This is a genomic window from Nocardioides pocheonensis, from assembly GCF_003725535.1.
Lineage (GTDB): Bacteria > Actinomycetota > Actinomycetes > Propionibacteriales > Nocardioidaceae > Marmoricola > Marmoricola pocheonensis.
Genome location: NZ_RJSF01000044.1, coordinates 275,662 through 333,332, shown reverse-complemented (window position 1 = coordinate 333,332; position 57,671 = coordinate 275,662). Strand labels below are relative to the sequence as shown.

The following is a 57,671-nucleotide window of genomic DNA, read 5'->3' as shown; positions in this document are numbered from 1 at the left end:
CGGGCCGCGGCTTCGCTACGTTGGAACCTCAGGACCAAGGTCCCGGACAGGCCGCCCGCCTCCCGCATCCGGCCGAAATCGGCTCCTGACACAGCCACGTCGAAACCCGCCCAAGTACCCCGTGGCGGCCCGCTCATTCCGGTGTTTCTCGTCACGTCGCGGCCGCGTGACCCCGGGGCGGAACCGCCCGTTCCCGATGACACAACACCTCATCGAGACCCGTCGTCCGGGACCTCCTGGAAACGATCCCAGACCCCGGCGGCGGCACGGGACAACGGGAGCGGACATGTCACGCAGGCAGGACCAGAAACACCGTCAGGACCCCCAGCACCGGCTGGACCGGACGCACAGCCGGCCGCTGCGCGCACGGACCCTCGCACGGGCGGGCGCCGCCGCGGTGGCAGCGGCCTCGATCGGGTTCGCGGCGCCGGCACTCGCGGCGCACCCGGAGACGCCGTCGGCGCACGCGGCAGCGGGCCAGGCACACCGACCCACCACGACGCACGTGGACCACGGGACCACCGGCCACCACCACGCGGCCCACACGAGCACGCCCCGGGCCGGGACCGCGTCCTCCGCGCAGGCCGGCTCATCGGTCAGTCTGGCCAAGCCGAACGACTTCCAGGCGCAGGCCGATCCCGACGGGATGACCAACGGCGGCGTCGACCAGCCCGGCGGCACCGGTGGCGTGGACACCAGCAGCCAGGACGGCAACAACGGCTCCGGCAACGACGCGGACTGCGAGGACGACAACCGCGGCGTCGGCGTACCGGGCCACTGCAAGGACCGCCCGGCCACCGGGTCCGAGGGCGACGCCGACAGCCCCCTGCCCGGCCAGGTCCCGGACGAGACCACGGGCCAGACGTCGGACCTGACCCCGCAGCTCCAGCTCACCCCGTCGCTGACCATGGTCTCGGTCGCCACCGGCACGGACTCCAGCCTGGTCTCCGCGCCCGCCACCGGGCAGGTGCGGGGCGAGGTGCGGACCCACACCGCCGCGGCGCACCGGGCCACCGGTGTGCTGCCCGAGACCGGCGCCGGCCAGGCACTGCTCGGGCTCGCCCTCGCGGCCCTGGTGGCCCTCGGCCTGGGCACCGGTCTGGTACGCCGCGGCCGGCGGGCCGCGCAGGTCGGCTGAGGCACGACCAGGCCACACCGGTGGAACGGAGAAGGCCCCGGTCGGACCGACCGGGGCCTTCTGCTGTGCGCGAGGGGGAGCGGCGACTCCGCCGGACGCCGTTCTCACGCCGGCGAGTTCGAGCACCTGGACCGTCAGGAGGACTCCACGGAAGGCACGCAGAGGACCGGCGCGCCCGGTTGGACTCCCCTCACAGCGTCTGGAGGGACGTTGCGGCACGTGCGGTGAGAGCCGCCCGCGCGATCGCGGCGGCCAGGAGCGAGGCGGCTCCGACGAGGGCGACCGCTGCGCCGAGCCCGCCGAGCGCGGCGGCGAGGGCCAGCACCAGCAGCGGACAGACGAACTCGCCGAGGAAGAGCGCCGCCGTCCAGAGGCCGGTGCCGCGACCACGCTGCTCGAAGGTCAGCCCCGACAGCGCCCAGACCAGCAGCGTGGGCAGCATCACGCCGGTGCCCGCGGACGCGACGACCGCACCGACGACGATCACCGGCACCGAAGCCCCGACACCCACGACCACCAGTCCGACGCCGGCGAGAGCGAAGGCGATCGGGAGGAGGATCGCGGTGCCCCTGCGGGAGATGCGTCCGAAGGTGAACGCGCCGGCTGCGGTGGCGGCCGAGGCCAGCGCGGTGATCGCGCCGATCACGGGCACGGCACTGACCCCTGCGTGGTCGAGCAGGAACGGCAGCTCCACGATCGGCGTGTAGAAGACGATGCCACCGAAGAGCGAGACCAGGCACGCGGCGAGCAGCGAGCGGACCGGGAGGGGTGGCAGGTCCGGGCGCGTGGCGTCGGCGGTGCCGTGCGGTCGAGGCTGCCAGAGCAGGGTCGCGGCGAGCACCGCGAACGCGAGGCTCGACGCGTAGAGCCAGAACGGCGTGCGCCAGTTGTGGGCGCCGAGCGCACCGCCGAGGGCGAAGAAGAGCGTCGCCGACAGCGACGCGAACACGGTCTGCAGGCCCAGCCAGCGGTCACGGGCCGGTCCGGAGAAGTAGTCCGCGATCAGCGTGGTGCAGCAGGTCATGATCGCTGCCTCGGCGAGCCCGACGCCGACGCGACTGAGCACGATCGCCTCGAGCCCGCCGAGCCACAGCGGTGCGGTGCCGAAGGCGGCGTACACCACGAGGGCGGCGACCAGCAGGCGCTTGCGCCCGAACCTGTCGACGATGCGCCCGGCGAACGGCGCCAGCAGCGCGATCATCAGGGCGGGCACGGTGAGCGAGAGCGGTACCAGGGCCTGGGCCTTCGGCGTGTTGCCGAAGTGGTCCTGCATCCTCGGCAGCACGGGCGCGAGCAGGACGGCGCCCAGGATGGGCAGGCAGCTCATCATCATGAGCAGCAGGCCCTGGGGGCGCCCGGCCTGCCGGGTCGGGGCAGAGCGGTACGACGGCGTGGTGGCGTTGCTGACGGACATGGCGGCTCCGTGGGGTCGGACCGGGTCACCGGTCGTGACAGGCGTCACTGGCGACGAGGGTCGCCGCGACCCGCCGCCGCGCGGAAGTCAGACATGTTGGGTGCCGCTATCCATCCCGTGGATAGCGGCAGGTCACGTCGCGGACATCAGGTCCTCGCCGACCTCCTGCAGGAGCTTGCGCAGCCACTGGTGGGCCGGGTCGCGACGGTGCGAGGGGTGCCACCAGAACGCCTCCTTGAGCGGGATGGCGTCCCAGGGGCAGGGCAGCAGGCGCACCCCGGCCGTCGCCGCGAGCCGGTGTGCCAGCCGCGTCTGGAGCACGGCGATGCGTCGCGTGCCGGCGATGAGGAACGGCACGGTCAGGAAGCTGTCCACGGTGATCTCGACCAGCGGCTCGACGCCGAGCAGGTTGAGCTGACGAGCGGCCGGGGCGAACGCCGTGGGGAGGTTCCACAGCATCACCCAGGGGAGGGTGGCGACGTCGTCCATGGTCAGCTCGTCGCCGACCCGCTCGTTGTCCGGGCTGACCACGCAGACCCAGGTGTCCTCGTACAGGTCGACCACCGGGATGTCCTTGAGGAACCCGTGGGGCAGCACCATGCCGTCCACGCTGCGAAGCGTCTCTGCCGCGTTGTCGACGAACGTCGGCTCGGTCTGGTTCAGCTGCAGGCGCACGCCGGGGGCGATGTCCGCGAGGCGGCGCACGAGCTGCTCGCCGAGGACGGCGGTCGCGTAGTCGGACATCATCAACCGGAAGGTGCGGTCCGAGGACGCGGGATCGAACGCAGGGGAGGCGTCGAACACGCGCTGCACTCCGGACAGCGCCGCCTCGGTCGCTCCCCGGAGCTGTTGCGCAAGCGGCGTGAGCTCGTACTGGTTGCCCGTGCGGTGCAGCAGCTCGTCGCCGAAGTGCCGGCGCAGCCGGGCGAGGGCCGCGGAGACAGCGGGCTGGCTGAGGCCGAGCTGCTCGGAGGCGCGGGTGACGTTGCGCTCGCGGAGGAGGGCGTCGAGCGTCGGGAGCAGGTTGAGGTCGAGGTTGCGGAGGGGCCGCTCGGTCACAAGGTCACCATAAACCTGGTGGATGAGATCGATCACCGATCTGCACTTCCCTGATCGTTCGAGCGGCTCGCACAGTGGTGCCCGTCACCCCGTCGTTCGCTCGTTCCGTCGTACGACGGTCAGCCCGCCACCTCACCAGGAGCCTGTCGTGCCCGCAGTCCGATCCGTGCTCGTCGTCGGCGCCGGCGCCGCCGGCTGTGCGACCGCCACCTTCCTCGCCGAGGCCGGGGTCTCGGTCGACCTCGTCGACGTCAAGCCGGACGTCAGCGCGCTCGGCTCCGGCATCACCCTGCAGGGCAACGCGCTGCGGGTGCTCCGCCGGCTCGGCGTGTGGGACGAGGTCGCCGGCCGCGGCTACGCGTTCGACACCCTCGGCCTGCGCGCGCCGGACCCGGCAGCAACGTTGCTCGTCGAGCTCACCGAGATCCGCACCGGCGGCGCGGACCTGCCCGCGACGCTCGGCATGTACCGACCCGACCTGGCGGCCATCCTGGTCGACCGTGCCTCCAGGGCGGGGGCCAAGGTCAGGTTCGCGACGACGTGCACGGCGCTGGCCCAGGACGACGCCGGGGTCGACGTGACCTTCGCCGACGGGTCGACGGCGCGGTACGACCTCGTCGTCGGCGCCGACGGCATCCGGTCCTGGACGCGGCACCAGCTCGGCATCAATCTCGAGCCGCAGAGCACCGGTATGGGGATCTGGCGGGTCTTCGCCTCGCGGCCTGATTCGGTGACGCGCACCGACCTCTACTACGGCGGGCCGTGCTACATCGCCGGCTACTGCCCGACCGGCCCGGACTCGCTGTACGCCTACCTGGTCGAGGACGTCCAGGACCGCAGCCAGCTCTCCCCCGAGGAGTCGCTCGACGTCATGCGGGGCCTGGCCGCGGCCTACCACGGTCCGTGGGACGAGATCCGCGAGCGGATGACCGACCCGTCGCGGGTCAACTACACCCGGTTCGAGACCCACGTCCTCGACGGCCCCTGGCACCGGGGCCGGGTCGTCCTGATCGGCGATGCCGCGCACACCTGCCCTCCGACCCTGGCCCAAGGTGCGGCGCAGGCGCTCGAGGACGCCGCGGTGCTCGCCGAGGTGCTGCTGGCGCACGACGAGCTGACCGACGCGGTGTGGAGCGCCTTCACCGAGCGGCGGCTGCCGCGTGCGAAGACGGTCGTCGAGGCCTCGGTCCAGCTCGGCCAGTGGCTCCTCGACCGTGTCCAGGGAGACGTGCCGGGCCTGATGGGCCGGATCACGCACCTGCTCGCCGACCCCGCCTGACCAGACCCTGCGACCGAGGAACGCTCATGACCACTGACAACAGCCCCGTCAACGCCCCGGTGAACGAGCGCGGGGAGCGACTGATCACCCACCTGCGCCACGTCGACCTCGCGGTGCCCGACTACGACAAGCAGCTGCACTTCTACACCGAGATGTGGGGGCTGTCGCCGGAGGTCACCGACGAGGGCATCGCCTTCCTCGCCGCCGAGGGATCGCCGGAGCAGTACTCCGTGCGGCTGCGCCGGGCCGACGAGAAGCGGCTCGACCTGATCTCGTTCGGTGCCGCCACCGCGGGCGATGTCGACGCGATGGCGCAGCGGCTGTCCTCGGCCGGCATACGGCTGGTCGCGGAGCCGGACACGCTGCAGACCCCCGGCGGCGGCTACGGCTTCCGGTTCTTCGACAACGACGGCCGGACCGTGGAGATCTCCTCGGACGTTGCCGTGCGGCAACACCGCCGGATCGAGGAGGGGGAGTCGATTCCGGTCAAGCTCTCGCACGTCGTCATCAATGCGCCGAACCCCGAGGCCACCGTCGCGTTCTACGAGCAGCACCTCAGCTTCGCTCTCTCCGACACCCTGTGGTCGCCCCACATGGGCGAGGTGATGTGGTTCATGCGGACCAACCCGGCGCACCACAGCCTCGCGATCGCGCGGTGCCCGCACGTGTCGCTGCACCACGCCTCCTTCGAGATGCGCGGCATCGACGAGTACATGCGCGGCAGTGGGCGGTTGATGCGGGCCGGGGTGGAGAAGGTGTGGGGGCCCGGCCGGCACCTGGCGGGCAACAACACCTTCACCTACTTCCTCGACCCCCACGGCAACACCATCGAGTACACGACCGAGCTCGAGGAGCTCGACGAGGACACCTGGCACCCGCACCTCTACGACTTCTCCGACCCCGAGGTGACCGACCAGTGGGGCACCGCGAACCCGATGAACGAGTTCGTCGCCAAGCAGTCCTTCAACGACCCCGACCGCGGCGTCTTCGTCGCACCACCGGTGTGAGCCACCGATGAGACTCGCCACCTTCGCCGCGGCCGGCCTCGCTGCGCCGCGCGTCGGCGTGGTCGTGAACGACACCGTGCTCGCCTTCCCCGAAGGGATCTCGATGCGCGAGGTGGTGGCGATCGGGATCGACGCCGCCGCCCGCCTCGCCGAGGCCGCGCGCAGGCGGGAGCTGGCCCGACCGCTGTCCTCGGTCCGTCTGCTCGCGCCGCTGCAGCCGGCGTCGGTGCGCGACTTCGTCGCCTTCGAGGAGCACGTGGACGGCGTCCGGCGCAGCGTCGACGGCAACGCGGGCGTCCCGGACGCCTGGTACGACGCGCCGGCGTTCTACTTCACCAACCCGCACACGATCCTGGGTCCGGACGTCGACGTCCCGTTTCCCGCTGCGTGCCGGGCGCGGGACTTCGAGCTCGAGGTCGCGGTCGTCGTCGGCGCGCCTGGCACGTCGCTGAGCGTCGAGGCGGCGCGCGACCATGTCTTCGGCTACACGATCATGAACGACTGGTCTGCGCGGGACCTGCAGTCGCGCGAGATGCAGGTCCGGCTGGGCCCGGCGAAGGGCAAGGACTTCGCCACCACGCTCGGCCCGTGGATCGTCACCGCCGACGAGCTCGAGCCGCAGCGGGACGCCGACGGCTTCCTCGACCTCTGGTGCACCGCGGAGGTCAACGGCGTCGTGGTCGGCCGTGACCTGCTCGCCAACGCGGGGTGGACCTTCGAGGCGATGATCGCGTACGCGTCCAGGGACAGCTGGGTCGAGTGCGGCGACGTGCTCGGCTCGGGGACGGTCGGCAACGGCGGCTGCCTCGCCGAGCTCTGGGGCCGCAACGGGTCCCAGGACCCACCCGCGCTGCAAGACGGAGATCTGGTGACTCTGACGGTCGAGGGCATCGGCTCCCTCAGCAACCGGGTCGCCACCGCGGCCCCCGCGCCGACGATCCCCGCCGTCCGGCGCCGGGACGCAGCGGTTGCGCGGCAGGTGCTGCGATGAGCAGCCTGGCCGGGCGCACCGTCGTCGTCACCGGGGCTGCGTCCGGGATCGGAGCCGCGGTGGTCGACGCCGCGCGAGTGGCCGGCGCCCGGGTGGTCGCCGTCGACCGCATCGCCTCCGGTGACGTGCGGTCCCTGGACGTGCGTGAACCCGCGCAGTGGGCGGCGCTGGCCAGCGCGCTCGCCGGCGACGGCGTGCACGGCCTGGTCAACTGCGCGGGGACGACGTGGCGCGCGCGGGTCGGCGACGTCACCCCTGAGGCATTCCTCGACACGCACGCGGTCAACGTGCTCGGTCCGTTGCTGGGCATCCAGGCGCTGACGCCGCTGATGCCCGCGGGTGCCTCCGTCGTCAACATCGGGTCGCTCGCCGCCTTCCAGGGGCACTACCCGGTCGCGTACACCGCCAGCAAGTGGTCGCTGCGCGGGCTCACCCGGGCCGCCGCCCTGGAGCTGGGACCGAGGGGCATCCGCGTGAACGCCGTCCACCCCGGCTTCATCGACACCGCCATGACCGCGACCGCGCCGGAAGTCTTCCGCGAGGCCTCGATCGCCGCCGCCCCGCTCGGTCGGGTCGGCCTGCCCGAGGAGGTGGCCGCCGTCGTGTGCTTCCTGCTGAGCGACGCCGCGTCCTTCGTCAGCGGAGTCGACCTGCCCGTCGACGGAGGGGCCTCCTCGCACGCGGGCGCCAAGACCGTCTCCGACGCCCTCCGGCCCGACGGCCCGCCGCTCGCTCCGGCCACCTGAGCAGCCCGCCACCGCACCCCACCGAAGGATCACCATGTTCGAGTACTTCCCCGGCAACTACGTCTGGAACCTGGGCGTCGTCGCGACGCTCAACAGCGGAGGCATGATCGACGAGGTCGACCGGGCCTGCCGCCCGCTGCGGGAGCTCGCCGCGCAGGGCTCCGACGTCGGCACGAAGGAGTTCATGGCGGCGTGGCGGCGGGTCGCCGACCAGCTCGAGGAGCAGGCCGCGGAGGCGGAGAAGGCGCGTCACCTCCGCACGGCCGCGCAGAAGTACTTCCGGGCCTCGGTCCACGTCTCGCAGGCGGAGCGGATGCAGAGCGCGACGGACGCCGGCCGCAACGTCGAGTACCAGCGCAGCGTCGACCTGCTGGTGCGGTCGCTGGAGCTGAGCGACCCGACCACCACCAAGGTCGAGGTTCCCTACCGCGAGGGTGACGTGGAGACCGCGCTGCCGGCGTACTTCTGCAACGCCTCCGTCGACGGCGAGCCGACGCCGGTGATGATCCTGTGGAACGGGCTGGACTCGACCAAGGAGATGATGATCGGCTCCGGCTTCCACCGGGAGATGGCCGCCCGTGGCATCTCCACGCTCATGGTCGACTGCCCCGGCAGCGGCGAGGCGCTGCGGCTGCGGGGGCTGACCGCCCGGGTCGACACCGAGGTGTGGGCCGCGGCCTGCGTCGACTGGCTGGAGACCCGCGCCGACGTACGCCGCGACCGGATCGGGCTGGCGGGCTGGTCGCTCGGTGGCTACTACGCCCCCCGCGCGGCGGCGTTCGAGAAGCGACTCGCGCTGTGCGTGGCCTGGGGTGCGAACCACGACTGGGGCGCGGTGCAGAAGCGCCGGCTCGAGCGCGAGGGGGAGAACCCCGTCCCGCACTACTGGGACCACGTGCTGTGGGTCTGGGGGGAGAGCGACGTCGACGCCTTCATCGCGAAGGCCGAGCAGGTGCACCTCGACGGGGTGGTGGAGCAGATCACCGTGCCGTTCCTGGTCGTGCACGGGCAGAACGACCGGCAGATCCCGCTCGAGTACGCGCACCGCTCCTACGACCAGGCGGTGCGCAGCCCGAAGCGTGAGCTGCGGGTCTTCACCCCCGACGAGGGCGCCACGGAGCACATCGGGCTCGACCACCTCCCGCACGTCAGGGACCACATCGCCGACTGGGTGGCCGACACCTTCGCCGAGCTCGACGAGGCGACCTCGTGAGGCCGGAGGACCTGGACCGGACCGACCCGGAGGGCGCGATCGCGAAGGCAGCGGCCCGCGTGTCGAACTGGGGTCGCTGGGGGCCGGACGACGTGCTCGGGACGATGAACCTCCTCGACGACGCCAAGCGGCGCGAGGCAGCGGCGCTGGTGCGGACCGGTGCGTCGTACTCGCTGTCGCAGTCCTTCGACATGGACGGACCGCAGAGAGGCTGGCGCCGGCGCACCAACCCGGTGCACACGATGCTCGACACCGGGTGTGATGCGGCCGCCGGTGTCCAAGGCTTCCCGCACGGCATCGGCGGGGCTGACGACGTGATCGCGATGCCGTTGCAGTGCTCGACGCAGTGGGACGGTCTCGGCCACATCTTCGACCACGGGCGCGCCTGGAACGGCCGCCCCGCCGAGCAGGTGGTCACCAGTCTCGGGGACGCAGTGACCGGCATCGAGACGGTGGCCGACCGGATCGCCGGCCGCGGCGTCCTGCTCGACGTCGGCAGGACGTTCGGCGAGGACGGTGAGCTCCCGGACGGCTTCGCCATCACCGAGGAGCACCTGGAGGCAACGATCGCCGCCCAGGGGCCCACGTCAGCCGTGGGTCGCGGCGACATCGTCGTCGTCCGGACCGGCCAGCTCACCCGCGCGCGACGCGAGGGCTGGGGCGAGTACGCCGGAGGCTCCGCGCCCGGCCTGTCCTTCACCACGGTCGACTGGCTGCACCGCACGGAGATCGCCGCGATCGCGACGGACACGTGGGGGTTCGAGGTTCGGCCGAACGAGTTCGACGACGCGTTCCAGCCACTCCACCAGGTGGTGATCCCCCACATCGGCCTCTTCATCGGCGAGATGTGGGACCCGGATGCGCTCGCCGGGGCCTGCGCCGCCGACGGCAACCACGACTTCTTGCTCACCGCCGCGCCCCTCAAGATCACCGGCGCCGTCGGTGCGCCGGTCAACCCGGTCGCCGTGCGCTGACACGCCCTACGTCGAGACTTCACGTCGCCGGGCGCTGCGATCCAGGTCTGAAGACCCATGCGCAGACGTCGCCCTCGGCAGCGTGGCCGGGGCTCGAGGAAGCCTGCTGGGCGCTTCGAACCACCGACGCCTGCGGAATGGACGAAGCCCCGGATCCGAAGACCCGGGGCCAGCCACTCACGTGCGCGAGGGGGGAGTTGAACCGTAGGACCACCACGCTCGATCACGCGCGAACCGCCGGCCCGAGCGTGAAACCGAGCTCCCGTTGCCTCCGGTTGCCTCCCGTTACCTCGGGGGCGTGCACCCCAGGGGTGCACCAGCCGATATTGCGTTGAGCCAATCCGGTTGCTGGTGCGGCCACCCTAGCCTGCACCGTGAACCGCCGCGCGTACTCCTGCTCCAAGCCTCTTCAGCCGGACCCCTCGTCCGCCTTCAACCCGCCGTACTTGGCGCGCCATCGGTAGAACGTCTGCTCGCTGACCCCAAGTCTTCTTGCACCCTGAGGGACCGTCGACCGCTGGAGCTGCAGCTTCTCCGCATCACCGACCACGCCACGATCTGCTCCGGGCTCGACCTCTTCGCTGCAGCCATCAGGAACTCACACCAGTCCTCTCCCTGGTGGATGGATTCTCACAAGAACCGGACCGAAATTCGGGGGCCGCACAGTCGGCGCATCGCGCAGACCCCCACTCTGCGCATCTGCTCGCTGTTGACGGCGCGGCCAACGACACTGCCACGGACGAGGACCAGGCTGGAAGCCGCGGAGTCCGCTGCCTCGGCGTCCTGCCTGGCGAGGATCCATTTCATCGTGCGGGCTCGTGATCGGCGAGGATTTGGAGAGCTCCGGTGAGTCCCGGTTCCGGGGCCATAACGATCACCGTGGCGATCTGATCGAGGTACGTGCCCGCGTGAGGGTGCCAGGTGAAGCGTTCACGGAAGCCACTCTGGGCCAGGAATTCGGGGAACCTCTTGACGATCCCCCCGGCCAGGAACACACCACCGGTCGCCCCCGTCGTGAGAGCAGCATTCGCGGCGACCGTGGCGAGCAGCTCACAGAACATCCCAAGAGTCGCCACGCACGTGTAATCCGTGCTCGACAGCGCGCGTTCGACGATCTCGTCGGGCCGCACGTCAGCGACTGCGCTGGTGCCGTGCGCCTCGGCGAGCGCCCCGTAAAGGCGGACCAGGCCCGGTCCCGAGAGCACCATTTCGGCACTGGCATAGCCCCAGCTCTTGCGCAGCGCACGGACGACCTCCAGCTCGTCCTCGTGGAGGCACGCCAGTGCCACGTGTCCGCCTTCACCGGGCTGGACGCGCCACCCCGTGTGATCCGGGAGGATGGTCGCCACACCGAGCCCGGTGCCGGGGCCGACGGCGACCGCACCACGCGCGAGGTCGAGGCGAACCTCTCCGACCTGGAACAGGTCCTGCGGACCCAGCTCAGGGATCGACCGGGCAGCGGCGGCGAAGTCATTGACCACGAGCAGCGTGCTCAGTCCGAGGTCACGCTTCGTCTCCTCGATGGAGAAGTCGAGCTCGGCGTTGGTCAGCGTGCAGCGGTCGCCGCTGACCGGACCGGCGATCGCGAAGCACGCAGCATCGACCGAGTCGGCGCCGACCTTGGCGAGATAGTCCTCGACAAGCTCGACAAACCTTCGCGCCGAGCTGGTCGGCAACGTGAGTTCCTGAGACAGCAGCCTGGTCCGCGGATCCGCGAGCGCGAAGCGAGCGTTCGTGCCACCGATGTCGGCGACGAGCCCCAGGGGCGTGGAAGGACGGGTCATCGTGGGCCTCGCTGTTCACGGGTCGAACCGGGTCGAGCGACCAGCCCAGCTGAGGCCGGTCATGAGATCTGGAACTCGGCGACGAGGTGGGTGCGGCGCCGTGAGCTCGGGCCGACCCGGAGCTCGAAGGCACCGGGTTCGACAACGCGACGGCCTGCGGCATCGACCAGCGAGCACCGCGTAGCGGGTATGGCGAGGGGCACCTCTCGGGTCTCCCCCGGAGGTAGCTCCACCTGGGTGTATCCCTTCAGCTCCTGCTCGGCCCAGGTGACGCTCGTGGTCAGGTCACTGATGTAGGCCTGCACGGTTTCCAGGGCGGGGCGGCCCCCAGTGTTGGTGAGCACGGCCGTCGCCTCGATGACGCCAGCAGCCGAGACGATCTCCGTGTGGAGGATCAACTGGTCGTAGCTGACGGTGGTGTAACTCAGTCCTTCTCCGAACGCGAAGAGAGGATCCTGGGTGAGGTCGGCATAGCGGTCGCCGTGCTGACCACGAACCTGGTTGTAGTAGACCGGTTGCTGGCCGACGTGACGCGCGAACGAGATCGGCAACCGACCGCTGGGCTCGATGAGCCCGAGGACGAGCTCCGCGATTGCGCGCCCACCGCGCATGCCGGGGTTGAACGCCTCGACGATCGCCGCAGCCTGGAGAGCAGAGGTCGGCAGCGTGCTGGGCTTGGACTGGACGAGCACCACGATCATGGGCGTCCCGGTGGCGGCGACCGCGTCCAGCAGTGCGATCTGGCCGCCCTGCAGGTCGAGGGTGGCGGTCGAGCACGACTCACCGGTCAACGCGATGGTGTCGCCGACCACCACGACGGCGTAGTCAGCGTTCCGGGCCGCCGCGACCGCCTGCTGCAGCAGGTCCTGGTCGACGGGAGCAGGGCTGAAGATCGGCGGCCGGGGCTGGCCATCGGGGAGAAATGGGCCGGCGGGATCGGGAACGAGGACCTCGATCTCGCACCCTCGCGCGTGAGCAACAGACCAGTCGGTGGGCACGACGGCGCGGAAGCCGTCGAGCACGGTCTCAACGGACCCGCGCGGGTGTCCCTCGGGCATCCAGTCGGTCTGGCCCGACGCCCCGGCCCAGTCGCCCAGCATGGCCTGGGGATCGTCTCCGTTGGGACCGATCACCGCCACGGTGCGGGCCGCCCCGCGCGCAATGGCGCGACCCTGACCACCCGAGCTCAGTCCGCCTTCGAGCGGCAGCACACCCTCGTTGCGCAGCAGCACCAGGGACCGGCGCGCCACCGCGAGGTTCAGGTCAGCGTGCTCGGCGCACCCGATCACCTCCCGTTGCCGCTCAGGATCCGGGGCCCGCGGGTTCTCGAACAGGCCCAGCTCGAACTTCAGCCGCAAGATGCGGCGCACCGCTTCGTCGATTTCCTCTTCGTCGAGCTGCCCGCGGCGCACGGCCTCGAGGGCGCCTTCGAAGAAGGTGGGAGTGCTCATGACGAAGTCGTTGCCTGCCCGGACGGCGACGGATGCCGCCTCGACGTCGTCTGCGCATACCTGCTGCTCCCACACCATGCGCCCGACGTTGTCCCAGTCGGTGGTGAGCGTGCCCGTGAAGCCCCACTCCCGCTTGAGCACGTCGCTCAGAAGCCAGCGGTTCGCCGTGACCGGGACCCCGTCAATCGACTGATAGCCGAGCATGAACGTCCTGGCCCCGGCCTCGACGGCTCGCTCGAAGGGCGGCAGGAACCACGAGCGCAGCTTGCGCGGGCTCAGGTCGGCCTCGCTCGCGTCTCGCCCACCCTGGGTCTCGGAATAGCCCGCGAAGTGCTTGGCACAGGCCAAGATGGCGGTCGGGTCGGTCAGGCCGTAGCCCTGATATCCGCGGATCATCGCTGCGCCGAGCTCGCCGATGAGGAACGGGTCTTCTCCGAACGTCTCGTCGACCCGACCCCACCGCAGGTCGCGGGTGATGCACAGCACCGGCGAAAGCGTCCAGACGATGCCCGTTGCGGCGACTTCGACCGCAGTGACCCGGGCCATCTGCTCGAGCAGCGCGGGGTCCCAGCAGCATGCCATCCCCAGCTGTGTGGGAAAGATCGTCGCCCCTGGCCAGAACGAGTGACCGTGGATGCAGTCGTCGGCGAACAGCAGCGGGATGCCGAGCCGAGTGCCGCGGGCCAGCTCCATCGCCTCCCCGATGCGTGTCGGGGAGGCGTGGATGACCGAGCCGGCCAGTCGAGTCTGCACGGTGTCGACCAGGTCCTGCCTGGCGTCCAGCTGCAGCATCTGACCCACCTTCTCCGGCAGAGTCATCCGTGCGAGCAGGTCCTCGACACGCTCGTCCACCGCCGCAGCCGGGTCGAGGTAGACCGACGCATCGACGGTCGTCGGGGCGTTGAGGTGCATGCTTCTCCTGAGGTTCACATCGTCCTGGTCGTGGTGCCGCTACGCCGGGACCCGCGCGCGCCTCCATCGTGAACATCGTCACCGGCCCGGTCCGAGCTCGGCGCTCTCGTGGTCCCGCGCGGGGTGGTGTCTCAGCAGCCGGGGGACGAGAACACCCCCGTCTCCAACGGCAGCGGTCGCACGGTGCGGTCCGCGGTGATCAACAACGGCCATGCCTACCGGTCCACCGTGCGCCGGAGAGCGGCTGCGTGTTCATTCCTCACATACCCAAGGCGCAGGACCGCGTCCTCGACAACCTGCCTGGTTCCGGGACTCACCTGGTCCTCACCGTTGACGACGCGAGAAACAGTCTTGATGCTGACGCCGGCCGCGGCCGCGACGTCCTTCATCGTGACCGGAGCCATTCGAAGAGAGCCGGTCGATGCGATCAAACGGTCCGGGCCCCATCGTGATTCGTGCCTCATCTGATCCTCCTGAGGGTCGGATACCAAGCAACGCCCTGCCGGTGTTTGAGCGTCGGCGTCTGCCCGAGCGGCGCCTCCGGCACATGCTCGGGACTGTTCGTGAGCGACCCCGTCACGGGACAACCGTCATCACCCACGCCGCCGAGTTCGGGGGCAACACGCCGTCTTCGCCCTCCGGCGTGGATCTCAGGAGGACGTTCCCGGCCGGCAGCCGTACGACCTCGGCACCGCTGTTGAGCCAGCACTCGACGTCGCCCCGACGGAACGCCAGCGTTTCCTTCGGGGAGTCAACCCACGCGAAGGGCTTGCTCAGCAGGACCTGTCGGCGTAGGCGCAGGCACTCCCGATACAGCCCCAAGGTCGAGGCGGGGTCCTGGTCCTGGGCTGCCACCGTGAGAGGTCCCCAGTCGCCCGGTTGGGGAAGCCAAGGCTCGGCCGCCGCATCTGCTGCGCTGAACCCGTAGGAGGGCGCGGAACCCACCCACGGCAGCGGAACGCGACAGCCGTCGCGCCCAGGGAGCGCCCTGCCCGATTGCTCAAAGACGGGATCCTGCCGTCGGTCGCTTGGGATGTGCTCAACTTCGGGAAGTCCCAGTTCCTCGCCCTGGTACAGGTACGCGCTGCCGGGAAGTGCGAGCACCATCATGAGAGCCGCGCGGGCCCGGCGCACCCCGAGCTCCAGGTCGGGTGTCTCTGTCGCCCACCGCTGTTGCTCCCAGACCCTGTCGACGAGGTGGTCGGGTTGGGTTCGGGCATAGCGGGTCACGTGCCGGACGACGTCGTGGTTGGACAGCACCCAGGTGCTGGGAGCGCTGACGTCGGCGACGGCATTCATGGCCTCATCGGCGATCGCGCGCAGGTGGTCCGCGCGGAAAGGTGCCTGCAGGAAGTCGAACTGGAAGGCGAGGTGCAGCTCGTCGGGACGCAGGTACCGGGCCAGACGTTCGCTCGTGGGCACCCATGACTCGGCGACGAAGATTCGCGGCGGAGCGTATGAGTCCGCGATCTTGCGCCAGCTGCGATAGATCTCGTGCACGTCGTCGTGGTCCCAGGCCGGATGCGCCGCTGTGTCGAGGGCACCGCGATCGCGGAGGCCGGCGTCCGGGAGTCCTGGGGTCTTGCTCAGCCCGTGTGCCACATCGATGCGGAATCCGTCGACGCCTCGGTCGAACCAGAACCGGAGGACGTCCTCGAACTCGTCGCGAACCTCTCCGTTCTCCCAGTTGAGATCTGGCTGATCGGGTGCGAACAGGTGCAGGTACCACTCGCCTGGGGTTCCGTATGAATCGGACACCCGGGTCCATGCGGGCCCGCCGAACTGGCTGTGCCAGTCGTTGGGAGGAAACTCGCCGCGCTCGCCGCGGCCTGGCCTGAAGATGTACCGCGCCCGGGCGGCCTGATCACCCGCAAGCGCCGTCTGGAACCAGCGGTGTGCGGAAGACGTGTGGTTGGGAACGATGTCGAGGATCACCCGCAGGTTCGCTGCATGCGCCTCGTCGATCAGGGCCTCCGCCTCGGCAAGGGTCCCGTACGTCGGTTCAATGCCGCGGTAGTCGGCGACGTCGTAACCCGCATCCGCCTGAGGCGACGGGTACCACGGGTTGATCCAGAGCGCGTCCACGCCGAGTTCAGCCAGATAGGGCAGCCGGGCACGCAATCCCGCGATGTCGCCGATCCCATCACCATCCCCATCCGCGAACGAGCGGATGTAGACCTGGTACACCGCCGCCGTGCGCCACCAGGCGTCCGGGTCTTGGTCGTGAAGAGAGGTGTGGGCTGGTGTGGGCTGGGCCACGTTGTGGTGCCTTTCTGGTATTCGAGGGAGGTTGAAGCGATCACTTGACGGCGCCGGCCACGGCTCCTCGCGTCAACGTTCGCTGGAAGATCAGGAAGAACGCGACCGCGGGGAGGAGACCCATCAACGACGCTGCGGCCAGGCCTGTGGGCGAGCTCGTGTACTGCCCCTGAAGGCTGCCCATGGCTACGGAGACCGTCTGGTTGTCATTCGAGGGCAGCATGATCAGCGGAAGGAAGAAGTCGTTCCAGGTCCAGATGAAGAAGAACGTCATGAGGACCGTCAGGGTGGGCCAGATGATCGGCACAACGATCATGCGCAGGACCTGCCAGCGGTTCGCTCCGTCGATCCGGGCCGCCTCCAAGACCCCCCGGGGGAACTCAGAAAGCGTGGAGGCGATCAGGTAGGTGCCGAACGCGCTCGACATCACGGAGCTGATGATGATGACGACGAGCTTGGTGTTGTACAGGCCCGTGTTGTTCGCCATGTAGTACAGCGGGTAGATGAGCGCTTCTTGTGGAACCGTCGTGGCAAGGAGCAGCAGCAGCAGGAGTGATCGTCGTGCCCTGACCTTCCCGATGCCCAGCGCGTAGGCATTGAACAAGCTGATCAGCGTCCCGACGACGGCGACCGAGCCGCTGATGATGATGCTGTTGGTGAGCTTGTTCGTGTAGTCGACGTTCTGCCAGAAGGTCTTGATGCCATTGAGGTCGAACGAGTGGGGCATCGCCAGCGGACCGTGTGCGGCATAGTCGCCAGCCGTTTTGACCGCGTTGACGGCGGCCAGGATGAACGGAAACAGTGCGAGGACGGCGGCGAGTGCGAGCAGTCCCAGGGTGACCCAACGGGTCGCTCCGCGGCGATGGCGCGAGCCGCTGCCCGCGCGCTTGGGGCTCGAGCCAGTACGCGCTCTGCGCCCTACGCGTGGACTGCCGATGGTGACGGTGCGCGCCTCCTTGGTGAGCGTCATGGCTGCTACACCCCTTCGTTCTTGGACTGGATCCGGATGAACACGATGGCCATGGCGATCACGACGAGGGTCAGGATCGTCGCGACGGCAGCGCCGTAGCCGACCTGCAGGGAGCCGAAGAAGTTCGAGTAGGAGTAGTAGGACGGGACATTCGTCGCGTTGCCGGGACCGCCCTTGGTCAGCACGTACACCGGCCCGAACACCTTCAAGGCGGCGATCGCCGTGGTGAGCAGCACGACGAAGACCTCCGGTCGCAGGTGGGGAACCGTGACGTGTCTGAATCGAGCGAACCAGGAGGCGCCGTCGAGCTCCGCGGCTTCGTGGTATTGCGGATCGATGCGGGCCATCCCTGCCATGAAGATGACCAGTCCGTACCCCAGCTGCATCCACACCAGGACCAACATGACCGACGGCAGGGCCCAGCGAGAGTCACCGAGCCAGTTCGGCGGATCGTCGATCCCGAGCTGCTGCAGAGCCGCATTGATCGCGCCGTACGGGTTGAGAATCCATCCCCAGACAACGCCCGCGACAGCGACCGGCAAAACCTGCGGCAGGTAGAAGCCGGCGCGCAGAACACTGGAGACGCGCTGCCCGAAGCGGGGCTCGATGTAGTCGAACAGGACCGCGGCCAGGAAGAGGCCCAAGACAGTCGGCACGATTGCCATCGCCACGATGAACCAGATGCTGTGCTCGAAAGCGGACCAGAAGAAGTGGTCGCGCATGAGACGCCGGTAGTTCTCGAGGCCGACAAACGTCGGACTGCCAACGCCGGACCAGTTCGTGAAGCTGATGCCGATGTTCATCAGGAACGGCACGAACACGACGGCGAGGAACCCGACGGCGCCCGGGAGCAGGTAACGCAGGTAGCCCTTCCGCGCCTGCCGGGACAGTGGAGAGACTCGGCCGGCTCCGCGAGCGATCGTGGCAGTGGTGGTCATGGCTGTCCTTCGTGACGGATGGCTGGAGAGGGAAGGACGGGGACCGCTCACCGGAGTGGTCCGGATTGGGAGCTTGGAGCAGTCCCCGTCCTCTGAGAACGTCCGCTGCGATCCGTCGTGTGGATGCGCGGGGCGTTCCCGGTCGTGGCGAGCGTCAACCACCCACGGTGGATTGCACCTGGTCGTACGCCGTCTTGAGCTGCTTCATGAACTCGTCAGGGGTCTGACGCCCGGCCACGAGGGTCTGGGTGTTCGACTGGATCACCTGGTAGAAGTTCGGCACTGGCCAGTCGCCGTAGAGCCCGAGGCCATCGGAGGACACCAGCTGGGAGAAGGTCTGGTTCACCATCTTGCCGGTCGGGTCGCTCACGTCGGCGGGATCCGCGTGAAGCGCAACGCCGCCCGCGTTGGCCATGAGGTCCTGGCGCTTCTTGTCCAGGGTCAGACCGATGAAGTCGTAGGCCAGGTCCTTGTTGTCGGCCTTCGTGGGAACGACCCAGATGTTGCCGCCGGAACCGGGATTGATCCCGGAGCCGGGCATCAGGAACTGGCCCCACTTGAACGACTTGATGTTGTCCCGGAAGTCGCCTGCCATCCAGGTGCCGGCGTACGTGATCGGTGCCTTCCCGCTGCGGAACAACGACCAAGCGTCCTCCGGCTTCATGCCGCTCGACTTCTTGTCGATGTAGCCCTTCGCAGTCCAGTCCGCGATCGTCTCAGCCGCCTTGGTCAGCGGGCTGTCCGAGCTGGTGTCGAGCGGCGCCTTCAGGCCGAAGTAGCCGTTCAACCAGCCATGGTCCGCGTACGACAGCGCCAGGCCCCAGAGCAGGTGCTGCGCCGGGTAATCAGCGGCGCTCTCTGCGAGCGGTGTGATCCCCTCGGACTTGAACTTCGCGAAGGCCGCGTCGAGCTCGTCCATGGTCGTCGGCACCTTCACGCCGTACTTGGCGAACATGTCCTCGTTGTAGGCGAAGCTGACGTACTCGCCGTACGACGGGATGCCGTACAGCTTCCCCGGACCCATCAGGCCCTTGCTGTTGTAGGTGCCGACGGTCAGCGCAGATCCGGCGATCTTGTCCCAGCCCTGACTTGACGCCTCCGAGGTGAGGTCGGTGAGCAGGCCCTTGGACGACACCGCGCCGGCGGTGGCGTTGCCCTTGTTGTACTCGAGGAGGTCGGGCGCGTCCTTGGAGTTCAGGATCATCGCCCCGGCATCCTGGATCTGCTGCCAGACCTTCCGCTCGAAGTGAACCTTCACGTTGGGGTGCGCCGCCTTGAAGTCCTTCAGCGCGTCCTGCCAGGCCGCATCCTGAGGGTTCCCGGCGTCCTCGTACCACCACACCGTGAACGTCTTGCCGCTCGCACTGGCTCCGCTCCCGCCACCACAGGCCGCCAAGGCCAGCACCGAGGCAGCGCCAAGTGCGAGCGCGAGGGTACGGCCCCGCCGAATCCTCCTGAACATGTTCGTCCTCCTGTTGACGGCTTCGAATCGACATCCCGACCTGCCATTCGAAACGATGTGTCCAAACGTTTCGACTAAACGTTTCGAGCAACGTAGTGACCGGCGTCACGCCTTGTCAACAGTCCTGCGGTAGGGTCGTTCGAAACGATTGGACCTCGAACGCTGGGCCGCGAGGGACCGGCACTCGAATCGCGCCATCCGACGAGGGGACGAACCACCGACGTGAACACGATGGCTGACGTTGCGCGCAAGGCGGGGGTGTCGCTGAGCACGGTCTCCTACGTGCTCACGGGCGCCCGGCCGGTGTCAGCCGAGACGCGTGCGCGTATCGAGGCCGCGATGGAGGAGCTCCGCTACACGCCCAACGCCTTTGCCCGAGGGCTGCGCGGGCGCCGGAGCAAGATCATCGCGTTGGTGTTCCCCAGTCGAGGCCGCGGGATCGACATCAGCAGCCTCGGCTACATACTCGGCGCCTCCGACCACGCCCAGTCGATGGATTACCACCTCCTGCTGTGGACCACCGAGACCCAGTCGCTAGCCGCCCTGCGCGCTCTCGTCGGGCAGGGGCTCCTCGACGGAGTGCTGCTCATGGAGGTTCGCCTCGATGATCCGCGCATCAGTGTGCTCAACGACGCGGACATCCCGTTCGCCATGATCGGGCACCCCGGCGGAGCGATCGAAGCGGACTGGGTGGACACCGATTTCGACGACTGCGTCCGCGTCGCGATGGAGCATCTCGCCGGCCTTGGCCATCGAAGCATCGCCCTGGTCAACCAGGCTGCGACGGTCGTCGAGACAGGGCTTGGTGGAGCCGTGCGGACCCGGGAGGCGGCCGAACGGGTGGCCGCCGAGCTCGGGCTTGAGCTGGAGGCCGTCGCGTGCGACTCAACTGCAACTGCGGGAAGCGCCTTGATCAACGGTCTGCTCGACGCGAATCCCCGGCTCACCGGCGTGCTCGCCTTCAATGAACAAGCGGCGCCGGGAGTCATGGCCGGCGCGCTCGCTCGCGGCCTGCGTGTCCCTGACGACCTTTCCGTCGTCGCGATCGCGATGTCTGATCAGGCCGCCCTGATGTCCGCCCCGGCCATGACCGCGGTTAGTGCAGACGAGCGCGAGATGGGTCGCCTCGGCGTCGAATTGCTGATCAAGCGCCTCGAGGGCGAGGCCGGACCACACACTCAGAAGCTCTTCGAAGGAGTCCTGAAGTCCCGAGGCACCAGCGGACCGGCTCGCCCACAACGCAATTGACGGGTTCGCCACAAAGCGTGCGGAAAAGCCCGCGCGGGCACCGAGCCGCTCCTCACGGGTGTCCGTTCCGGGCCTCGGTCCCGATCTGAATGCGTTCCGCCGAACGCCGTCCTTGGCACGGGCAACGATGCACCCGGTGATCGACGAGGTCCGTCGAGGCTGTATCCGCCGTGACGCCATTCGATCCGCCCGGCCCGTGCACCCCCGAGGGCGCACGACCCCGCACCCTGGAAAATCCTCCGACGAAAACCTGCCGCGGATTGATCGCCCAAGGCCAGCGCTGCGACATAGGTGACCGAAGAAGCGCCCGCACCTCACCTCAGGAGGCCGCGCCGCAGCAACGGCGACAACCGAACAATAGGAGGCTCTCCAGCCCGCCGGCTCAAGAAGCTGGTCCCGAAATGGACAAAGCCCCGGATCCGAGGACCCGGGGCCAAGCCGCTCACGTGCGCGAGGGGGGAGTTGAACCGTAGGACCACGACGCTCGATCACGCCCGAACCGCCGTCCTGAGCGTGAAACCAGGCTCCCGTTGGCTCCGGTTTCCTCCCGTTGCCTCGGGGGCGTGCACCCCAGGGGTGCACCAGCCGATCTTCAGTTGGACCAGCCCCTGGCTGGTTCAGACCACCGTACTCCGCGGCCTCGGCACGGTCGATTCGAGACGCACCAAGCCCTAGCGGTTCGCGGCATACCAAGCGCTCGGGTTCGCGGCATACCAAGCGCTCGCCTCCAGGCGACTAGGGCGACGGCGACCCGGGTTGGCCGCGCACGATCAGTTTGCGAGGCGGCACTGATAATCCACGACTACAGGGTGTCAGGAGCCTCATGGTCGGCGGCCCGATTGTGTCTCCGCGTACATGTCGCCTGGTGCGCCGGTGCGCCATCGTGGGTTTCCGGCAAAGGCTCCGGTCAGCGCGGGCCGCGTGCCGAACCAAGGAGGCGTCCCTAGATGACTGAAGTCCGGTCAAGTCCCGCAGTCGGGCGAGTGCTGCCGAGCACCGAGGAGGAGTCGGTCGCACTCGTCGACGATCTTTGTCTCCGGTACCGCAACTGGGGCCGGTGGGGTCAGGACGACCAGCGAGGAACACTCAACTTCATCACCGCCGAGGCTCTGATCTATGCCGCCTCGATGATCAGGATCGGGCGAGTCGTGTCGTGCGGCCTACCGTTCAACAGCGACGGTCCTCAGTCCGGCGGTTTCGGCGGCCGCACGAATCCGGTGCATTGGATGTTGCAGGACGGCGGAGACATCGCGCTCGGTGCTCAGGATCACCTTGGCGTGTGTCGCTACACCGACGATGCGGTATCGATGCCGCTGCAGTCGGGCACGCAGTGGGACGCCCTGGCGCACATCTTCTACCGCGGTGAGATGTACAACGGTCACGGTCTGGAGCATGTGACCAGCACTGGAGCGACCCTCAACAGCATCGACCGGATCGCCGACGGAGTTGTCGGCCGCGGCATCCTGCTTGACATCCCCCGTTACCGGGGCGTCGAGTGGCTCGAGGCGGGGCAGTCGATCGACGACGTCGAGCTGGCGGCTTGTGCAACGGCACAGGGTGTCGACGTTCGCTCGGGTGACATCGTCCTAATCCGGACGGGCCAGATCGCGCAAGTGCGGGCAACCGGCAGCTGGGGCGAGTACGACTCTGGGCCGGCGCCGGGGCTCGGGGTCCACGCGGCCCACTGGTTCGTGGAGAACGAGATCGCGGCGCTGGCCGCGGACACCTGGGGCACCGAGGTGCTTCCCAACGACACCCCGGGGATCTTCCAGCCGCTGCACCTGATCCTCCTCGTCAACGCCGGAATGACAATTGGCGAGATCTTCGACTTGGAGGCGCTCGCTCAGACGTGCGCAGAGCTGGGCCGCTACGACTTCTTCTTCTCCGCTCCTCCCCTGCCGATCACCGGTGCCGTTGGGTCCCCGGTCAATCCGCTGGCGATCTTCTGATGAGCGTCTTCCAGGCCGACTCGGTCGAGATCACCATCCTGGTCGAGAACTGGGTCGACATGCTCCTGCCCGACCTCGACCTGGGGGACGGCGGGCACTGCGTCCGCTCGGGGCTGATCGACCACTTCGACTCACGCATGACCCCGCCCCAGGCGGAGAACGGCATCAGCTTGCTCGTCCGCGCGCGCAGCGGCCGGCACGAGTCCGTCGTACTCTTCGACGCAGGTCTGACCGGGACCGTGCTGCTGCACAACCTGCGAGTGCTGGAGGTAGACGCCAGCCAGATCCAGCACGTCGTCATCAGCCACGGGCACCCCGACCACTACGGCGGCCTGTACTCCTTCCTCGACACACTCCACCGGCCCATGCCGGTCTCCACCGGCTCCGGCGCCTTCCTGCCGAGGTACGCCGTGATGGGCGACGGGCGGACCGCGGCGTACTACAACCAGACCTTCACGATCGACGGCGTAGAGCGACGTGGCGGCCTGCCAGTGCTCAGCGGAGGCGCACTTGACCTCGGTTGCGGCATCTACACGACCGGTTTCATCCCGCGCTCCGTGCCGTTCGAGGGCCCGGTCCCGCCTCCGGCTGACCACGCCCCCGGCCTCTATCAAGTGCGCTCCGACGGGACCTACGGTCTGGACGAAGTGCTCGACGAGCAGGGCCTGGTCATCGACGTCAGGGACGCGGGCCTGGTCGTCCTGACGGGCTGCGCCCACGCCGGCGTCCTCAACACCATCGACCGGGCCCGGGAGATCTGCGGTCCGCGTCCGGTCACCGCGGTCCTGGGCGGCTTCCACCTCGGCTTCCCGACGACACCGCGGGAGAACGTCGACCTCACGGCCGCCGGCCTACGCGAGCGCGAGGTCTCCCACGTCGTGCCGATGCACTGCAGCGGCCTGCACACGCACACGGCATTCTCGCGCGAGATGCCCGAGCGCTACGTGCAGCCAGCGGTCGGCACGGTGCTGAGGTTCGGCTTATGAGTGGCACCGGCCCACTACAGGGACTGCGCGTGCTCGCCCTCGAGCAGGCCGTCGCAGCGCCGCTGTGCTCGCGCCACCTCGCCGACCTCGGCGCAGATGTGATCAAGGTCGAACGGCCGGACGGCGGGGACTTCGCCCGCGATTACGACACCTTCGTGGACGGCGTCGCGTCGCACTTCGTGTGGCTCAACTACGGCAAGCGATCAGTCGCGCTGGACCTGAAGTCGACCGAGGGTGCCGCCGCGCTGCGCCGGCTGCTCACGGAGGCGGACGTGTTCATCTCCAACCTCAGTCCGGGAGCGGTCGAGCGCATCGTGTCCGAGCAGGAGCTGGCCGAGATCAACCCCAGGTTGATCACGTGCCAGATCAGCGGCTACGGACCCGACGGCCCTTACCGTGAGCGCAAGGCGTTCGACCTGCTCGTCCAGGGCGAGGCCGGGGTGACGGCCAACACCGGCACGCCCGACGTACCGGCCAAGCCTGGGGTGTCGCTGGCGGACCTCGGCGGCGGCATCTACGCCGCGACCGCAATTCTCGCGGCGCTGCACTCACGTGACGCCACCGGTGTGGGCGAACGCATCCACGTCTCGATGTTCGACGTCCTGGTCGAGTGGATGAGTCCCCTGCTGCTGGCCCACAAAGAAGGCGGGGTCGACATCGAGCCGGCCGGGACGCGGCATGCCACCATCACGCCCTACGGTCCCTTTGTCGCTGCCGACGGCGTCACTGTCAACGTCGCAGTTCAAAACGACCGGCAATGGCGACTGCTGTGCGAGGTTCTGGGACTGGACGACATGGCCGGCGACGACCGGCTGGAGAAGAACTCGGGGCGGCTGGCACACCGCGACGAGGTGGAGGGCGCGGTGGCATCGGCTGTGCGAGGGCAGACGTCCGGCGCGCTCGCCGCAGCCTTTGACCGTGCCGGGATTCCTTGGGGCCGGCTCAACCGAACCGCCGACGTAGTGGCGCACCCGCAGCTCGTGGCGGAGCACCGCTGGCGACCGGTGCAACTGCCCCACGGCGCAACCGCCACGGTCGTCGCGCCGCCGTTCCGCTTCGCCGACCATCGGGCGCAGGAGGTGCCCCGCGTGCCCGCTCTCGGGGAACACACCGGGGAGGGCTTCCATGCACGCACTCGGGAGCACAGCCATGGCTGAATACCTCGTGCGCATCGTCCTCACCCGCCCCTCGGGCATGGACGACGACAGTTGGACCGCCGTGTTGGCCGAGGAGGGAAAGGTCGGGCGTGCCTATCGTGAGCAGGGCACGATCCGCCGGATCTGGCGAGTACCGGGGACGACGGCGAACGTCGGTGTCTGGTCCGCGCCGGACGCCTCCCGCCTACATGAGCTCCTCGCCGATCTGCCGGCCTTCGCCCACATGACGATCCAGGTCGAGGCCCTGGCAGAGCACTATCTCGAGGCAACCCCGTGACCCCGACCGGCGAGGCCGGCGGGGACCTCTCCTGGGCGACCACGTTCCTGTTCGTGCCGGGAGCCCGACCGGACCGATTTGCCCGAGCCGCCGCGTCGGGCGCCGACGTGGTCGTCCTCGACCTCGAGGACGGCGTCGCACCGTCGGAGCGGACGTTTGCGCGGCAGGAAGTCGCCGCGTGGCTCGCCGCCGGCAACGACGCCGTCGTGAGGATCAGCGCGACAGGTACTGAGGACCAAGTGGCCGACCTGGCAGCGCTGGGGGGCACGTCGCCGGCGGTGATGCTGGCCAAGGCGGAGTCCGCCGCGGACGTCGAGGCGGTCACTGCGACGTTGGGACCAGGGACCGAGGTGGTCGCCCTCGTCGAGTCCGCGCGCGGGCTGCTCGGCGCCGGCGCGATCGCGGCCGCGCCGGGAGTGCGCCGGATGGCACTGGGCAACGTCGATCTGGCCAGTGCGCTCGGCGTTGATCCGAATGACCGCACGACGCTGCTAGCGGCCCGGTCGATGCTCGTGCTCGCGTCCTCCGCCGCCGGACTGACAGGGCCGGTCGACGGCGTCACCACGATGATCGACGACGTGGAACTGATTCGGTCGGACGCCGACCACGCCGCGTCGCTGGGCTTTCGCGGCAAGTTGTGCATCCACCCGCGGCAGGTTGCGGCCGCGGCTCAGGGATTCGCCCCGACGGCCGCCCAGGTCGCCTGGGCCGAGCGCGTCGTCGAGACCGGCGCCCAGGGCGGCGCTCGAGCCGTCGACGGCGCGATGGTGGACCGGCCGGTGGAGGTCCGGGCGCGAGATATCCTCTGCCGGGCCCAGCGGCGGCCGGTCAATTGACGACGCCGTGCTCCCCGGCGCGAGCGACGTCGGACAGGAGCAGGGCGGTGCGGGCCTCGACCACAGACCGCGGCGAGCGCAGGTTCAGGCCCGTGAGCGACTCCACTCTCCGGATTCGCTGGCTCACGGTGTTGGGGTGGACCACCAGCAGCTCCGCCGTCGCGGCGCGGTCGAGGTCCGCATCGAGGTAGGCGCGGAGCGTGCGCAGCAGGTCGGTCCCGTGGTCGGCGTCGTAGCGGATGACCGGTCCCACCGTGCGGTCGGCGTAGCGGCGCAACGCGGCAGGCTCGGCGAACTGGAGTAGCGGGCCGGCCGCGCCCAGGTCGTCGAGGGTGACCACACGATCGGATCCTGGCTCCGCCGCCGCGAAGGCGAGGGCACCGCGGGCGGTCCGGTACGCCGCAGCGAGGCCGGCGCCAGCTGGCGGCACCACGGCAACCGTCGACGTCGCTCCCCCATAGGTGGCGGCGATGGCACGACGGAGCACATCCTCCCCCGAGGGAGTCGTGATCTCCGAGGGCCACAGCGCGACCACGACCCCGCGCAACGCCCCGATAAGGGGACGGGGACGCAGGTGGGAGGTCCGGCGGAGCGCCTCGGCGGCCGCTCGTCGTGCCAGCTCCACCGCATCGCGCACCGGCTCGCCTGCCGGACTCACCCCGCGGCCGTGCGCCTCGGCCACGACCACATGATGCTCCGCAGCCAACTGGTGCCCCATCAGGCGAGCGCGTTCGCGGACGGACTTCGCGTTCGGGTCTGCACCGCCGATGAGGTCGATGAGGAGGTCTCCACGCAGCCGGGCCTCCACCGCTGCCGCAGTGCGTTGTCGCAGCACCTCGAGCGCAAGCACCACACAGGCGTGCTCAACGGCCCGGACGCCGAGCGGGTCCAGCCGCCCGGCTTGGCCCGCCAGCCGCACGATCGCGACGACCGTGCCGTCAAGGACGACGTCGGCGACGGCATCGGGACCATCGTCACGGACGAACCGACGCTCACCCACCTCGCGCTGAGGAACCACGACCGGGGCCTCCGGGGCGGGCCGTCGGGCGGGCTCGGTCGCGAGAACCTCGCCGTCGGAGTCGAGCACGGTCACCTCGCAGCCAACGAGCTCGCAGAGGGCCGTGGCGATCCCCGCCACCCCACCGGACTCGGCGGCGATGCGCACGAAGCGGTCGTGGATCTGCTCCGAGCGGACGATCAGCTCGTGCTGCTCACGCAGGTCGTCGAGCACCTGGGCCGACCTGATCGCGATCGCCGCGTGCTCCGCCAGGAGAGCGAGCTGCTCGACCTCCTCGGTGGTGAACTGGTGCACCGCGGACCGGTAGCTGTTCAGGGTGCCGAGGACGCCAGCTGTCGTCACGAGCGGGACGGCGAGGATCGAGCGGTAGCCCTGCTCGCGCGCGACATGGGACCACGACGACACCGGTTCGAGCTCGACGTCGGAAACGCTTGACGGCTTCCCGGAGCGGAACGCCCGGCTGGCCGGCGCGCCACGGGACGCATCGGGTTCCAGCGCGATGGGTCGCGTCTCGTTGATCGTGGCGACGTACTCGCCCGGCAGGCCGCTCGCGGCGGCGATGCGCAAGCTGGTCCCGTCGTCCGAGGGCAGCATGATGCCGCAGAAGTCGAGGTCAAGCAGGTGGCGCGCTGTCTCCGCGACCAACTCGAGAAGCTCAGGCAGGTCGTGTCCAACGTTGACCGCAGCTGTCAGTCCGGAGATGGCTGACAGCCATGACCGGAGGTCCACATCGGGCGGCCGGCTCACTCCCGCGAGTGTAGCGGAGAACACACACAGCCGCCGAACACTGGCGTCGCAGACATTGCTGCCCGCGCGAGCGATTGAGACCGTGATCACACCCCGACGAGAGAGCAGCGATACTCATGAACACGACCGAGACGATCGTCACCGAGCAGGGACCGATGCTGGTCGACTGGGATGTCCCGATCACGATGAGCGACGGGGCGGTGCTGCGCGCCGACGTCTTCCGGCCGGCAGGTGACGTCCAGGCGCCGGTCCTACTGAGCCACGGGCCCTACGGCAAGGGGCTGGCCTTCCAGGAGGGCTACACCTCCGCCTGGGAGCAACTCGTGACCGGTCACCCCGAGGTGGCCGAAGGATCCTCCAATCGATTCCAGAACTGGGAGGTCGCCGACCCCGAGCGCTGGGTGCCGCTGGGCTACGCGTGCGTCCGGGTCGATACCCGCGGGACCGGCCGCTCGCCCGGCTTCCTCGACCCGTTCTCGCCCCAGGAGACCCAGGACCTCTACGACTGCATCGAATGGGCCGGGACGCAGGCCTGGAGCACCGGCAAGGTCGGTCTCTCAGGCATCTCCTACTACGCGATGAACCAGTGGCAGGTGGGCGTCCTGCGACCGCCGCACCTCGCCGCGATCTGCGTGTGGGAGGGCTCCTGCGACCACTATCGCGAGGTCAGCCACCACGGCGGGATTCTCACCACCTTCACCCGCAACTGGTACGAGATGCAGGTCGTATCGGTTCAGCACGGGAACGACCGCGGCCTGGTCAGCGCCGTGACAGGACAGCGCGTGACCGGCGACGACGCACTGGACGAGGACACACTGCGAGCCAACCGCCGCGACTACGGTGCGACCCACCGCGCCCACGCCTTCGACGACGAGTACTACGCCGCCCAAACCCCGGACCTGTCTCTCCTGGAGGTGCCCCTGCTCTCGGCGGGCAACTGGGGCGGAGCCGGCCTTCACCTGCGAGGCAATGTCGAGGGCTTCCTCAACGCGGGCTCCCAGCAGAAGTGGCTGGAGATGCACGGCCTCGGACACTGGGTCGAGTACTACACCAAATACGGGCGGGACCTGCAGCAGCGGTTCTTCGACCATTTCCTCAAGGGCGTCGACAACGGCTGGGACGACCAGCCGCCGATCCTCCTACGCGTTCGCAACGCCGACGGGACGTTCGAGGACCGGACCGCACAGGCGTGGCCCCTGCCGGATACTGAATGGACCGAGTTCTACCTCGACGCCACCAGAGGCGAGCTGACGCCCGGGCTACCGGCCGCGGCGCAGGTGACCTACGACGAGCTGGGTGAGGGCGTCACCTTCGAGCTGGCCACCTCCGATCAGACGCTCGAGATCACCGGCCCCTCCGCGATGACGCTGTACGTCTCGAGCGACACCGACGATGCGGACCTGTTCGTGGTGGTGCGGGTCTTCGACCCGGACGGCTGCGAGGTGACCTTCCCCGGGGCCATCGACCCGAACTCGCCGCCGGCCCAGGGCTGGCTGCGCGCCTCGCACCGAGCGCTCGACCCCGAGCGAAGCCTGCCCTACCGCCCCTTCCATCCCCACCAGGTGCGCGAGCCCCTGGTGCCGGGCGAGGTCTACGAGGTCGATGTCGAGATCTGGCCGACCTCCCTGGTGCTGCCGCCCGGGTACCGCCTGGCAGTGACCGTGCAGGGCCACGACTACGAGTACGCGGACGCCGGGGACCGCACGCTGTCCAACATCCGCGGCAAACTGCGCGGCTCAGGGCCTTTCGTCCACGACGACCCGGTCGACCGCCCCGTCTACGACACGACCGACCCCGCTCCGGCGGCCAAGATCACGCTGCGCACAGGAGGGGAGCACCCGGCGCGCCTCCTCCTCCCGATCATCCCGCGCTGAGCACCAGCCCCGAAGCCTGCGAGGAATCCCCATGCCCATCGCCAGCCCTTTCCCGGACGTCGAGATACCTGAGTGCACCGTGTTCGACTTCCTGTTCGGCGCGATCACCCCGGCCGAGTCCTCTGCACCGGCCATCACCGATGGCAGCACCGGTCTCACCACCTCCTACGGAGACCTGGTCGCCCAGATCGAGGCCGTGGCCGGGGCCTTCGCCGCCCGGGGGCTGCGCATCGGTGACGTGGTGGCACTCCACTCCCCTAACTCGCCGATGTTCGCGGCCGTCTTCCATGGGGTGCTCCGAGCCGGCGGCACGGTGACGACTGTCAACGCTCTCTACACCGCCCAGGACCTCCTCAAGCAACTCCAGGACTCCGGCGCCACGTTCCTGGTCACCGTTTCGCCGTTGTTCGATGCGGCCAGCCGCGCTGCGGCCGAGGCCGGTATCCCCACCCACCGGCTGATCGTCCTCGACGCCATGCCCGGCCACGACGACTTCGCGGCGCTGCTCGCCCAAGGCGCACCGGCACCTCGTGTCGACATCTCGCCCGACCAGGTCGCCGTCCTGCCCTACTCGTCGGGAACGACTGGGGTGCCGAAGGGCGTCATGCTCACCCACCGCAACCTGGTGGCCAACGTGGCGCAAAGCGACGAGGTCATCGGTATCCGACGCGACGACGCGGTGCTCGCCGTCCTTCCCTTCTTCCACGTCTACGGACTGACGGTCCTGCTCAACCTGGCGTTGCGGGCCCGCGCACACCTGGTCACCATGCCGCGCTTCGACCTCGAGGCCTGCCTTCGGCTGATCCAGGACCAACGCCTGACCTATCTCTTCATCGCCCCCCCGGTGGCGGTGGCGCTCGCCAAGAATCCGCTCGTCGAGGACTTCGACCTGACGTCGGTGCACTCGATCTTCTCTGGGGCCGCGCCACTCGACGGTGAGACTGCCGCAGCCGTAGAACGACGCCTCGGCACCCGTGTCCGCCAGGGCTACGGCATGAGCGAACTGAGCCCGGTCAGCCACGTCGTCCCCATCGGACGCGACGACCTCGCGCGCAGCTCGGTCGGCTTCCCCGTGCCCAACACCACCAACAAGCTGGTCGACCCTTCCTCCGGACAGGAGGTGACCCCACCGGACGCGGGAACCTCGGAGCCGGGTGAGTTGTGGGTCAAGGGGCCCAACGTGATGGCGGGCTACCTGAGCAACCCCGAGGCGACGCTCGAGATGATCGACAAGGACGGCTACCTGCACACTGGCGACCTCGCCGTGATCGATGCCGATGGCGCGATCCACGTCGTCGACCGGCTCAAGGAGCTCATCAAGTACAAGGGCTACCAGGTCCCGCCGGCCGAGCTCGAGGCCTTGCTGCTCACCCACCCTGGCGTGCAGGACGCGGCCGTCGTCGGAGCGCAGGATGACAACGGCGAAGAGGTGCCCAAGGCGTTCGTCGTCGTCCGCGAAGGAGCCCACCTGACCGACAGCGACGTCATCGACTACGTCGCTCAGAGGGTGGCGCCGCACAAGAAGGTGCGCCAGGTCGAGTTCCTCGACGCCATCCCGAAGTCCGCCACAGGCAAGATCCTGCGCAAGGACCTCCGTCAGCGCCCAAGCGTCGGCGGTCGGGCATGAGCACCCGGGCCGTCGTGTCGACCGCCAGTGCCGACCCGCGCACGGGCGGGATGAGGAGCGGCGCAGTGAGGCGGTGGTCCCGTTGGGCCGAGCCGGCACTAGTCGTATTGGCGCTGGCCGCCTGTTGGCAGGCGGTATCGGTGTTGGACGTCCTGCCCCGCGAGGACTTCCCTCCGGTCACGGCCATCCTGCAGGCACTCGTCAGCGACCTGCAGACATCCGAGCTCTGGGCCGCGGTCGGCGCGTCGATGGAGGCATGGGTTCTCGGCATGCTCGTGGTTGTGTCTATCGGCGTCCCGGTCGGGATGCTGCTGGGGGCGTCGTCAATCTCCTACCGAATGTCGTACCTGACGCTGGAGTTCGTCCGGACCATCCCGGGCATCGCCGCCCTGCCCATCCTGCTGTTCATTTACGGCATCGGACAGGACCTCACGGTCTCCTTCGTCGTGCTGGCTGCACTCTGGCCGCTCCTGATCCAAGCCATGTACGGGATGCGCGACGTCGACCCCGTCGCCATCGAGACGGCCAAGGTGTACGGCGTCGGCCACATCCGCCGGGTTCTCCTGGTGGATCTGCCCAGTTGTCTGCCGTACCTGTCGACAGGTCTGCGGCTCTCGGGCACCTTCGCTCTCATCTTCGCGATCGCTACCTCGCTGATCGTCGGCGGTGAGGGCCTGGGCGCGGAGATGGCACGGGCCGCGGTCGTTGGAGACCGCCCGCTGCTCTACGCCCGGGTGCTGCTGACAGGACTGATCGGCCTGGTCGTAGCGCTAGGGCTCACCACATTGGAACGACGGACGCTGCGCTGGCACGTGTCACAGAGAGGGGCGCAGTCATGATCAAGAAGCTGATCGGCCCCGCGACGAGCCTCGCCGCCCCAGTCACCCTCGTGGCCGCATGGTGGATCCTCAGCGCCGGCAGCACGTCGCCGTACTTCCTACCGCTATCGGACATCGTCGATGGGTTCCAGCAGACATGGACAACCGAACGAATGGAAGACGACCTGCTGCCGACGGTTCGGGCCTTGGGGGTCGGCTTCGCGGTAGCCGTGGTGACTGGCATCGCCACCGGCGTCGCGCTCGGCCTCTCGGCGCGCGCCCGTCGTGATCTGCGACCCATCACTGAGTTCCTCCGAAGCATGCCCGTAGTGGCCCTGGTGCCTATCGGCCTCGTCGTCCTAGGTCCCGGACAGCGCATGGAGGCGGCACTTGTCGCCTTCGCCGCCACATGGCCCATTCTCGTCTCGACCTCCGACGGCGTGCGCGCCGCCGACCGGGTCATGATCGACACCGCCCGCGTCTACGGCGTGTCAGCGCGCCGGCGCCTCCTCCGGGTGACCATCCCTGCCGCGATGCCGCAGGTCATGGCGGGCGTCCGCATCGCAGTTGCGGCTGCGGTCGGCACCGTGATCGTCGCCAACATGCTGGCTTCAAGCTCCGGCCTCGGCTACCTCGTGATCAGTGCCCAGCAGTCCTTCGACATTCAGGAGACGTGGTCGGGGCTGTTGATGATCGGCCTCGTTGGGTCCGTCCTGACCTGCACCGTCGTGCTCGCGGAGCGCGTGCTGCTCGGGTGGCACCGGCAGTACCGCTCGCTGGAACGGACGGCCCCATGATGCGGGCCTCCGACCGCGACGACCGCCCCACCCCTACCGAAAGCGGGTTCGCCATGCCCATCGCCACCGCCTCCGAGCCGACCTCGGAGCAGAACTCGGCCGCGACCGCGCCGCGGAACGCCCAAGAGCGCCCCGTCGTCCTCGAGGCACGCCACCTCGGCGTGACATACGGACGAGGACGAAGCGCTGTCACAGCGATTGGCGACGTCAGCTTCCAAGCGCGTGCCGGGGAGTTCTTGTCGATCGTCGGACCCTCCGGGTGCGGCAAGACAACGCTGCTCAAGGCGCTGTCGGGACTGCTCCGCCCCACCACGGGGGAGGTCCGCGTCAACGGAACTCCCGCCTCCGGGGTGACCCCGGGTGTCGCCATGGTGTTCCAGGAGTACACCCGGTCCCTGATGCCATGGCAGAAGGTGCGCGCCAACGTCGAGTTCCCCCTGCGCGGCACAGGTCTGCCAAAGCGGGAGTTGGCCGCGCGCGCGGCCAAGGCGTTGTCCGAGGTAGGCCTCGCCGACGTCGGCGACAAGTACCCCTGGCAGTTGTCCGGGGGCATGCAGCAGCGGGTGGCGATCGCCCGCGCCCTCGCCTTCCAGCCCAACGTGCTCCTGATGGACGAGCCCTTCGCTTCCCTGGATGCGCAGGTTCGAGGAGACCTTGAGGACCTCCTGCTCCACGTGCACGCTAGGACCGGCATGACCATCATCCTCGTCACGCACGACATCGACGAGTCGGTCTACTTGGGTGACCGCGTCATCGCTCTCAGCCACCGCCCGACGCGGGTCCGCACCACGATCGATGTCGACCTTCCCCGGCCTCGCGACCAGATCCACACCAAGGCACTGGGCGGCTTCATCGACCTCCGCACGCGTGTGCTGGAGCTCATCGTCGCCGAGCGATCCGTGGACCCCGACTCCTGATCCGACGCTCCACCAACCAAGCCGAGTCGGACACCCACAGCACCGACCTGGTGACCACCCCACGTCCCGAGCTCGGCGGGACACCATCTAACCAAAGAGGACCGACATGTTGACCAGCAGCACCTTCAGGCGGCCGCTCCGAAATCTCGTCGCCATCGCCACAGCACTTCTCCTCGCCCTCGCGGCTACCGCGTGCGGTGGCAACGACACCACCTCGAAGTCCGAGTCGGGTGAGCTCAAGGTCGGCTGGCTGCCGTTCGCCGGGCTGGGGGGGTGGCAGCTCGCCCTCGACAAGGGCTACTTCGAGGACAGCGGGCTGAAGGTCAAGAAGGTCGAGCTCCGCACTCCGGCCGACGTCGTCCCGAACCTGCTCAACGGCACGATCGACTTCAGCGCCCTCAACCCGGGCAACCTCGCCCAGGCACTCGCACAAGGCCTCAAGTTGAAGATCATTGGGACGACCTACATGGTCAACAACGACATGTCGATCCTGTCCATGAAGGACAGCGGCATCACCAAGCCGAAAGACCTCGAGGGCAAGAAGGTTGGCCTCATCCAGCTGCAGAACAACAACCACGCGGCGCTGCTCAAGACCCTAGAGAACGACGGCGTCGACGTGAACTCGATCAAGTTCGTGCTCATCCCGGCGACCGAAATGCCAGCGGCCCTGCGCTCGGGCCAGATCGACGCCGGCCACGTGCTCTACCCGCTGGCGGCGACCATGGCAGGGGAGACCAACACCGTCATCGAGAACATGACAGAGCCCTACGGCGAGCAGCCAGTCCAGGCCTACAACATCGTCTCCGCGAAGTTCGCGGCCGAGAACCCCCAGCTCGTCGACAAACTGCGCTCGGTCCTGGCCCGCGGCAACCAGTTGGCGAGCAGCGACAAGGAAGCCCTGATTACCGCTATCGCCGAGATCACCGGCGCGCCAGAGGGACTCATCCGAACCTCCAAACTTCCTGCGTTCGGCACCGACCTGAAGATCGAGTCGTCCCAGCATGAGCTCGAGCTGATGACCAAGTACGGGTTCCTCAAGGACCCCGTCAAGCTCGCGGACTACGTCGATGAGTCGTGACCACCAGCCCAAGGGCCAACTCACGGGCCGCACCGTGCTCATGTCCGGCGGTAGCCGCGGCATCGGCCTGGCGATCGGGATCGCCGCCGCCCGGGAGGGCGCAAACGTCGCCCTCCTCGCGAAGACCGATACGCCCGACCCCCGCCTGACCGGAACCGTCCATTCGGCTGCCGAGCAGATCCGAGCAGCAGGCGGGAAGGCGCTGGCCATCGTGGGCGACGTCCGGGATGAAAGCTGCGTCGAACGAGCGGTGAGCGAGACTGTCGAGCAGTTCGGAGGAATCGATGTCTGCATCAACAACGCCTCCGCTCTCGCCATCGCTGGCACCGCTGACCTGCCGCTCAAACGCTTCGACCTGATGATGCAGATCCAACTGCGAGGCACCTACCTGTTCACCCGAGCGGCCTTGCCCTACCTCCTCGCGAGTGACAACCCGCACATCCTGTCGCTAGCACCCCCACTGAACTTCAACCCCGCATGGCTCGGCAGGCACCCCGCCTACACCATGGCGAAATACGGGATGACGATCCTCACCCTCGGATGGGCGACCGAGTACGCCCCCCAGGGCGTGGCGGCCAACTGCCTGTGGCCCGAGACGATCATCGCCACGGCGGCCGTCGAGAACCTCCTCGGTGGCCAGGCGGCGATGGCGCGTGCCCGTACACCAGACATCGTGGCTGACGCGGCTGTGGAGATCCTGCAGCGCCCTGCCAGCCATTGCACCGGCCGGACGCTGCTGGATGTCGAGGTGCTCAGGGACGCCGGCGTCACCGACTTCACGAAGTACGGGGCCGAACACGAGCTGGAACTCGACATCTTCGTCGACGGACCCCGTTGAAGCCGACCCGTTCGACAGAACTCGCCGAGGAAGATGACGAATGAGCCAAGTGCACGTCCAGCTCGACCAGCGCGAGCTCGCTGTCCCCCTCGACAGCCTTCTCGCCAACGCCAGCCGTCTCGGGGTGCCCGACGTGCTGCCGGGCGCCGCGCTACTCCGATGGGCTGCGGCATTGGCGCGGCGACCACGGACGACCGGCGGCCGGCTAGCGGACCTGGCCGCGGAACTCACCCGCGTTATCGCCGGCACCTCCACCATCTCCGCGTCCAGTCGCGACCGTCGCTTCTCCGATCCCGCCTGGACCGACAACGGCCTGCTGCGCCGTACCGTTCAGGCCTACCTGGCCGCAGCGGAGAAGGCGCTGCAACTGGTCGACGACGCCGAGCTCGAGGAGCGTGCTCAGAAGCGTGTGCGGCTCTTCGTCGAGAACCTCGTGGACGCACTCGCGCCATCCAACAACATGCTCTTGAACCCCGTGGCGCTCAAGGAAGTCGTCAACACCGGCGGCGCGAACCTCGGGCGGGGTCTGCGCAACCTCCTGCACGATCTGTCCAGCCGGCCGCGCGTCCCGAGCATGGTGGACAGTAGCCAGTTCGCGGTCGGCACCAACATCGGCGCCACCAAGGGATCGGTCGTCCTGCGGACGCCGGTTCTCGAGCTCATCCAGTACGCCCCGATCACCGAGCAGGTGCGGGAAGTGCCGTTGCTCATGGTCCCGCCGACGATCAACAAGTACTACGTGCTTGACCTCGCGCCGGGGCGCAGCTACGTGGAGTTCCTGCTCGGTCAAGGACAGCAGGTCTTCATGATCTCCTGGCGCAACCCCACGGCTCGACACGCCGACTGGAACCTCGACACCTACATCCACGGTGCCCTGGAGGCGATGGACGCCGCGCGAGAGATCGCCGGCATCGAACGCGTTGGACTCCACGGCACGTGCTCGGGAGGAATCGTCGCGTCTATGGCCGCGGCGCACCTGGCGGGAACCGGTCGCGGTGGGGAACTTGCCTCGCTGACCCTGGCGGTCACAGTCCTCGACCAGGCGGGTGCAGGGACCGCGCAGGCGCTGGTCGATCACAAGCGGGCTGCTGCAGCGGCGGCCCTCTCCAAGCGTGTGGGCTATCTCGACGGCGCGGTCCTTGCCGAGGTGTTCGCTTGGCTGCGGCCCAACGACCTGATTTGGAATTACTGGGTCAACAACTACCTGCTCGGGCAGAAGCCGCCGGCGTTCGACATCTTGTTCTGGAACTCTGACACGACCCGGATGCCGGCACAGCTGCACCGCGACTTCTTGGAGCTCTCCCTAGCCAACAAGCTGGTCACCGCCGGCGACGCGACCGCGCTCGGCGTCCCGGTCGACCTCAGCAAGATCACGGCGGACGCCTTCATCGTCGGCGGGCGCACCGACCACATCACCCCATGGCAGAACTGCTACCGATCTACTGCACTCCTCGGCGGCAAGACGGAGTTCGTGCTGTCCACCAGCGGGCACATTGCGGCGCTCGTCAACCCGCCGACGAATGCCAAAGCCAGCTTCCAGACCTCAGCCCACCAGCCGACCTCCCCCGCCGAGTTCGTCGCATCCGCCGAAACCCGGCCAGGCAGTTGGTGGCCCCACTACGCCCAGTGGCTCGCCGCCCGCTCTGGGAAGATGGGGCCGGCGCCCCCGACCCTGGGGACACCACGATTTCGCCCGCTGATCGACGCCCCTGGCAGCTACGTGCTCGACACATGAGCTCAGAGAACCTCGCCGCGATTCGTACGGTACGGATCCGAGGCGCACACGTCAGGGTCTCGGTCCGAGGCCTCACCAACGGCGAACCACTACTGCTCATCATGGGTATCGGCGCCAGCCTCGAACTGTGGCGAGACTTCGAAAGCCAGATGGTCTCGCGCGGATTCCGGGTCATCACCTTCGACCTGCCCGGTGCCGGGGCCACGCCGGCGGTCTTCCCTCCCAGAAGGATGCGAGGCCTGGCGCGCATCGCGGTCGGCGTCCTTGACGACCTCCAAATCGACCGTGCGCACGTCCTCGGCATCTCCTTCGGCGGGTTCGTCGCCCAAGAGTTCGCCAGACGCGCTCCGACGCGACTCCACCGGCTCGTCCTGGCGGCCACCGGCCCCGGAATAGGAGGCCCCCCTGGCAAGCCTTCGGCACTGGTGCACATGCTCACCCCGCTGCGGTACTGGTCGCCCTCTTACGCGAGCCGCGTCGCCAGCAACCTCTACGGCGGACGAGCACGGCTCGACCCGGCTCGCGAGGGTTCGCTGGTCGCCGGCTTCCAACGGCCGCCGTCATGGTGGGGCTACTTCGGGCAGCTGTGCGCCGTCGTCGGGTGGAGCAGTGTGCCTTGGCTACGCAAGCTGGAAGCGCGCACACTCGTGATTACGGGGGGTGACGACCCCATCGCTCGGCCAGTCAACGGCCGAATTCTCGCGTCACTCATCCCCCAAGCCCAGCTCCGAGTGATCGACGGAGCCGGCCACCTGTTCCTCCTCGACGAGAGCCACGCAGCGGCCGCACTCGTCGAGGACTTTCTGCGCGACGCGTGAGAACCCAGCCGTCACTCAGGACCCAGATCGAACGATCAGAGTTTCACGGTGGCGCTGGCGCGCTTCCACAACCTCCGGGGTGGACGGAGACTCACTCGTCAACCACGAGGCATGCCGCTTACGCGCCTCCTCCGCCACCAAGCGTGCTGGCAAAGCCTGCCCTGTCACCGGCTCGGGAGACATGCACCCCGATGGGTGCCCGTAGCTGCGGGATTCTTCAGAAAGTTGAAGCGGATTGATCGCCCGCGGGCACCGCGACAACTTAGGTGACTGAGACGGCCACACACCCGAGAGGAGCGAGCGACGCCGCGGCAACGGCGACAACCGAATACCGCGAGGCATTCCAAGTGACCGTTCCAAGGAGCCGCACCGAAATACGGACGAAGCCCCGGATACAAGGACCCGGGGCTACTCACGTGCGCGAGGGGGGAGTTGAACCCCCACGCCCTTTCGGGCACACGGACCTGAACCGTGCGCGTCTGCCTATTCCGCCACTCGCGCGTGAAGCGGGCTCAGGCTATCCCAGACCCGTCCGGCCTCCCAAACCGCCCCGCCACGGCGCGCGAACCGGCCGTGCGCGTCCCTATACGATCGGCGGGACGTCCGGATCAGCGCACGTGGAGCCGGCACCAGCATGCAGCACGAGCGAACAGCGGACCGAGAGCACACCCGAGCAGACCAAGAGCAGACCGAGACCGGACACGGCACGAGGAGGAGGCGGCGTGGGAGGCCTGCAGCGCTTCGAGCAGAAGCTCGAGCAGCTCATCTCCGGCGTCTTCGCGCGCACCTTCCGCAGTGCCGTGCAGCCCGTCGAGATCTCCGCCGCGCTGGCGCGCGAGGTCGACAACACGGCCCAGATCCTCAGCCGCGACCGGCGGATCGTGCCCAACGACTTCCACGTGGAGCTGTCCGCCCCCGACCTGGAACGCCTCGAGGGTCTCGGCCCGACGCTCCACCAGGAGCTGGTCGCGATGCTCAAGGAGCACGCCGCCGGCCAGTCCTACGTGTTCACCGGGCCGGTGACGATCAGCCTCGAGCAGGCCGACGACCTCACCACCGGGCGCTTCCGCGTCCGCAGCAAGGCGGTCGCCCGGGTCAGCCAGGCCGGTCCGGACCCGACCGAGACACAGGTACGCCGGGCCACGGCGATCGTCGAGATCAACGGTGAGCGGCTGCCGCTCTCGGCTCCCGGCGTGGTCGTCGGGCGCGGCAACGACGCCGACCTGCGGGTCAACGACCCCGGCGTCTCCCGCCGGCACGCGGAGTTCCGGGTCGCCGAGGACGCCAACGGGCCGCGGGTGAGCGTCCACGACCTCGGCTCCACCAACGGCGTGCTGGTCAACGGCCGCAAGGTCGAGGACGCCACCCTCACCGACGGCGCCGTGATCCGGATCGGCAACACCACCTTGACCTTCCACCAGAGGACCGACGCCTGATGTCCGAGCTCACGCTGGTGCTGATCCGGTTCGCCTACCTGGCGATCCTCTGGATCTTCGTGCTCTCGGCGATCTCCGTGATCCGCTCGGACATGTTCGGCGCGCGCGTCGCCCGCGAGGGCGGCCGACCCGAGCGCCGCGCGGCGAAGACGGCCGCCAAGACCCGCACGAAGCCGGCGAAGCCGCGGCGCGGCACCCCGACGGCGGTGGCGATCGTCGAGGGCGGTAACAAGGGTGAGGTGATCTCGCTCGACAAGGCGCCGCTGCTGATCGGCCGCGGCAACGACGCCGCGATCCGCCTCGACGACGACTACGTCTCCACCCGGCACGCCCGCATCGGCAGCTCCGGCGACCAGTGGTATGTCGAGGACCTCGGCTCCACCAACGGCACCTACGTGGGCAGCAGCCGGATCTCCCAGCCCACCGCGATCTCGCTGGGCACCCAGATCCGGATCGGCAAGTCCATCCTGGAGCTGCGCAAGTGACTTCCCAGACGAGCCCGGGGAGCGGCCCGGACAGCGGTGCCGACGCGACCACCGGCGCCGCGACCGGAGCCGCGCTGCACCTCGAGTTCGCCGCCCTGTCCGACGTCGGCCGCGTGCGCCGCGACAACCAGGACTCCGGGTACGCCGGCCCGAACCTGCTCGTGATCGCCGACGGGGTGGGCGGCGCGGCCCGCGGCGACATCGCCAGCAGCGCCGCGGTCGACGCGATCAAGAAGCTCGACGTACCTCCCGGGGACGACGCGCTCAGCGCGCTCTCGGCGACGATCCACCTCGCCCACGACCGGCTCGCCGAGATCGTCGAGGCGCACCCCGAGCTCGAGGGCACCAGCACCACCGTCACCGCCGCGGTCTTCGACGGCACCGAGCTGCAGGTCGGCCACGTCGGCGACAGCCGCGGCTACCTCCTCCACGGCGGCATCCTGCGCAGCCTCACCACCGACCACACCCTGGTCCAGAGCCTGGTCGACGAAGGCCGGATCACCGAGCAGGAGGCGCGGGTCCACCCGCACCGCAACCTGATCCTCAAGGCCGTCGACGGCGTGCACGAGCCCGACCCCGACCTGTTCTCCGTCCCGGTCGAGACCGGCGACCGCGTGCTGCTGTGCTCGGACGGGTGCTCGGGCGTGCTCGAGCCGGAGACGATGGCGCAGCTGCTCACCGGTGCGCCGCTCGACGAGGCGGCCGGTGCGCTCGTGCGCGCCGCGCTCGAGGCGGGCAGCTCCGACAACGTGACCGTGGTCCTCGCCGAGGTGTGCGACGGTGAGGCCGTCCCCGCACCCCCGGCCGTGGTCGGAGCGGCGGCCACGTTGCCGCACCGTCAGCTCACCAACGACGCGACCGGCAACCTCAACGAGACCGACCTGACCGGTCTCGAGGACGAGGAGCTCGGCGGCCTCGACCCGGAGGAGCTCCGCTACGCCCCACGGCCACCGCGCCGCTTCGGGTGGGCGCGACGGCTCGCGGTGCTCGCCGTGCTCGTGCTGCTCCTCGGGCTCGGCGCGGGAGCGTTGTACTCCTGGTCGCAGGGGCAGTACTACGTCTCCGACGACGGCGGCACCGTGGTGATCTTCAAGGGCGTCAAGGCCGAGCTGCCCGGCGTACGCACGCACCGGGTGGCCGAGCGGACGGGTCTCACCCTCGCCGAGCTCGAGTCCTACGACGCCGGCCGCGTGCGCAGCGGCATCAGCGCCGAGGGCCTCGGCGACGCGCGCCGGATCATCGCCGACCTCAAGGTGAGCTGCCCGACGCCCACCCCGACCCCCACGCCGACCCCCGCCCCGACCCCGGCCGCGACGGCCCCGGCAGGGAAGAAGAGCGCGGGCGCGACGACACCGCCGCCCAGCCCGACGACGGCGCCGACGACCCCGCCCAGCACGCCGGCGACGACCCCGAGCAGCAGCCCGAGCAACCTCCTCGCCGACCCCTGCGCGACCGCCACCCCGGCACCGACGGCGGGCGCCACCACGCCGGCGACCACACCGGCCCCCACGACGCCCGGAGCCACGCCGTGAGCTCGCCGCGCGCGTCCGTGCGCACCGGCCCCTCCTCGGCGGCCGGCCGCGACCCGCGCCCCGGCCCGCTGATGGAGTTCGTCCACCGCCGGCGCCGGGGCGCCGAGCTCTTCCTGCTCGTGCTCAGCCTGCTGGTCGGCCTCGGCGCGTACGCCGCCGTGGGCCTCGGCGTGGACGGCACCGTGCCGGCCGACATCATCGGCTACGGCACCTGGCTGGCCGTGCTCGTCGTCGCCGCCCACGTGACCATCCGGCTCCGCGCCGAGTACGCCGACCCGATCATCCTGCCGATCGTGTCGGCGCTGAACGGCCTCGGCCTGGCGATGATCTACCGGATCCACCTGGCCTCGCCCGACAAGTCCCCGGGCGCGCGCACCCAGCTGATGTGGATGACCATCGGGGTCGCCCTCTTCATCGCCGTGCTGGTGGGGCTCCGCGACCACCGCCGGCTGCAGGCGTTCACCTACACCGCGGGCTTCAGCGCGATCCTCCTGCTGCTGCTCCCGCTGGTCCCCGGCATCGGCCGCGAGGTGTACGGCGCCCGCATCTGGATCCACCTCGGCTCGATGAGCTTCCAGCCGGGCGAGGTCGCCAAGGTGCTGCTGGTGATCGCGTTCGGCGGCTACCTGGTGCTGCACCGCGACGCACTCGCGCTCGCGGGCCGCAGGGTCCTGTTCGTCGACCTGCCCCGCGGCCGCGACCTCGGCCCGATCCTGGCGATGTGGCTGCTCAGCCTCGCCATCCTGGTGTTCCAGAACGACCTGGGCTCCTCGCTGCTGTTCTTCGGCATCTTCCTGGTGATGCTCTACGTCGCCACCGAGCGACCGGGCTGGCTCGTCGTCGGCGGCGGTCTCTTCCTCCTCGGTGCCTACGCCAGCTACCTGTTCGTCGGGCACGTCACCGATCGCGTCGACGTGTGGCTGGACCCGTTCCACCAGGCCCGCGGCTACCAGATCGTGCAGGGCCTCTACGGCATGGGCTGGGGCGGCCTGACCGGTCGGGGCCTGGGCCAGGGCAGCCCGCAGCTGACGCCGTTCGGCTTCTCCGACTTCATCGCCGCCTCGATCGGCGAGGAGCTCGGCCTCACCGGTCTGATGGCGGTGGTGGTGCTCTACGGGATCCTCGTGGAGCGCGGCCTGCGGATCTCGCTGATCTGCCGCGACAACTTCGGCAAGCTGGTCGCGGCGGGCCTGGCGGTGGTGTTCGCGCTGCAGGTGTTCGTGGTCATCGGCGGGGTCACCAAGCTGATCCCGCTCACCGGCCTCACCACGCCGTTCCTCTCCTACGGCGGCTCCAGCCTGGTGGCGAACTGGGCCATCGTGGCGCTGCTGCTGCGCATCTCCGACCACGCCCGGCGGCCGCCGCCGGAGCTGCTCGCCGACCCGGAGGAGATGGACGCGACCCAGGTGGTGAGGCTGCGATGAATCGCCCCATCCGCAACCTGGCGATCGGCTGCATGGTGCTGTTCCTGGCGCTGCTGATCAACGTCACCTACCTGCAGTACTGGCAGTCGGACGCGCTCACCTCGCTGAGCAAGCACCCGGACAACCGGCGCGTGCTCGACGAGGCGTTCTCCCGTCCGCGCGGTGCGATCGTGGTGGGCGGCAAGGAGGTCGCCCAGAGCCAGAAGTCCGACGACCAGTACAAGTACCAGCGGGTCTACCCGCAGGGCCGGATGTACGCCCCGATCACCGGCTTCTTCTCCCGCGACTGGGGCGTCGGCGGCATCGAGGCGACCCAGAACTCCGTGCTCTCGGGCAACGACTCCAAGCTCTTCGTCAACCGGGTCGTCGACCTGTTCGGCAGCGGCGACCCGCAGGGCGGCAGCGTCAGCCTGACGATCAACCCCAAGGCGCAGAAGGCCGCGTACGACGGGCTGCGGGCCCTCGGCGACAACGTCCGCGGAGCGGTCGTGGCCCTCGAGCCGAGCACGGGCAAGGTCCTCGCGATGGTGTCCAGCCCGACGTACGACCCCAACCGGCTGGCCGGCCACGACTTCACCGCGGTGTCCCAGGCGCACAAGGCGCTGCTGGCCAACGCCCTCAACCCCCTGGACAACCGGGCGATCGAGACCGTGCTGCCGCCGGGCTCGACCTTCAAGCTCGTCACCGCGGCGGCGGCCCTGGAGAGCGGCAAGTACCAGCCCGACACGATGGTGCCGGGCGGAGCGAGCCTCAAGCTGCCGCAGAGCACGAGCGTGCTCCCCAACGAGAACGGTGGCAGCTGCGGGGGCGCCAAGATCACGCTCACCCGCGCGCTCCAGGTGTCGTGCAACGTCGCCTTCGGTTCGATCGGGCTCGACCTGGGTGCCGACGCCCTGCAGCAGCAGGCCGAGAAGTTCGGCTGGGGGCAGACCTGGTTCCACGACCTCGACGACTCGCTGACCCGGCAGGCCGCCGCCAAGTTCCCGCACCCGGACGCCCCGCAGACCGCGCTGTCGGCGATCGGGCAGTGGGAGGTGTCGGCCACGCCGCTGCAGATGGCGATGGTCGCCGCGGGCATCGCCAACAACGGCACCGTGATGAAGCCCTACCTGGTCGACGAGGTGCGCTCGCACGACCTCGAGGTGCTCGGCAAGACCGATCCGCAGCCGCTGACCGCCAATGCCGTCTCGGCCGCGACCGCCCGCAAGCTGACCGACATGATGGTCGCCGTCGTCGACAACGGCACCGCCGTCAACGCGCAGATCCCGGGCGTCAAGGTCGCCGGCAAGACCGGCACCGCGCAGAGCGAGGCCAATCGGCCGCCGTACGCCTGGTTCGTCTCCTTCGCCCCGGCCGACAGCCCGAAGATCGCGGTGGCCGTGCTCGTGCAGGACGCCGGCGTCGACCGCGACGCGATCTCCGGCAACGGACTGGCGGCACCGATCGCGAAGTCGGTCATGGAGGCGGTGCTGAACCCGTGACGAGCCGATGATGGGCACCGGCCAGCGCGCCGAGCGCTACACCCGCCGCCACCGGCTCGCGACCGGTGGCATGGGCGAGGTGTGGCTCGCGCACGACGAGGTGCTCCACCGCGACGTTGCGGTGAAGTACCTCAAGCACGAGTACGCCGACGACGAGGGGTTCCGCACCCGGTTCCTCCAGGAGGCCCGCAGCGCCGCCTCCCTGCAGCACCCGAACGTCGCCACCGTGTTCGACTTCGGCGCGGGCGACGTCGACGAGGACCACCCGCCGTTCCTGGTGATGGAGTACGTCGAGGGCCGCACCCTCTCCGACCTGCTGGCCGGAGGTCGGGCGCTGGACGCCGAGCAGGCGCGGCTGCTGGTCACCCAGGCCGCCGACGCCCTTGCCGCGGCGCACGCGATCGGGCTCGTGCACCGCGACGTCAAGCCCGGCAACTTCATGGTGACCCCGGACGGCGTCGTGAAGATCACCGACTTCGGCATCGCCCGCGCCGGCGACGGGATGGCACTGACCGAGACCGGCCAGCTCCTCGGCACGCCGTCGTACATCTCCCCGGAGCAGGCCGAGGGCCACACGGCGACTCCAGCCAGCGACGTCTACGGCCTGGGCGTGGTGCTGTTCGAGTGCCTGGCCGGCCACCGGCCCTTCCAGGCGGAGAGCCCGGTCGCGCTCGCGCTGGCACACATCCGCGAGCCGGTGCCCGAGCTGCCCGAGCACGTGCCCGCCGGTCTCGCCGAGGTCACGCGTCGGGCGATGGCCAAGCGCCCCGAGGAGCGCTACGCCGACGGCTCCGAGCTGGCCGCAGCGCTGCACGCCCTGGCCCCGGAGCAGACCATGCTGCTCACCGGACCCCTGCCCGCCGCGCCGCCGGTGGCGCCCGAGCCGGGCGGCTTCGGGACACTGGCCCGCCGCCGTGCGGCCCTGTGGGCCGCGCTCGCCGTGCTCGCGGTCGTGGCCATCGCCGTGGTGACCGCCCTCGCCTCGCGTGGCGGTGAGACCGACAACACACCGTCCGGGGGATCCTCCTCCCCCTCCGGGAACGTCTCATCGGCGGCACCTGCCGACGTCACCGTCGACCCGGCGGCGTACGTCGGGAAGCCGGTGGCCGACGTCCGGGCCGCTCTCGGGGCGCTCGGGCTGCACACCCGGGTCGTCACCGTCGCCAACCCGGGCGGGCACACCGTCGGCACCGTCGCGACACTCGCGCCGACCGGCAGCGTGAAGGCCGGCGCCACCATCCGCCTCGACGTCTGGGGTGCGGTCCAGAAGCCGCAGCCGGGCACGACCAAGCACCACGGGGGAGGGCCCGACAAGGGCCACGGGAAGGGCAAACACTGATGAGGAGACCTCTTCATGTCTGACGCGCCGACCGGCCGCAACACGGGGGAGAACCCCGGGCAGGTCCCTGGCCAGCCCCAGGGCCACCTTCACGGCCAGCAATCCGGCCAGCACCCGGGGCCGCCGCCGCACCGGGTCGGTGGCCGCTACGAGCTCGGCGAGCTGCTCGGCCGGGGCGGCATGGCCGAGGTCCGCAAGGGCACCGACGTGCGCCTCGGCCGCACCGTCGCGATCAAGCGGCTGCGCACCGACCTCGCCAGCGACGCCACCTTCCAGGCACGGTTCCGGCGCGAGGCGCAGTCGGCGGCCTCGCTCAACCACACCGCGATCGTCTCGGTCTACGACACCGGCGAGGAGCTCGCCTCCGACGGCAGCAACGTGTCGCAGCCCTACATCGTGATGGAGTACGTCGCCGGCCGCACGCTGCGCGACATCCTCCGCGAGGGCCGCAAGATCCTTCCCGAGCGGGCCCTCGAGATCACCTCGGGCGTGCTCTCTGCGCTCGACTACAGCCACCGGGCCGGGATCATCCACCGCGACATCAAGCCCGGCAACGTCATGCTCACCCCGGCCGGCGACGTGAAGGTGATGGACTTCGGCATCGCCCGTGCGGTCGCCGACGCGCAGAGCACGATGACTGCCACCGCGGCCGTGGTGGGGACCGCGCAGTACCTCTCGCCCGAGCAGGCCCGCGGTGAGCAGGTGGACTCGCGATCCGACGTGTACTCCACCGGCTGCCTGCTGTTCGAGCTGCTGACCGGCCGGCCCCCGTTCGTCGGCGACAGCCCGGTCTCCGTCGCCTACCAGCACGTGCGGGAGCAGCCACCGCGCCCGTCGTCCCTGGACGCCGACCTGCCGCCGGAGATCGACGCGATCGTGATGAAGGCGCTCGCGAAGCGGGTCGAGGACCGCTACCAGAGCGCTGCTGCGATGAAGGAGGACATCGACCGCTACCTGGCCGGGCGTCCCGTGCAGGCGCCTCCGGTCCCCGCCGAGGCGGCCACCGCCTTCATCCCCACCACGGCGCCGGTGCACGACACGGCGTCGACCGCCGTCGTCACGGGCGGTCACCGGGCCGACGAGCCGCCGGCGGAGAAGCGGCGTACCGCACCCCTGATCCTGCTCGGCCTGCTGCTCGCCGCCCTGGTCGCCCTCGCCGCGGTGCTCGGCCCCAAGCTGCTCGGCTCGTCGCCCAACCAGACGCCGGTGCCCACGGTGGTGGGCATGACCCAGGCGCAGGCCGAGGCCACCCTCACCGACGCCGGGCTGACCCCGCAGGCGACCTCCGAGGCGAGCGACACGATCGAGAAGGGCCGGGTGATCTCGCAGTCACCGGAGGCCAACGCCTCCGTCGACCCGGCGTCGACCGTGACGATCGTGGTGTCGACGGGCAAGCCGGACGTGCAGATCCCCGACGTGATCGGCGACAACAAGGACAGCGCCAAGGACCAGCTGACCGCGCTCGGGCTGCGGGTGCGGCTCAAGGGCGCGGACTCCGACGAGAACAAGGACGACGTGATCGCGGTGAACCCCGACGTGGGCACGCAGGTCTCGGCGAACTCCGTGGTGACGCTGACCTACTCCAACGGCCCGAAGGCGGTGCCGGACGTCGTGGGCAAGACCGAGGCCCAGGCGACCAAGCTGCTCGAGGACGCCGGGTTCAAGGTCGACTCGGTGCCCGACGGTGCCTCGACCCAGCCGAAGGGGACCGTGACGCGCCAGAGCCCGCAGGCGGGTACGCCGCAGAACTCCGGGTCGACGATCACGATCCTGGTCTCGACCTACGAGCCGCCCCCGCCGGTCAGCCCGACCCCGACCCTGCCGATCCCGACGCCGACCGCGACGCCCTGACAGTCCTCACCCGCCCGCGCGGCTGCGAGCCCGGCAGGCGGTGAGGCCTGCAGACGTGGCGTGCCCGCCGGCGACGACGATCGGAGCGGGCCACCCCGGCCGCGACGTCAGCCACGTCGTCGCCCGCTCCGGCACGATCCCGTCGCCGCGGGCGACCGCGACACACGTGGGCGGGCGGGACGCGTACGAACCCGCCATCGGCATCGTGTCCTGCTGCAGCGAGCAGATCCGCAGCAGCTCGCCCGGGAGCCCGTACCGGTGGGAGACTCCGGCGGCCGGCCAGGAGTCGACGGCACCGCAGGTGCCGTCCCAATAGGCCAGCAACGCGTGGGAGACCGAGTCCGTCCCGTAGCGACCCAGGAGCTGGTCGGAGAGCCGGCCGACGAGGGTGGCGCGATCACGGCCCGCGAACATGCGGTCGCGGGCGCCGGGAGCGAGATAGAGCGCCTCGAGCCGGGCTGCGTCCACGTCGAGCGGCACGACGTCGAGGCTGCGGCCAAGAGGCCGGATGCCCAGCACGTCCGGGTCGATCGCCGGTGGCCGGACGCCGGCCCGGAGCGCCAGGTAGCGGGCCGCCGTCATGCCGGTGGGGAACGGGCTGACCAGGACGCCACCCTTGAACATGTCCGCTGTCGCGCCCCACCGGACCGAACCGAACGAGAAGCCGTAGAACTCGGTGAGGTCGAGGTGCTCGCGCGCGGCGATGGCCCGGACGAGCGCCCGGTAGGTGTGCGGACCGAGGGTCCAGCGGTCGTCCCCCTCGAACAACCGGCACGTCCTGGCCACGGTGCGGAGCGTCGCATCGTCGGCCGGTTGCGGCCAGCGCAGCCGCAGGTCGGCGTACCACTGCGTGAGGGCGCTGTCGCAACCGGCGACCGGCGCGGCCGTTGTCCACGGCTCGTCGATCACCAGGACGTTGACGGCGCCGAGGTCGCGGACCAGGTCGCGCGGGTAAGCCGACCCGAGCGGCGCCACTCCCGGGCCGCCCACGTCGACCACGGCGGTCTTTCGCGTGGTGGTGGCTCTCGTCAGCGCGTACCGGAAGGTGCGATCCCCCAGCGTGATCGTGCGGCACAACGAGCGTGTGCGGGTCAGCGCGTCGCACGGATCGGCGCCGTGCGCGTCCGTGCCTGCCCGGCTCCGGCCCGAGCTGTCGCCTCCTTGGCAGCCGGTGAGGACGAGAGAACCGGCCAGCGCGAACGCGATGAGCGCTCGCGCCGGCCAGATCCTGCCGGTTCCCCGGCTCACCACCCCGGATCTGCGTAGATCACGCGGATGTCGTCGGACGTGCCCACGTCGCAGGCGGTCGAGTGATCGTTGAACCGCGCGTAGGAGTAGTCGCTGAGGATGGCGTTGTACCCGGGCTTCGTGTCGACGGCCATGCCGAGGTCGGCGCCCTCGACGGTCTGGTCCTTGCAGGTGCCGGCGCTCCACACCACCTTCATGGTGATCGAGGTCGGGTCGGGATCCGGTGACAACGAGCTGCAGTTCTGCAGCGGCAGGCTGCCTCCGAAGCCCAGCACGTCGATGCCGATCTCTCCGCCCGAGCAGCTCGGCTGGGACACCTTCGGCCAGTAGTTGCGCAGCTGGAGGAACGTGCTGCGATACCCGGACTTCGGGCGCGACCGCACGTCGACGACGTACGGCGCCTTGTCGTAGCCGGTGACCGACTTCCCGACAGCGGTCGCCCAGTGGCCGTAGTAGTACACGTCTCGGTCGGTCTTCGACTCGCGCACGCGGTAGCGCTCCCAGCCGGAGATCAGCTTGTAGCCGTCCACGGTCACCGACACCGTGCCACCGTCACGATCACCCCACTGACCAGTGACGCTGCCGAGGCCCGAGCTCCCGAGCCTGGCCAGCTTCTGGTCCGCGGCCGAGGGGTTGTTGGACCCGATCGCACCCAGCCCGGCCACGGGTTGGTCGGCGTCCGGGACGTCGGGCGCGGTCACGAGCACCTGGTCGAGATCGACCGAGTCCGACCACACGGTCGTGACGTCGCCCGTCGTGGCGCTGTTCACCTGCGCGGCGTCGTACAACATCCCGTTCGCCGCGCTGTCCTCGAGGAACTCCCGTTGGGCCTGCTTCTCGTGGGCGGTGTCCTTGCCGTCGCGCGCCGCCGCGCGGAGGGTCCGCGCGTCGACGCGTGCGGTCCGCTCCTCCACGCTGCGACCCTGGGCGCCTCGCTGGGCGGCGTGGGCAGCCGAGGGCCATGAGACCAGTGCGGCGATCAGCACTCCCGCCAATCCCACTGGAATCCCCCGAGCATGGTTCCTGGTTGTCATCTGCCGTATCCATACCTTTCCGTCAGCCCACGCGACACGTAGGTCTTCATCCAGCCGGGTCTCGGCGCCAGCGCCGCGCCCGTGAAGAAGTCGACGGCTCGGCGTGCCAGCGCGTCGGTGGTCCCGACCCCGAGCTTCGAGGACACCGCGTACGTCGTGACGAGCGCGCCGTCGGTGGCCGTGCGGAACACGCGCACACCGTCCTGCGGTCGACACGCATCCGCGGACGCCGTGGTGGTGCGGAGGGAGCAGACCGCGATCGTGAACCTCGGGTACTCGAAGGCGACGTGCTCGCCGCTGGCGGCTGGGTCGGCGTACGAGGTCGCCCGGACGAGCGCTCCTTCCGGCGGGGCGTCCACCGGCAGCGGCACGTCGCCGTAGTCGCGCACGTGTGGGGTGTTCAGCGCCACGACCCGGGGATCGACCTTGCCGACGTGGGTCGGGTGACCGCTGCCGGGGAGGACCCCGAACCTGGCGTAGCCGAAGGCCGCGAACGCAGCGACGGGAACGGCCACGACCAGCACCCGGCTGCGGACGCGCCGGGACACCTGCTCGCCACTGGTGGGGGTGCGCTGAGGACTACCCGAGACTTCCATGCTCCGACTCCCGCTCTCCTCGGGCGCCTCCGTCGGGCCGACCCGGTGAGCGCACTCTGCACGCTCGTGGCAATACGAGTCAACTCGGGCGCGCTTCATCAAGTGGAAATGCGCGAACGTGCAGGCAAACGCGCTGGTCAAGCCGGTGCTCCTCGACCGGTGGGCGCTCGTGGACCGGACCAGGCGGCGTCCGGGCCGACGGTCAGTCGTGGTCTCGACCTACGCGCCGCACCCGCCGGTCAGCCCGACGCCGACCCTGCCGATCCCGACGCCGACCGCGACGCCCTGACGGGAGGGTCAGCGCCCGTCCGCACGCGCGTCGCGCCCGTCAGCGCGCCCGTCACCGCGCGCGGCGCGGGCGAGGTCGCCGGCCTCCTCGCGGTTCGCGGCCGGCAGCTTGCCGAGCACGTTGCTGACGTGGTTGCGCACGGTCTTCTCGGAGAGGAAGAGCCGGCGCGCGATCGCGCGATTGCTCAGGCCGAGCCCCAACAGGTCCAGCACCTCCAGCTCACGCTCGGTGAGCTGCGGGAAGGTCGCCGAGCCGCCGCGTCCGCGCGGGGGGTCGACGAGCCTGGCCAGGACGTTGCCGGCGATGCCGCTGCCGAAGACCGCCTGACCACGTGAGACCGCCTCGAGCGCGCTCGCGATCTCGGCGCGGTCCGCGCCCTTCACCAGGTAGCCCCGCGCCCCTGCCCGCAGTGCGGCGAGCACGGAGTCGTCGCCCTCGAGCATGGTGAGGACGAGGACCTCCACCTGCGGTCGTTGCTCCCGAATCCGGCCGGTGGCCTCGATCCCGTTCACGCCGGGCATCGACAGGTCCATCAGGACGACGTCGGGTTCGAGCTCCACGGCCAGCCGCACGGCCTCCTCACCGTCGGACGCGACCCCGACGACCTCGGCCGTGCCGATCGCCTGGACCGCCGCGACGATGCCGTCGCGGTAGAGCGGGTGGTCGTCCGCCACGACGACCCGGGTCGGGGACGTCACGACCGCTCCCCAGAGACCGGCAGGAATGCACGGACGGTCGTGCCGACCCCCACGGCCGACTCGACGGTGCACGAGCCGCCGAGCTCCAGGGCCCGGGCCCGCATCGAGGAGAGCCCGAGCCCGTCGTCCCTCGTCGCAGTGCGCATCCCGCGGCCGTCGTCGTGCACCACCAGCTCCACGAGGCCCTCGGCGGCTCGCACCGAGACCGTGCAGTGCCGTGCCTCGCTGTGCCGCGCGGCGTTCGTCATCGCCTCACCGACGATGCGCAGGATCGCCACGTCCAGCGCGGCCGGCAGGTCGGGAAGCGGGCCGACCGCCACCTCGATCGGCATCCGCGGAGAGCTCAGTCGGTTCGCCTGCTCCCGGAGGGCGGCAGCGAGACCGAGGTCGTCGAGCATGGCCGGCCGGAGGTCGTCGACCAGCCGGCGGACCTGCGAGACCACGTCGCGCACCTGCGCGCGCAGCGTCTCTGCGAGCGCGCCGGCCGGCGTCTCCGGCCCGTCGGCGAGGTCGCGCACCGTCTCCAGCTGGAGCGCGATCGCCGCCAGCGCCGGCCCGAGGCCGTCGTGCAGGTCGCGGCGCAACCGCCGGCGCTCCTCCTCGCGGGCGAGCACGGTCCGCTCGTGCGCGCGGTGGAGATCGGCCGACAGCTCCAGGTTGTGCACCACCACGGCGACGTACCCGGCGAGCTCGCGCAGCGTGGCCTCGTCGCGGCGCGCCAGTGGCCGATCCGGCTCGCGCGACGCCGCGACCAGCTCACCGACCACGGAACCGCCGTGGCGCAGGGGGATCCGGGTCTCGGGACCACCCCCGCCGCCACGCGCACCCTGGTGGCCGGTGGCGGTCACGATCCGGGCGTGCGGGATCCGCAGCCCGGCGCCGACTTCCGTGGCCAGGTCGGCCAGGACCGCGTCGGGACCGGCGGCCACGGCCGGTCGGGCCGCCAGCCGTCGCAGCACCGCCGCCGGATCGCTGCGGTCGCCGAAGAGCCGGCGGTCGACGGCGCGCTGCATCCGCGCGTGCAACGGCGCCGCGCCCACCGCCACCACCGCGGTCGCCAGCAGCGGGGCACCGGTGGTGCGACCGAGCACACCGCCCAGCACGACGATCGCGACCACGTACGCCGCGACCACCGCCCCGGCGAGCACCCCGTAGACCACGGAGCGACGGACCACGACGTCGAGGTCCCAGAGCTGGTGCCGCGCGGCGGCCACACCCAGCGCGACGGGGTACGGCGTCAACGCCACCGCGACCACCAGCAGGAACCACGGGCGAGGCACGGCGAAACCGGCGATCATCAGCGCCAACGTGGCGGCCGCCCCGCAGAGCACGACGTCGAGCTGGCGGCGCTCGAGACCCACCGCGCGCCGGCGGCGCGTGACGAGCCCGGCCACGGCGAGCAGGACAGCGACCCCGAGCAGCGCGGGTGCCCACCCGAACCACTGCTGCACGGTGACGGACTCGAACGGGTTCCTCGACGTCGCCAGCTGGCCCGGGATGATGGTGTCCTCACCCGGCTCGGTCGTGTAGGGAGCGGTGGCGTTCAAGATCGTCGCGATCGCGATCGCCGCCAGCGAGAACCACAGCAACGGCCGCCACCGAGGCGAGGGCAGCCGACCGTCCGGGGCCAGCAGCAGCACCACCGTCGGCAGGCTGAAGTACGCGGGCAACCAGAGCACGGACGCGACCCACAGGGCCCCGGTGCCCCCCGGGACGCTTCCGGGCCGGCCGACCGTCGAGAGCCAGGCCCAGGCCCCGAAGCAGTCTGCGGTCACCAGCGCGAGAGCCACCACGCCGAGCAGCCAGCCGATCCGCGATCCGCGGTCCTGGCGGAGGAGCAGCACGGCCGGCGTACCGAACGCGAGTGCTGCCACCGGAGCGTGGATCCACCAGAACCAGCCGTCGGCATAGCCGGACGCGGCCGCCGGCAGGCCCAGCACGACCGCGACCTCCGCGGTCAGGACGACGGCAAGGGCAAGGCTCGGACCGTGACCGGACGTGTCCTCCCCGGTCGACCGCACCTGCGCCAGCGTCGCCACGCGCTCATCATCGCCCGAAGCATGTCCCGTCGTCCCGGGTCTGTTCGTCCTGACCGCGGTCAGGACGAGCTGCCTGATCCGGCGAGGACGGCAGGACCGCGAGCGTACGACGCGCCGGGAACACGCCCGGCCACCTCGAAAGGACCCATGCCATGACCGACACCGTGACCCCGTCGCTCCCGGGGCAGGAGACACCGGACCCACCGCGCAGGCGCCCGCCCTCGGCCACCGCCGCGGCGGTCCTGCAGCTGGCGCTCGGCACGTTGACCTCGACCGCGGGCACGTTCTTCTCGCTCGATGCCGGCGGCGGCTGGTACGCCGCGGCCGCGCTCTTCCCCGTCGCCCTCGTGCTCTGGTGGGTCGCGGGCATCGGCCTGCTGCGCGGCTCCCGGCGCGGGCACCGGCTCGGCGTCGCCATGCTGGTGGCGCTGTCCGCGTTCAACCTGATGAAGATCGTCGTGTTCGACGAGAGCGCCGGCTACGTCTTCATGTCGGCGACCCTGCTGATCGCGGCTCTCCAGCTGGCCGCACCCACGCGGGCCTGGAGCCGACGATGAGCGCGCCGAGCACGGCGCCACACGCCGTGGCGACTGCCGGCGGTCCGGAGCACGCAGGGGTACGCCGGGCCGGTGCTGCCGGCGTGGTCGCTGCGGCCGCGTGGATCGCGCTGGGCATGGACTCGACCGTGCGCGGCGGGGAGATGCACTACCGCGATGCGCTGGTGATGGTGCCGTGGGTGCTGACGATGGTGACCCTCGCCGGGGTGCACCTGGCGCAGCGCGACCGGCTCCGGCGCTGGGGCCACGTGGCCTTCGGCGTGCTCGGCCTCGCGATGGTCCTGGGCCTGCTCGGCGACCTCGGGACCGTGCTGGACATCGCGCCGTTGGCCACCCTGGGCTTTCCCCTGGGCGCGCTGCTCTGGCTGGTGGCCATGGTGCCCGCCGGAGTGGCGACGTACCGGGCAGGCGTCCTTCCCCGACGCGTGGGCGTGCTGATGGCGCTGCTGGAGCCGCTCTCCATCGCCACCGGGGTGGCGCTGTCGCCGATCGCCGGGCTGCACGACCGCGGCAACTACTCCGGGGGCCTCGAGAAGGGTCTGGTCGTGCTGATGATCGCCCTCGCGCTGCGCTCGGTCGCGGCCTACCGGGACGAGCGCCGACCGGCGCCGTGACGCACCGGTGCACCGTCCTGCTCGCCGGCCGACGGCCCGGCGACGGTCATCACGGCGATGGCGGTGGTGGCCGGCACGGCGAGCACGAGGCCGATCCCGCTGGCCAGCGTGCGCACGATCTCCTCGGCGATCGCCTCGGTGGAGAGCAGGTCCAGGATCGGCCGGTCGTAGAGCGAGAGCAGCAGCAGCACGGCGAGTGCGCTGCCGGCGTACGCGAACACGATGGTGTAGATCGTCGAGGCGATGTGGTCGCGCCCGATCCGCATCGCGCTGGTGAAGAGGTGGCCCCGGGACAGGTCCGGGCCGGCCTCGCGCAGCTCCCACACCGACGAGGCCTGCGTGATCGTGACGTCGTTGAGCACACCGAGACCGGCGACCACGAGCGCGCAGGTCAGGAGCCCCTGGAAGGACACGCTCCCGGCGAACGCGGAGAGCAGCGCGGTGTCCTCGCTGCCGGAGCCGGAGAGGTTCGACCCGTGCACGGCGACCAGCCCCACGGCCGCGGTGATGCCGATGCCGGCCAGGGTGCCCGCGAGCGCCGCACTGGTGCGCACCGACGGGCCGTGGGCCAGGTAGAGAACCACGAACATGATCGCGGCCGACCCGGCCAGGGAGACCGCGAGACCGTCGGAGCCGGACAGCAGCGCCGGCAGCATGAAGCGCACCAGCACGAACCCGCCGAACCCCAGGCTGACCAGCGCGAGCACGCCGCGCACGCGGGCGACGATCGCCACGACGAGCACGAAGAACGCACCCAGCAGCCACAGCGGCTTGAGCCGCACCACCTCGTCGAAGGTGTACGCCGCCTGACCCTGGCCGGGCACGCGCATCAGTCGCACCGTGTCGCCCTTGCCGACGCCGGACCGGGAGACCGCCGGCGGCACGCCGACGACCTGCGTCCGGCCGGACTCCGGCCCGGTCGTGAGCACGGCCTCCAGGTTGCCGCAGGTCGGGGCGCTCTCCGTGCTCGTGCGGCACGGGGCCTGGACCTTCTCGACCCGTGCCTTCTGGAACGTGACTCCAGGTGCGGTGAACTGCGCCTTGTCCTGGAGCTTGCTGACCGCGGCGGAGTTCGGCCAGAGCACCACGAGGCCGACGACCGTGGCGACGGCGCACAGCGCGAGGAGACCCAGCAGGACCGTCACCGGCCCGCGGGCGACGTCGACGTGCACGTGGTCGTCGCGGCGGACGTGCGAGTGCCCGTGTCCCACCCCGGATCAGCCCTGGCCCGAGGAGGACTCGACGCCGGGCTCGGCGTACTTGAGCGTGGTGCTGCCCTTGTACGCCGGCAGCTCCAGGTGGCCGCTCGCGAGCACGTCGTACCCGAGGCTGTAGCGCTGGACGAAGGTCTGGTAGGCGTCGATGTAGTCGCTGGCGTCGAGGCTGCTCTCGAGCTGTGCGGGGTCGCCGATCGCGGCGATCCGGTAGGGCGGTGAGTACGGCACTCCGTGCAGCACGACGGTGTTGCCCACGCACTTGATCCCGGTCGTCGAGACCACCCGCTGTCCCTGGATCGTCATCGCCTCCGCACCGCCGGACCAGAGCGCGTTCACGACCGCCTGGATGTCCTGCTGGTGCACCACCAGGAGGTCGACGCTCGCCGGGTCGTCCGCGCGGGCCTTGTCGATCTCGCTCTTCGGTGCGTCCGAGAGCACGACGGTCAGCCCCGGTCCGGTCACGGCGTCGAGACCCGCCGGACCGCGCAGCTGGTCGACCTGGCCCTGCAGCCGGGTCACGCTGGTGTCGTTGACCTGGCGACCGAGCTCGTCGACCTGCTTGTGCAGCGAGGCGAGCTTCCCCTGCAGCTCGTCGGACCGCTGCTTCTCCTGGCGCACCACGCCGTCGAGATCGGTGATGCTCGCCGCCCGCAGGTCCAGTCCCTTCGCGCTCAGGGCCGTCGTGGCGAACAAGGCGCCGGCGACCACGAAGGCCAGCGCGGCCGCGCCGTGCCAGACACGGGACGGCCGACCCCGCCCGCGGGTCGCCTCGTGGGTCACGTGTGTGCCTGCCTCTCGACACCCTGGTCGGCCGACGTCGGGCAAAACGCGTCGGCCCCTGCCCGGACCGGCCCGGGCGGTGACTACGCTAACCGACGACCCGAACCACAAGGAGCCCGCCGTGTCCAAGCCCGCTGCCCGCAAGCCCACCGTGACGGTGAGCGGCTACGAGACGTCGCTGCTGCGCTGCGCGATCGCCGTTCTCCTGGTGGTGGCCGGGATCGTCTGGATGACGGTGTACACCCACTGGGCGATGGATGCCGCGAACTACGTCAAGCTCCCGGGCATCAAGAAGCCGCACACCCCGCTGCCGTGGATGTCGGACCTGAAGAAGTGGAACTACGTGATCGGCTTCGGGCTGATCTTCGCCGGCCTGATCGCGGCCGCCCACCCGAAGACCCCGCTGGGCCGCGGCCGCGGCGTGGTCGTCGGCATGCTCGGCTGCTTCCTGATCGGCCTGATCTGGATCGTCACCTACTACTTCGTCGGCCAGGACGCCTCGGTGCACATCCCGGTGATGGACCAGCTCAACCAGATGAACCTGCTCGTCGGCGTGGGCTTCATGGCGGTCGGGTTCACCTACGCCACGAAGTGGGAGTGACGCTCCGCTAGGTGCGCCTGCGGCTCGGCTTTGCGCCTGCGGCTCGGCTTTGCGCCTGCGGCGCACGGTTTCTGGTGTCGGTGACCCTTGGGGTGGGCCGGTCCGCACGGCGCCCGCGAACGGGGGCGGGAGC

Annotated in this window: 51 protein-coding genes and 1 tRNA gene; 33 read left to right on the top strand and 19 right to left on the bottom strand. The window is 70.0% G+C overall.

What is annotated here, in order from left to right; all coding sequences use genetic code 11:
• Positions 1-286 precede the first annotated feature (286 nt).
• Positions 287-1,138 (top strand): hypothetical protein, encoded by an 852-nt coding sequence (locus EFL26_RS18805; protein ID WP_123224422.1) that lies wholly within the window; start codon positions 287-289, stop codon positions 1,136-1,138.
• A 190-nt stretch (positions 1,139-1,328) separates the two neighbouring features.
• Here the strand turns inward: EFL26_RS18805 and EFL26_RS18800 are convergent, their stop codons facing one another.
• Both EFL26_RS18800 and EFL26_RS18795 read right to left on the bottom strand, forming a co-directional pair.
• Entirely contained in the window at positions 1,329-2,552 is a 1,224-nt protein-coding gene (locus EFL26_RS18800; protein ID WP_123224421.1) for an MFS transporter, read from the bottom strand.
• 132 nt (positions 2,553-2,684) lie between these two features.
• Positions 2,685-3,611, bottom strand: a complete 927-nt coding sequence (locus EFL26_RS18795; protein WP_123224420.1) for a LysR family transcriptional regulator — start codon at positions 3,609-3,611, stop codon at positions 2,685-2,687.
• A 148-nt stretch (positions 3,612-3,759) separates the two neighbouring features.
• On the opposite strand from EFL26_RS18795, the gene EFL26_RS18790 reads away from it, so the two are divergent.
• The 6 genes from EFL26_RS18790 to EFL26_RS18765 are packed head-to-tail and all read left to right on the top strand — an operon-like array spanning position 3,760 to position 9,821.
• A complete protein-coding gene (locus EFL26_RS18790) occupies positions 3,760-4,890 on the top strand; it encodes an FAD-dependent monooxygenase (protein WP_123224419.1) in 1,131 nt (376 codons plus the stop codon).
• 26 nt (positions 4,891-4,916) lie between these two features.
• Positions 4,917-5,897: a VOC family protein gene (locus EFL26_RS18785; RefSeq protein WP_123224418.1), complete on the top strand. Its 981-nt coding sequence runs from the start codon at positions 4,917-4,919 to the stop codon at positions 5,895-5,897.
• A 7-nt stretch (positions 5,898-5,904) separates the two neighbouring features.
• Positions 5,905-6,888: a fumarylacetoacetate hydrolase family protein gene (locus EFL26_RS18780; protein ID WP_123224417.1), complete on the top strand. Its 984-nt coding sequence runs from the start codon at positions 5,905-5,907 to the stop codon at positions 6,886-6,888.
• Positions 6,885-7,634: an SDR family NAD(P)-dependent oxidoreductase gene (locus EFL26_RS18775; protein WP_123224416.1), complete on the top strand. Its 750-nt coding sequence runs from the start codon at positions 6,885-6,887 to the stop codon at positions 7,632-7,634. Before EFL26_RS18780 ends, EFL26_RS18775 begins: the two co-directional genes overlap by 4 nt.
• A gap of 34 nt (positions 7,635-7,668) precedes the next feature.
• Positions 7,669-8,847, top strand: coding sequence for an alpha/beta hydrolase family protein (locus EFL26_RS18770; RefSeq protein ID WP_123224415.1), 1,179 nt, complete (start codon positions 7,669-7,671; stop codon positions 8,845-8,847).
• Positions 8,844-9,821 (top strand): cyclase family protein, encoded by a 978-nt coding sequence (locus EFL26_RS18765; protein ID WP_246000271.1) that lies wholly within the window; start codon positions 8,844-8,846, stop codon positions 9,819-9,821. The genes EFL26_RS18770 and EFL26_RS18765 overlap by 4 nt, the downstream gene beginning before the upstream one ends.
• Before the next feature lie 409 nt (positions 9,822-10,230).
• On the opposite strand, the gene EFL26_RS25020 is transcribed toward EFL26_RS18765, so the two are convergent.
• The 8 genes from EFL26_RS25020 to EFL26_RS18725 all read right to left on the bottom strand — a co-directional run bounded on the left by EFL26_RS25020 (position 10,231) and on the right by EFL26_RS18725 (position 19,597).
• Positions 10,231-10,371 carry a transposase gene (locus tag EFL26_RS25020; protein ID WP_123224414.1) on the bottom strand — a complete coding sequence of 47 codons (141 nt, stop codon included), beginning with the start codon at positions 10,369-10,371 and terminating at the stop codon, positions 10,231-10,233.
• Between the two features lie 253 nt (positions 10,372-10,624).
• Positions 10,625-11,605 carry a glucokinase gene (gene glk / locus EFL26_RS18755; protein ID WP_123224413.1) on the bottom strand — a complete coding sequence of 327 codons (981 nt, stop codon included), beginning with the start codon at positions 11,603-11,605 and terminating at the stop codon, positions 10,625-10,627.
• Positions 11,606-11,664: 59 nt separating this feature from the next.
• Positions 11,665-13,968 carry an exo-beta-d-1,3/1,6-glucosidase gene (locus EFL26_RS18750; protein WP_123224412.1) on the bottom strand — a complete coding sequence of 768 codons (2,304 nt, stop codon included), beginning with the start codon at positions 13,966-13,968 and terminating at the stop codon, positions 11,665-11,667.
• A 215-nt stretch (positions 13,969-14,183) separates the two neighbouring features.
• Complete coding sequence (locus EFL26_RS18745; protein ID WP_123224581.1) at positions 14,184-14,357, bottom strand: LacI family DNA-binding transcriptional regulator; 174 nt, start codon at positions 14,355-14,357, stop codon at positions 14,184-14,186.
• Between the two features lie 187 nt (positions 14,358-14,544).
• Positions 14,545-16,227, bottom strand: a complete 1,683-nt coding sequence (locus EFL26_RS18740) for a glycoside hydrolase family 13 protein (protein WP_183408259.1) — start codon at positions 16,225-16,227, stop codon at positions 14,545-14,547.
• A 40-nt stretch (positions 16,228-16,267) separates the two neighbouring features.
• Positions 16,268-17,197, bottom strand: a complete 930-nt coding sequence (locus EFL26_RS18735; protein ID WP_123224410.1) for a carbohydrate ABC transporter permease — start codon at positions 17,195-17,197, stop codon at positions 16,268-16,270.
• Positions 17,198-17,202: 5 nt separating this feature from the next.
• Entirely contained in the window at positions 17,203-18,018 is an 816-nt protein-coding gene (locus EFL26_RS18730; protein ID WP_246000270.1) for a carbohydrate ABC transporter permease, read from the bottom strand.
• 271 nt (positions 18,019-18,289) lie between these two features.
• Positions 18,290-19,597: an ABC transporter substrate-binding protein gene (locus tag EFL26_RS18725; RefSeq protein WP_123224408.1), complete on the bottom strand. Its 1,308-nt coding sequence runs from the start codon at positions 19,595-19,597 to the stop codon at positions 18,290-18,292.
• A 231-nt stretch (positions 19,598-19,828) separates the two neighbouring features.
• Between EFL26_RS18725 and EFL26_RS18720 the strand changes: the two genes are divergently transcribed.
• From EFL26_RS18720 to EFL26_RS18695, 6 genes are all read left to right on the top strand, one after another.
• On the top strand, positions 19,829-20,845 hold the full coding sequence (locus tag EFL26_RS18720; RefSeq protein ID WP_246000291.1) for a LacI family DNA-binding transcriptional regulator: 1,017 nt from the start codon (positions 19,829-19,831) through the stop codon (positions 20,843-20,845).
• A gap of 947 nt (positions 20,846-21,792) precedes the next feature.
• Positions 21,793-22,794, top strand: coding sequence for a cyclase family protein (locus tag EFL26_RS18715; RefSeq protein WP_123224406.1), 1,002 nt, complete (start codon positions 21,793-21,795; stop codon positions 22,792-22,794).
• Positions 22,794-23,780, top strand: a complete 987-nt coding sequence (locus EFL26_RS18710; RefSeq protein ID WP_123224405.1) for an MBL fold metallo-hydrolase — start codon at positions 22,794-22,796, stop codon at positions 23,778-23,780. Before EFL26_RS18715 ends, EFL26_RS18710 begins: the two co-directional genes overlap by 1 nt.
• Complete coding sequence (locus EFL26_RS18705) at positions 23,777-24,937, top strand: CaiB/BaiF CoA transferase family protein (protein ID WP_123224404.1); 1,161 nt, start codon at positions 23,777-23,779, stop codon at positions 24,935-24,937. Before EFL26_RS18710 ends, EFL26_RS18705 begins: the two co-directional genes overlap by 4 nt.
• On the top strand, positions 24,930-25,214 hold the full coding sequence (locus EFL26_RS18700; protein WP_123224403.1) for a muconolactone Delta-isomerase: 285 nt from the start codon (positions 24,930-24,932) through the stop codon (positions 25,212-25,214). Before EFL26_RS18705 ends, EFL26_RS18700 begins: the two co-directional genes overlap by 8 nt.
• The gene (locus EFL26_RS18695) at positions 25,211-26,050 is read left to right on the top strand and encodes an HpcH/HpaI aldolase/citrate lyase family protein (protein ID WP_123224402.1); all 840 of its coding nucleotides are present in this window, start codon (positions 25,211-25,213) and stop codon (positions 26,048-26,050) included. Before EFL26_RS18700 ends, EFL26_RS18695 begins: the two co-directional genes overlap by 4 nt.
• Here EFL26_RS18695 and EFL26_RS18690 read toward each other — a convergent pair.
• Positions 26,043-27,797, bottom strand: coding sequence for a helix-turn-helix domain-containing protein (locus EFL26_RS18690; protein ID WP_281273818.1), 1,755 nt, complete (start codon positions 27,795-27,797; stop codon positions 26,043-26,045). The genes EFL26_RS18695 and EFL26_RS18690 overlap by 8 nt on opposite strands.
• Before the next feature lie 134 nt (positions 27,798-27,931).
• On the opposite strand from EFL26_RS18690, the gene EFL26_RS18685 reads away from it, so the two are divergent.
• The 9 genes from EFL26_RS18685 (at position 27,932) to EFL26_RS18645 (ending at position 38,317) form a co-directional block, all read left to right on the top strand.
• Positions 27,932-29,689 (top strand): CocE/NonD family hydrolase, encoded by a 1,758-nt coding sequence (locus EFL26_RS18685; RefSeq protein ID WP_221177029.1) that lies wholly within the window; start codon positions 27,932-27,934, stop codon positions 29,687-29,689.
• A gap of 31 nt (positions 29,690-29,720) precedes the next feature.
• Positions 29,721-31,316 (top strand): AMP-binding protein, encoded by a 1,596-nt coding sequence (locus EFL26_RS18680; protein ID WP_123224400.1) that lies wholly within the window; start codon positions 29,721-29,723, stop codon positions 31,314-31,316.
• 140 nt (positions 31,317-31,456) lie between these two features.
• A complete protein-coding gene (locus tag EFL26_RS18675; RefSeq protein WP_183408258.1) occupies positions 31,457-32,155 on the top strand; it encodes an ABC transporter permease in 699 nt (232 codons plus the stop codon).
• Positions 32,152-32,931 carry an ABC transporter permease gene (locus EFL26_RS18670; RefSeq protein ID WP_123224398.1) on the top strand — a complete coding sequence of 260 codons (780 nt, stop codon included), beginning with the start codon at positions 32,152-32,154 and terminating at the stop codon, positions 32,929-32,931. The genes EFL26_RS18675 and EFL26_RS18670 overlap by 4 nt, the downstream gene beginning before the upstream one ends.
• A 161-nt stretch (positions 32,932-33,092) precedes the next feature.
• Complete coding sequence (locus tag EFL26_RS18665; protein ID WP_425464119.1) at positions 33,093-33,848, top strand: ABC transporter ATP-binding protein; 756 nt, start codon at positions 33,093-33,095, stop codon at positions 33,846-33,848.
• A 106-nt stretch (positions 33,849-33,954) separates the two neighbouring features.
• Positions 33,955-34,926: an ABC transporter substrate-binding protein gene (locus tag EFL26_RS18660; protein ID WP_123224397.1), complete on the top strand. Its 972-nt coding sequence runs from the start codon at positions 33,955-33,957 to the stop codon at positions 34,924-34,926.
• On the top strand, positions 34,916-35,764 hold the full coding sequence (locus EFL26_RS18655; protein WP_123224396.1) for an SDR family oxidoreductase: 849 nt from the start codon (positions 34,916-34,918) through the stop codon (positions 35,762-35,764). Before EFL26_RS18660 ends, EFL26_RS18655 begins: the two co-directional genes overlap by 11 nt.
• Positions 35,765-35,804: 40 nt before the next feature.
• The gene (locus tag EFL26_RS18650) at positions 35,805-37,499 is read left to right on the top strand and encodes a PHA/PHB synthase family protein (RefSeq protein ID WP_123224395.1); all 1,695 of its coding nucleotides are present in this window, start codon (positions 35,805-35,807) and stop codon (positions 37,497-37,499) included.
• Positions 37,496-38,317 (top strand): alpha/beta fold hydrolase, encoded by an 822-nt coding sequence (locus tag EFL26_RS18645; protein ID WP_123224394.1) that lies wholly within the window; start codon positions 37,496-37,498, stop codon positions 38,315-38,317. The genes EFL26_RS18650 and EFL26_RS18645 overlap by 4 nt, the downstream gene beginning before the upstream one ends.
• Before the next feature lie 417 nt (positions 38,318-38,734).
• Here the strand turns inward: EFL26_RS18645 and EFL26_RS18640 are convergent.
• Positions 38,735-38,818, bottom strand: a tRNA-Leu gene (locus tag EFL26_RS18640).
• 221 nt (positions 38,819-39,039) lie between these two features.
• Here EFL26_RS18640 and EFL26_RS24345 point away from each other — a divergent pair.
• The 7 genes from EFL26_RS24345 (at position 39,040) to pknB (ending at position 47,865) form a co-directional block, all read left to right on the top strand.
• Complete coding sequence (locus tag EFL26_RS24345) at positions 39,040-39,753, top strand: FHA domain-containing protein (protein WP_183408257.1); 714 nt, start codon at positions 39,040-39,042, stop codon at positions 39,751-39,753.
• Positions 39,753-40,238: an FHA domain-containing protein FhaB/FipA gene (locus EFL26_RS18630; RefSeq protein ID WP_123224392.1), complete on the top strand. Its 486-nt coding sequence runs from the start codon at positions 39,753-39,755 to the stop codon at positions 40,236-40,238. The genes EFL26_RS24345 and EFL26_RS18630 overlap by 1 nt, the downstream gene beginning before the upstream one ends.
• Positions 40,235-41,770 carry a PP2C family protein-serine/threonine phosphatase gene (locus EFL26_RS18625; RefSeq protein WP_183408256.1) on the top strand — a complete coding sequence of 512 codons (1,536 nt, stop codon included), beginning with the start codon at positions 40,235-40,237 and terminating at the stop codon, positions 41,768-41,770. Before EFL26_RS18630 ends, EFL26_RS18625 begins: the two co-directional genes overlap by 4 nt.
• A 71-nt stretch (positions 41,771-41,841) precedes the next feature.
• Entirely contained in the window at positions 41,842-43,194 is a 1,353-nt protein-coding gene (locus EFL26_RS18620) for an FtsW/RodA/SpoVE family cell cycle protein (RefSeq protein ID WP_123224578.1), read from the top strand.
• The gene (locus EFL26_RS18615; RefSeq protein ID WP_123224391.1) at positions 43,191-44,675 is read left to right on the top strand and encodes a peptidoglycan D,D-transpeptidase FtsI family protein; all 1,485 of its coding nucleotides are present in this window, start codon (positions 43,191-43,193) and stop codon (positions 44,673-44,675) included. The genes EFL26_RS18620 and EFL26_RS18615 overlap by 4 nt, the downstream gene beginning before the upstream one ends.
• A gap of 10 nt (positions 44,676-44,685) precedes the next feature.
• On the top strand, positions 44,686-46,014 hold the full coding sequence (locus EFL26_RS18610; RefSeq protein WP_183408255.1) for a serine/threonine-protein kinase: 1,329 nt from the start codon (positions 44,686-44,688) through the stop codon (positions 46,012-46,014).
• A gap of 180 nt (positions 46,015-46,194) precedes the next feature.
• Positions 46,195-47,865, top strand: coding sequence for a Stk1 family PASTA domain-containing Ser/Thr kinase (gene pknB / locus EFL26_RS18605; protein WP_425464118.1), 1,671 nt, complete (start codon positions 46,195-46,197; stop codon positions 47,863-47,865).
• A 6-nt stretch (positions 47,866-47,871) separates the two neighbouring features.
• Here the strand turns inward: pknB and EFL26_RS18600 are convergent, their stop codons facing one another.
• The 3 genes from EFL26_RS18600 to EFL26_RS18590 all read right to left on the bottom strand — a co-directional run bounded on the left by EFL26_RS18600 (position 47,872) and on the right by EFL26_RS18590 (position 50,743).
• Entirely contained in the window at positions 47,872-49,113 is a 1,242-nt protein-coding gene (locus EFL26_RS18600) for a hypothetical protein (RefSeq protein WP_148046768.1), read from the bottom strand.
• Complete coding sequence (locus EFL26_RS18595; protein WP_148046767.1) at positions 49,110-50,027, bottom strand: hypothetical protein; 918 nt, start codon at positions 50,025-50,027, stop codon at positions 49,110-49,112. The genes EFL26_RS18600 and EFL26_RS18595 overlap by 4 nt, the downstream gene beginning before the upstream one ends.
• Positions 50,028-50,143: 116 nt before the next feature.
• Entirely contained in the window at positions 50,144-50,743 is a 600-nt protein-coding gene (locus EFL26_RS18590; protein ID WP_148046766.1) for a hypothetical protein, read from the bottom strand.
• 118 nt (positions 50,744-50,861) lie between these two features.
• On the opposite strand from EFL26_RS18590, the gene EFL26_RS24340 reads away from it, so the two are divergent.
• Complete coding sequence (locus EFL26_RS24340) at positions 50,862-51,032, top strand: hypothetical protein (protein ID WP_183408254.1); 171 nt, start codon at positions 50,862-50,864, stop codon at positions 51,030-51,032.
• 8 nt (positions 51,033-51,040) lie between these two features.
• Here EFL26_RS24340 and EFL26_RS18585 read toward each other — a convergent pair whose 3' ends face one another.
• Together EFL26_RS18585 and EFL26_RS18580 are read right to left on the bottom strand one after the other, a co-directional pair.
• A complete protein-coding gene (locus EFL26_RS18585) occupies positions 51,041-51,730 on the bottom strand; it encodes a response regulator (RefSeq protein ID WP_123224385.1) in 690 nt (229 codons plus the stop codon).
• Positions 51,727-53,769, bottom strand: coding sequence for a sensor histidine kinase (locus tag EFL26_RS18580; RefSeq protein WP_123224384.1), 2,043 nt, complete (start codon positions 53,767-53,769; stop codon positions 51,727-51,729). Before EFL26_RS18580 ends, EFL26_RS18585 begins: the two co-directional genes overlap by 4 nt.
• Positions 53,770-53,921: 152 nt before the next feature.
• Between EFL26_RS18580 and EFL26_RS18575 the strand changes: the two genes are divergently transcribed.
• Both EFL26_RS18575 and EFL26_RS18570 read left to right on the top strand, forming a co-directional pair.
• Positions 53,922-54,326, top strand: a complete 405-nt coding sequence (locus tag EFL26_RS18575) for a hypothetical protein (protein WP_123224383.1) — start codon at positions 53,922-53,924, stop codon at positions 54,324-54,326.
• Positions 54,323-54,940: a hypothetical protein gene (locus EFL26_RS18570; protein WP_148046765.1), complete on the top strand. Its 618-nt coding sequence runs from the start codon at positions 54,323-54,325 to the stop codon at positions 54,938-54,940. Before EFL26_RS18575 ends, EFL26_RS18570 begins: the two co-directional genes overlap by 4 nt.
• On the opposite strand, the gene EFL26_RS18565 is transcribed toward EFL26_RS18570, so the two are convergent.
• Entirely contained in the window at positions 54,910-56,151 is a 1,242-nt protein-coding gene (locus EFL26_RS18565; protein ID WP_246000269.1) for a YibE/F family protein, read from the bottom strand. The genes EFL26_RS18570 and EFL26_RS18565 overlap by 31 nt on opposite strands.
• 6 nt (positions 56,152-56,157) lie before the next feature.
• The gene (locus tag EFL26_RS18560) at positions 56,158-56,937 is read right to left on the bottom strand and encodes a DUF881 domain-containing protein (RefSeq protein WP_246000268.1); all 780 of its coding nucleotides are present in this window, start codon (positions 56,935-56,937) and stop codon (positions 56,158-56,160) included.
• Positions 56,938-57,058: 121 nt separating this feature from the next.
• On the opposite strand from EFL26_RS18560, the gene EFL26_RS24805 reads away from it, so the two are divergent.
• Complete coding sequence (locus EFL26_RS24805; RefSeq protein ID WP_246000267.1) at positions 57,059-57,538, top strand: cell division protein CrgA; 480 nt, start codon at positions 57,059-57,061, stop codon at positions 57,536-57,538.
• Positions 57,539-57,671 lie beyond the last annotated feature (133 nt).

Bases quoted from the DNA above. Each gene is read 5' to 3' on its own strand.
- EFL26_RS18660 (WP_123224397.1), top strand. From the start codon at position 33,955: ATGTTGACCAGCAGCACCTTCAGGCGGCCGCTCCGAAATCTCGTCGCC.
- EFL26_RS18770 (WP_123224415.1), top strand. From the start codon at position 7,669: ATGTTCGAGTACTTCCCCGGCAACTACGTCTGGAACCTGGGCGTCGTC.
- EFL26_RS18705 (WP_123224404.1), top strand. From the start codon at position 23,777: ATGAGTGGCACCGGCCCACTACAGGGACTGCGCGTGCTCGCCCTCGAG.
- EFL26_RS18805 (WP_123224422.1), top strand. From the start codon at position 287: ATGTCACGCAGGCAGGACCAGAAACACCGTCAGGACCCCCAGCACCGG.
- EFL26_RS18780 (WP_123224417.1), top strand. From the start codon at position 5,905: ATGAGACTCGCCACCTTCGCCGCGGCCGGCCTCGCTGCGCCGCGCGTC.
- EFL26_RS18750 (WP_123224412.1), bottom strand. From the start codon at position 13,968: ATGCACCTCAACGCCCCGACGACCGTCGATGCGTCGGTCTACCTCGAC.
- EFL26_RS18650 (WP_123224395.1), top strand. From the start codon at position 35,805: ATGAGCCAAGTGCACGTCCAGCTCGACCAGCGCGAGCTCGCTGTCCCC.
- EFL26_RS18725 (WP_123224408.1), bottom strand. From the start codon at position 19,597: ATGTTCAGGAGGATTCGGCGGGGCCGTACCCTCGCGCTCGCACTTGGC.
- EFL26_RS18745 (WP_123224581.1), bottom strand. From the start codon at position 14,357: ATGAAGGACGTCGCGGCCGCGGCCGGCGTCAGCATCAAGACTGTTTCT.
- EFL26_RS18680 (WP_123224400.1), top strand. From the start codon at position 29,721: ATGCCCATCGCCAGCCCTTTCCCGGACGTCGAGATACCTGAGTGCACC.
- EFL26_RS18685 (WP_221177029.1), top strand. From the start codon at position 27,932: ATGAACACGACCGAGACGATCGTCACCGAGCAGGGACCGATGCTGGTC.
- EFL26_RS18800 (WP_123224421.1), bottom strand. From the start codon at position 2,552: ATGTCCGTCAGCAACGCCACCACGCCGTCGTACCGCTCTGCCCCGACC.
- glk (WP_123224413.1), bottom strand. From the start codon at position 11,605: ATGACCCGTCCTTCCACGCCCCTGGGGCTCGTCGCCGACATCGGTGGC.
- EFL26_RS18620 (WP_123224578.1), top strand. From the start codon at position 41,842: ATGGAGTTCGTCCACCGCCGGCGCCGGGGCGCCGAGCTCTTCCTGCTC.
- EFL26_RS18655 (WP_123224396.1), top strand. From the start codon at position 34,916: ATGAGTCGTGACCACCAGCCCAAGGGCCAACTCACGGGCCGCACCGTG.
- EFL26_RS18710 (WP_123224405.1), top strand. From the start codon at position 22,794: ATGAGCGTCTTCCAGGCCGACTCGGTCGAGATCACCATCCTGGTCGAG.
- EFL26_RS18590 (WP_148046766.1), bottom strand. From the start codon at position 50,743: ATGGAAGTCTCGGGTAGTCCTCAGCGCACCCCCACCAGTGGCGAGCAG.
- EFL26_RS18775 (WP_123224416.1), top strand. From the start codon at position 6,885: ATGAGCAGCCTGGCCGGGCGCACCGTCGTCGTCACCGGGGCTGCGTCC.
- pknB (WP_425464118.1), top strand. From the start codon at position 46,195: ATGGCCGAGGTCCGCAAGGGCACCGACGTGCGCCTCGGCCGCACCGTC.
- EFL26_RS18645 (WP_123224394.1), top strand. From the start codon at position 37,496: ATGAGCTCAGAGAACCTCGCCGCGATTCGTACGGTACGGATCCGAGGC.
- EFL26_RS18615 (WP_123224391.1), top strand. From the start codon at position 43,191: ATGAATCGCCCCATCCGCAACCTGGCGATCGGCTGCATGGTGCTGTTC.
- EFL26_RS18575 (WP_123224383.1), top strand. From the start codon at position 53,922: ATGACCGACACCGTGACCCCGTCGCTCCCGGGGCAGGAGACACCGGAC.
- EFL26_RS18715 (WP_123224406.1), top strand. From the start codon at position 21,793: ATGACTGAAGTCCGGTCAAGTCCCGCAGTCGGGCGAGTGCTGCCGAGC.
- EFL26_RS18720 (WP_246000291.1), top strand. From the start codon at position 19,829: ATGGCTGACGTTGCGCGCAAGGCGGGGGTGTCGCTGAGCACGGTCTCC.
- EFL26_RS18735 (WP_123224410.1), bottom strand. From the start codon at position 17,197: ATGACGCTCACCAAGGAGGCGCGCACCGTCACCATCGGCAGTCCACGC.
- EFL26_RS18570 (WP_148046765.1), top strand. From the start codon at position 54,323: ATGAGCGCGCCGAGCACGGCGCCACACGCCGTGGCGACTGCCGGCGGT.
- EFL26_RS18785 (WP_123224418.1), top strand. From the start codon at position 4,917: ATGACCACTGACAACAGCCCCGTCAACGCCCCGGTGAACGAGCGCGGG.
- EFL26_RS18700 (WP_123224403.1), top strand. From the start codon at position 24,930: ATGGCTGAATACCTCGTGCGCATCGTCCTCACCCGCCCCTCGGGCATG.
- EFL26_RS18610 (WP_183408255.1), top strand. From the start codon at position 44,686: ATGGGCACCGGCCAGCGCGCCGAGCGCTACACCCGCCGCCACCGGCTC.
- EFL26_RS18670 (WP_123224398.1), top strand. From the start codon at position 32,152: ATGATCAAGAAGCTGATCGGCCCCGCGACGAGCCTCGCCGCCCCAGTC.
- EFL26_RS18630 (WP_123224392.1), top strand. From the start codon at position 39,753: ATGTCCGAGCTCACGCTGGTGCTGATCCGGTTCGCCTACCTGGCGATC.